52 protein-coding genes (2 of these 52 cut by a window edge) are annotated in these 57,671 nt (G+C 38.8%); 16 read left to right on the forward strand and 36 right to left on the reverse strand.

All coding sequences use genetic code 11. From position 1 onward, the window contains the following. Window positions 1-314, forward strand: the final stretch of a protein-coding gene (locus tag EHQ70_RS07830; RefSeq protein WP_135585166.1) for an SGNH/GDSL hydrolase family protein. It extends 526 nt beyond the left edge of the window; the window shows 314 of its 840 coding nt (coding positions 527-840); its start codon lies beyond the left edge, outside the window; it ends in the stop codon at window positions 312-314. A gap of 147 nt (window positions 315-461) precedes the next feature. On the opposite strand, the gene EHQ70_RS07835 is transcribed toward EHQ70_RS07830, so the two are convergent. Both EHQ70_RS07835 and EHQ70_RS07840 read right to left on the reverse strand, forming a co-directional pair. Next, window positions 462-950: a hypothetical protein gene (locus EHQ70_RS07835; RefSeq protein WP_135585167.1), complete on the reverse strand. Its 489-nt coding sequence runs from the start codon at window positions 948-950 to the stop codon at window positions 462-464. Window positions 951-1,015: 65 nt separating this feature from the next. Then, entirely contained in the window at window positions 1,016-2,434 is a 1,419-nt protein-coding gene (locus EHQ70_RS07840; protein WP_135585169.1) for an NHL repeat-containing protein, read from the reverse strand. Between the two features lie 258 nt (window positions 2,435-2,692). Between EHQ70_RS07840 and EHQ70_RS07845 the strand changes: the two genes are divergently transcribed. From EHQ70_RS07845 to msrA, 4 genes are all read left to right on the forward strand, one after another. Beyond that, window positions 2,693-4,273, forward strand: coding sequence for a methyl-accepting chemotaxis protein (locus tag EHQ70_RS07845; RefSeq protein WP_135585171.1), 1,581 nt, complete (start codon window positions 2,693-2,695; stop codon window positions 4,271-4,273). A 112-nt stretch (window positions 4,274-4,385) separates the two neighbouring features. Then, the gene (locus EHQ70_RS07850) at window positions 4,386-5,579 is read left to right on the forward strand and encodes a diguanylate cyclase (RefSeq protein ID WP_135585173.1); all 1,194 of its coding nucleotides are present in this window, start codon (window positions 4,386-4,388) and stop codon (window positions 5,577-5,579) included. 279 nt (window positions 5,580-5,858) lie between these two features. After that, window positions 5,859-6,182, forward strand: a complete 324-nt coding sequence (locus tag EHQ70_RS18680) for a hypothetical protein (protein ID WP_244288257.1) — start codon at window positions 5,859-5,861, stop codon at window positions 6,180-6,182. A gap of 42 nt (window positions 6,183-6,224) precedes the next feature. Next, the gene (gene msrA, locus EHQ70_RS07860; RefSeq protein WP_425270022.1) at window positions 6,225-6,911 is read left to right on the forward strand and encodes a peptide-methionine (S)-S-oxide reductase MsrA; all 687 of its coding nucleotides are present in this window, start codon (window positions 6,225-6,227) and stop codon (window positions 6,909-6,911) included. Window positions 6,912-6,930: 19 nt separating this feature from the next. Here the strand turns inward: msrA and EHQ70_RS07865 are convergent, their stop codons facing one another. Continuing rightward, the gene (locus EHQ70_RS07865) at window positions 6,931-8,451 is read right to left on the reverse strand and encodes an HDOD domain-containing protein (RefSeq protein ID WP_135585179.1); all 1,521 of its coding nucleotides are present in this window, start codon (window positions 8,449-8,451) and stop codon (window positions 6,931-6,933) included. 197 nt (window positions 8,452-8,648) lie between these two features. Beyond that, a complete protein-coding gene (locus EHQ70_RS07870; RefSeq protein WP_135585181.1) occupies window positions 8,649-9,275 on the reverse strand; it encodes a trimeric intracellular cation channel family protein in 627 nt (208 codons plus the stop codon). Window positions 9,276-9,357: 82 nt separating this feature from the next. Between EHQ70_RS07870 and EHQ70_RS07875 the strand changes: the two genes are divergently transcribed. Then, a complete protein-coding gene (locus tag EHQ70_RS07875; RefSeq protein ID WP_244288258.1) occupies window positions 9,358-12,465 on the forward strand; it encodes a hypothetical protein in 3,108 nt (1,035 codons plus the stop codon). Between the two features lie 52 nt (window positions 12,466-12,517). Here EHQ70_RS07875 and EHQ70_RS07880 read toward each other — a convergent pair whose 3' ends face one another. The 17 genes from EHQ70_RS07880 to EHQ70_RS07960 all read right to left on the reverse strand — a co-directional run bounded on the left by EHQ70_RS07880 (window position 12,518) and on the right by EHQ70_RS07960 (window position 32,042). Further along, window positions 12,518-13,558 carry an SMP-30/gluconolactonase/LRE family protein gene (locus EHQ70_RS07880; protein ID WP_135585183.1) on the reverse strand — a complete coding sequence of 347 codons (1,041 nt, stop codon included), beginning with the start codon at window positions 13,556-13,558 and terminating at the stop codon, window positions 12,518-12,520. Next, window positions 13,555-14,433: an acetyltransferase gene (locus tag EHQ70_RS07885; protein WP_135585185.1), complete on the reverse strand. Its 879-nt coding sequence runs from the start codon at window positions 14,431-14,433 to the stop codon at window positions 13,555-13,557. The genes EHQ70_RS07880 and EHQ70_RS07885 overlap by 4 nt, the downstream gene beginning before the upstream one ends. A 13-nt stretch (window positions 14,434-14,446) precedes the next feature. Beyond that, window positions 14,447-15,679: a PP2C family protein-serine/threonine phosphatase gene (locus EHQ70_RS07890; RefSeq protein ID WP_135585187.1), complete on the reverse strand. Its 1,233-nt coding sequence runs from the start codon at window positions 15,677-15,679 to the stop codon at window positions 14,447-14,449. Between the two features lie 14 nt (window positions 15,680-15,693). Then, window positions 15,694-16,059, reverse strand: coding sequence for a cupin domain-containing protein (locus tag EHQ70_RS07895; RefSeq protein WP_135585189.1), 366 nt, complete (start codon window positions 16,057-16,059; stop codon window positions 15,694-15,696). Window positions 16,060-16,061: 2 nt separating this feature from the next. After that, the gene (locus tag EHQ70_RS07900) at window positions 16,062-16,919 is read right to left on the reverse strand and encodes an SDR family oxidoreductase (protein ID WP_135585191.1); all 858 of its coding nucleotides are present in this window, start codon (window positions 16,917-16,919) and stop codon (window positions 16,062-16,064) included. Then, window positions 16,916-18,697 (reverse strand): sensor histidine kinase, encoded by a 1,782-nt coding sequence (locus EHQ70_RS07905; RefSeq protein ID WP_135585193.1) that lies wholly within the window; start codon window positions 18,695-18,697, stop codon window positions 16,916-16,918. The genes EHQ70_RS07900 and EHQ70_RS07905 overlap by 4 nt, the downstream gene beginning before the upstream one ends. A 1-nt stretch (window position 18,698) precedes the next feature. Next, the gene (locus EHQ70_RS07910; RefSeq protein WP_002974586.1) at window positions 18,699-19,067 is read right to left on the reverse strand and encodes a bactofilin family protein; all 369 of its coding nucleotides are present in this window, start codon (window positions 19,065-19,067) and stop codon (window positions 18,699-18,701) included. A 5-nt stretch (window positions 19,068-19,072) separates the two neighbouring features. Beyond that, entirely contained in the window at window positions 19,073-19,294 is a 222-nt protein-coding gene (locus tag EHQ70_RS07915; RefSeq protein WP_208725844.1) for a hypothetical protein, read from the reverse strand. Beyond that, window positions 19,294-19,677: a holo-ACP synthase gene (gene acpS / locus EHQ70_RS07920; RefSeq protein WP_135585196.1), complete on the reverse strand. Its 384-nt coding sequence runs from the start codon at window positions 19,675-19,677 to the stop codon at window positions 19,294-19,296. Before acpS ends, EHQ70_RS07915 begins: the two co-directional genes overlap by 1 nt. 8 nt (window positions 19,678-19,685) lie before the next feature. Next, window positions 19,686-25,400: an AAA family ATPase gene (locus tag EHQ70_RS07925; protein ID WP_135585198.1), complete on the reverse strand. Its 5,715-nt coding sequence runs from the start codon at window positions 25,398-25,400 to the stop codon at window positions 19,686-19,688. A 9-nt stretch (window positions 25,401-25,409) separates the two neighbouring features. Next, on the reverse strand, window positions 25,410-26,174 hold the full coding sequence (locus tag EHQ70_RS07930; RefSeq protein ID WP_135585199.1) for an SDR family NAD(P)-dependent oxidoreductase: 765 nt from the start codon (window positions 26,172-26,174) through the stop codon (window positions 25,410-25,412). Beyond that, the gene (locus EHQ70_RS07935) at window positions 26,171-27,430 is read right to left on the reverse strand and encodes an AfsA-related hotdog domain-containing protein (protein WP_135585201.1); all 1,260 of its coding nucleotides are present in this window, start codon (window positions 27,428-27,430) and stop codon (window positions 26,171-26,173) included. Before EHQ70_RS07935 ends, EHQ70_RS07930 begins: the two co-directional genes overlap by 4 nt. A 102-nt stretch (window positions 27,431-27,532) precedes the next feature. Continuing rightward, window positions 27,533-27,964, reverse strand: coding sequence for a universal stress protein (locus EHQ70_RS07940; RefSeq protein WP_135585203.1), 432 nt, complete (start codon window positions 27,962-27,964; stop codon window positions 27,533-27,535). A gap of 126 nt (window positions 27,965-28,090) precedes the next feature. Continuing rightward, complete coding sequence (locus tag EHQ70_RS07945) at window positions 28,091-28,894, reverse strand: ABC transporter permease (RefSeq protein ID WP_135585205.1); 804 nt, start codon at window positions 28,892-28,894, stop codon at window positions 28,091-28,093. After that, a complete protein-coding gene (locus EHQ70_RS07950; RefSeq protein WP_135585207.1) occupies window positions 28,884-29,801 on the reverse strand; it encodes an ABC transporter permease in 918 nt (305 codons plus the stop codon). The genes EHQ70_RS07945 and EHQ70_RS07950 overlap by 11 nt, the downstream gene beginning before the upstream one ends. A gap of 10 nt (window positions 29,802-29,811) precedes the next feature. After that, window positions 29,812-30,837 carry an ABC transporter ATP-binding protein gene (locus tag EHQ70_RS07955; protein WP_135585208.1) on the reverse strand — a complete coding sequence of 342 codons (1,026 nt, stop codon included), beginning with the start codon at window positions 30,835-30,837 and terminating at the stop codon, window positions 29,812-29,814. A gap of 35 nt (window positions 30,838-30,872) precedes the next feature. Beyond that, window positions 30,873-32,042: an ABC transporter substrate-binding protein gene (locus EHQ70_RS07960; protein ID WP_135585210.1), complete on the reverse strand. Its 1,170-nt coding sequence runs from the start codon at window positions 32,040-32,042 to the stop codon at window positions 30,873-30,875. Between the two features lie 138 nt (window positions 32,043-32,180). Between EHQ70_RS07960 and EHQ70_RS07965 the strand changes: the two genes are divergently transcribed. The 4 genes from EHQ70_RS07965 to EHQ70_RS07980 are packed head-to-tail and all read left to right on the forward strand — an operon-like array spanning window position 32,181 to window position 37,724. Beyond that, a complete protein-coding gene (locus tag EHQ70_RS07965) occupies window positions 32,181-33,638 on the forward strand; it encodes an NAD-dependent succinate-semialdehyde dehydrogenase (RefSeq protein ID WP_135585212.1) in 1,458 nt (485 codons plus the stop codon). Continuing rightward, complete coding sequence (gabT, locus tag EHQ70_RS07970; RefSeq protein WP_135585214.1) at window positions 33,635-34,924, forward strand: 4-aminobutyrate--2-oxoglutarate transaminase; 1,290 nt, start codon at window positions 33,635-33,637, stop codon at window positions 34,922-34,924. The genes EHQ70_RS07965 and gabT overlap by 4 nt, the downstream gene beginning before the upstream one ends. Before the next feature lie 6 nt (window positions 34,925-34,930). Next, complete coding sequence (locus EHQ70_RS07975; RefSeq protein ID WP_135585215.1) at window positions 34,931-36,376, forward strand: gamma-aminobutyraldehyde dehydrogenase; 1,446 nt, start codon at window positions 34,931-34,933, stop codon at window positions 36,374-36,376. A gap of 43 nt (window positions 36,377-36,419) precedes the next feature. After that, window positions 36,420-37,724 carry a DUF389 domain-containing protein gene (locus EHQ70_RS07980; RefSeq protein ID WP_135585217.1) on the forward strand — a complete coding sequence of 435 codons (1,305 nt, stop codon included), beginning with the start codon at window positions 36,420-36,422 and terminating at the stop codon, window positions 37,722-37,724. A 9-nt stretch (window positions 37,725-37,733) separates the two neighbouring features. On the opposite strand, the gene EHQ70_RS07985 is transcribed toward EHQ70_RS07980, so the two are convergent. Then, on the reverse strand, window positions 37,734-38,423 hold the full coding sequence (locus tag EHQ70_RS07985) for an LIC_11490 family protein (protein WP_244288260.1): 690 nt from the start codon (window positions 38,421-38,423) through the stop codon (window positions 37,734-37,736). A gap of 43 nt (window positions 38,424-38,466) precedes the next feature. Here EHQ70_RS07985 and EHQ70_RS07990 point away from each other — a divergent pair, with 43 nt between their 5' ends. Together EHQ70_RS07990 and EHQ70_RS07995 are read left to right on the forward strand one after the other, a co-directional pair. After that, window positions 38,467-39,708, forward strand: coding sequence for a hypothetical protein (locus EHQ70_RS07990; protein WP_135585219.1), 1,242 nt, complete (start codon window positions 38,467-38,469; stop codon window positions 39,706-39,708). Beyond that, entirely contained in the window at window positions 39,709-40,173 is a 465-nt protein-coding gene (locus EHQ70_RS07995) for a chemotaxis protein CheX (protein ID WP_135585221.1), read from the forward strand. It begins immediately after the preceding gene. Between the two features lie 3 nt (window positions 40,174-40,176). Here the strand turns inward: EHQ70_RS07995 and EHQ70_RS08000 are convergent, their stop codons facing one another. Genes EHQ70_RS08000 through EHQ70_RS08010 form a run of 3 tightly spaced genes read right to left on the reverse strand, consistent with a single transcriptional unit; the run spans window position 40,177 to window position 43,748 of the window. Further along, window positions 40,177-41,124: a tetratricopeptide repeat protein gene (locus EHQ70_RS08000; RefSeq protein ID WP_425270024.1), complete on the reverse strand. Its 948-nt coding sequence runs from the start codon at window positions 41,122-41,124 to the stop codon at window positions 40,177-40,179. A 29-nt stretch (window positions 41,125-41,153) separates the two neighbouring features. Beyond that, the gene (locus tag EHQ70_RS08005) at window positions 41,154-41,888 is read right to left on the reverse strand and encodes an LIC_11485 family protein (protein ID WP_135585224.1); all 735 of its coding nucleotides are present in this window, start codon (window positions 41,886-41,888) and stop codon (window positions 41,154-41,156) included. Window positions 41,889-41,891: 3 nt separating this feature from the next. Further along, a complete protein-coding gene (locus EHQ70_RS08010) occupies window positions 41,892-43,748 on the reverse strand; it encodes an OmpA family protein (RefSeq protein WP_135585226.1) in 1,857 nt (618 codons plus the stop codon). Window positions 43,749-43,798: 50 nt separating this feature from the next. Here EHQ70_RS08010 and EHQ70_RS08015 point away from each other — a divergent pair, with 50 nt between their 5' ends. Next, the gene (locus tag EHQ70_RS08015) at window positions 43,799-45,439 is read left to right on the forward strand and encodes an ATP-binding cassette domain-containing protein (protein WP_135585228.1); all 1,641 of its coding nucleotides are present in this window, start codon (window positions 43,799-43,801) and stop codon (window positions 45,437-45,439) included. On the opposite strand, the gene EHQ70_RS08020 is transcribed toward EHQ70_RS08015, so the two are convergent. The 5 genes from EHQ70_RS08020 to ompL47 all read right to left on the reverse strand — a co-directional run bounded on the left by EHQ70_RS08020 (window position 45,436) and on the right by ompL47 (window position 49,266). Then, window positions 45,436-46,461, reverse strand: coding sequence for an Lsa36 family surface (lipo)protein (locus EHQ70_RS08020; RefSeq protein WP_135585230.1), 1,026 nt, complete (start codon window positions 46,459-46,461; stop codon window positions 45,436-45,438). The genes EHQ70_RS08015 and EHQ70_RS08020 overlap by 4 nt on opposite strands. 43 nt (window positions 46,462-46,504) lie before the next feature. After that, window positions 46,505-47,101, reverse strand: a complete 597-nt coding sequence (gene rdgB, locus EHQ70_RS08025; protein ID WP_135585232.1) for an RdgB/HAM1 family non-canonical purine NTP pyrophosphatase — start codon at window positions 47,099-47,101, stop codon at window positions 46,505-46,507. Continuing rightward, on the reverse strand, window positions 47,098-47,448 hold the full coding sequence (locus EHQ70_RS08030; protein ID WP_135579232.1) for an STAS domain-containing protein: 351 nt from the start codon (window positions 47,446-47,448) through the stop codon (window positions 47,098-47,100). Before EHQ70_RS08030 ends, rdgB begins: the two co-directional genes overlap by 4 nt. 5 nt (window positions 47,449-47,453) lie before the next feature. After that, window positions 47,454-47,867 carry a ComF family protein gene (locus EHQ70_RS18685; protein WP_244288262.1) on the reverse strand — a complete coding sequence of 138 codons (414 nt, stop codon included), beginning with the start codon at window positions 47,865-47,867 and terminating at the stop codon, window positions 47,454-47,456. A gap of 316 nt (window positions 47,868-48,183) precedes the next feature. Continuing rightward, window positions 48,184-49,266, reverse strand: a complete 1,083-nt coding sequence (gene ompL47, locus EHQ70_RS08040; RefSeq protein WP_135585236.1) for a multi-beta-barrel domain surface protein OmpL47 — start codon at window positions 49,264-49,266, stop codon at window positions 48,184-48,186. 64 nt (window positions 49,267-49,330) lie between these two features. Between ompL47 and EHQ70_RS08045 the strand changes: the two genes are divergently transcribed. Both EHQ70_RS08045 and EHQ70_RS08050 read left to right on the forward strand, forming a co-directional pair. After that, window positions 49,331-49,972 (forward strand): flagellar filament outer layer protein FlaA, encoded by a 642-nt coding sequence (locus tag EHQ70_RS08045; RefSeq protein WP_135585238.1) that lies wholly within the window; start codon window positions 49,331-49,333, stop codon window positions 49,970-49,972. An 82-nt stretch (window positions 49,973-50,054) separates the two neighbouring features. Beyond that, window positions 50,055-50,504: a hypothetical protein gene (locus tag EHQ70_RS08050; RefSeq protein ID WP_244288263.1), complete on the forward strand. Its 450-nt coding sequence runs from the start codon at window positions 50,055-50,057 to the stop codon at window positions 50,502-50,504. A 48-nt stretch (window positions 50,505-50,552) separates the two neighbouring features. Here the strand turns inward: EHQ70_RS08050 and EHQ70_RS08055 are convergent, their stop codons facing one another. From EHQ70_RS08055 to EHQ70_RS08075, 5 genes are all read right to left on the reverse strand, one after another. Beyond that, window positions 50,553-52,097, reverse strand: a complete 1,545-nt coding sequence (locus EHQ70_RS08055) for a hypothetical protein (protein WP_135585242.1) — start codon at window positions 52,095-52,097, stop codon at window positions 50,553-50,555. Then, a complete protein-coding gene (locus EHQ70_RS08060; protein WP_135585244.1) occupies window positions 52,078-53,841 on the reverse strand; it encodes an apolipoprotein N-acyltransferase in 1,764 nt (587 codons plus the stop codon). Before EHQ70_RS08060 ends, EHQ70_RS08055 begins: the two co-directional genes overlap by 20 nt. Before the next feature lie 24 nt (window positions 53,842-53,865). After that, window positions 53,866-54,903, reverse strand: a complete 1,038-nt coding sequence (locus tag EHQ70_RS08065) for a PIN/TRAM domain-containing protein (RefSeq protein WP_135585246.1) — start codon at window positions 54,901-54,903, stop codon at window positions 53,866-53,868. Between the two features lie 39 nt (window positions 54,904-54,942). Beyond that, window positions 54,943-55,524, reverse strand: a complete 582-nt coding sequence (locus tag EHQ70_RS08070) for a CarD family transcriptional regulator (RefSeq protein ID WP_002978378.1) — start codon at window positions 55,522-55,524, stop codon at window positions 54,943-54,945. Between the two features lie 83 nt (window positions 55,525-55,607). Continuing rightward, window positions 55,608-56,219 (reverse strand): hypothetical protein, encoded by a 612-nt coding sequence (locus EHQ70_RS08075; RefSeq protein WP_135585248.1) that lies wholly within the window; start codon window positions 56,217-56,219, stop codon window positions 55,608-55,610. Window positions 56,220-56,506: 287 nt separating this feature from the next. Between EHQ70_RS08075 and EHQ70_RS08080 the strand changes: the two genes are divergently transcribed. Then, complete coding sequence (locus EHQ70_RS08080; protein WP_244288264.1) at window positions 56,507-56,992, forward strand: class I SAM-dependent methyltransferase; 486 nt, start codon at window positions 56,507-56,509, stop codon at window positions 56,990-56,992. A gap of 107 nt (window positions 56,993-57,099) precedes the next feature. Here the strand turns inward: EHQ70_RS08080 and EHQ70_RS08085 are convergent, their stop codons facing one another. After that, window positions 57,100-57,671: the 3' portion of a LamG domain-containing protein gene (locus EHQ70_RS08085; protein WP_135585252.1), read on the reverse strand. Its footprint extends 346 nt past the window's final position; 572 of the gene's 918 nt are visible here — the last part of the coding sequence; its start codon lies beyond the right edge, outside the window; its stop codon occupies window positions 57,100-57,102.

Below are 57,671 nucleotides of genomic sequence, written 5' to 3' on the forward strand. Positions count from 1 at the left end.
TCCAAAGGTCAAAAAGGTTTGCCGAACTGACCAAACAAGTTACCACAAAAGAAAAAACCATCTACAAACCACTCCATGAGACTTTATCAAAAGGACTGGAAGAATCAAAACTAAGCTCTCGTAAACCATACATCCAAAGCACTTGGGCTATGTATTGGACCATTCTGAAATACTATTCAACGACTGCTAGTTGGGATGATCTCGGAGATTCCAACGGATATTATTATTTAACAGACGCCATTCATTTGAATGCACGTGGTGGAAAGATTTTAGAAGCCATGGCCTTAGAAGAAATTTTACCAAAGAAGAAATAGTAGAAAGACCATCCGTAATATCTTTAAAGATTCATTCATATCTGTAGATATTACTATTTTGATCTCTGGACAATGATCGGTATTTCAGCAGGACGGTTATAACGAAGAGGAACGAACGATCAACCTAAACCTGCTGGTATCAAAACATCATCTTATGAGTTTGGCTATATTGATTTGATACAATAAAAACAGAACCATTATCATATTAGAAAAAAGGATTAGACCAACAAATATTTTAATCTTTTTTGCTGTGATCTCCCCAGAAATGCCGCCATCTCGCACCCGAATAAGACCCGGATGTTCTATTAAAAACTCAGCTCCCTGCTTAAAATAAATCCAATAGAACGCAAGCAACCAAATTACTAAAATAGAAATATAAAAGATAATGATAAAAGGATTAAAAGTGTTTAGATATAGATAATCAAATAAACCGGTTGTATATTGGGACAAATTACCAATACCTACAATGACCCAAGGAATATTTCCATAAAAGATAATTCCTTTCACTAGTTTATCATACCCAGGTTCTAACTCTGGTTTTGCTTTTATGTATTTTTGGGATCTAAATTTTAAAACAAGTGCATTGAAAACTGTAACAATGATAAACACAATCCAAATATGATTAAAAAGAATCATTCCTCACTCCTTAAAGAAATAATTAAAAAATCTTTCCTTAAATGGAAATTTCAAGGGAACAAATTTTAATACATAATGACACGGTTATTGATACTATCTGTAATAAAGATTCCTTCTCCATTAATGGATATATTTTGAGGAAAATTGAGACCAGTTGCTGATAAACCGAAACTGCTAAGCGTAAAACTGCCATTCCCCGATTGTCCAAAAACTTTTGATGCCGTTGTGTTGGTTCCTGAATAAAGTAAAACTCGATTATTGGTCGTGTCAGCAATCCAAACATCTCCACCAATTGCAAATACGCCCCTAGGTGCATTCAAAGTCCCGGCGCCAATACCTCCATTATTTGCTAAACTAGAGGTAAAGTTGGGTTGTCCATACACGCGAGTGGCGGTAGTGCTTGTACCTGGATAAAATAAAACTCGGTGGTTTCCTGTATCAGCAATATACAGTCCATCAGAACTCACAGCAACACCTTCTGGTGAGCTAAGTGTAGTGGCTGTACATCCAGAAGTGTTTCCAATAAAACTAGTTTGGCCATAAACTCGACTGGCACTATAACTTCCATTGGGAAAATAAAGTACACGGTGATTTGAATTATCTACTACATAAAACCCTTCGTTGTCAGCTGCCATTCCATATGGCCCCGTAATGGTATTAACAGCTGCGGAAGTTGGGGAGGCGGTGGTAAAATCGACTTGGCCATACACCCTTGACGCAGTATTATTTGTTCCTTCAAAGTATAAAACTCGGAGGTTATTTAGGTCACCTATGTACAATCCAGAAGAGTCTTTGGCAAGCCCTAAAGGAAATGCAAAGTTGGAACTTGTAACGTGGGAAATATTTTGATTAAAGTTTAATTGGCCGATCACTCTGGAGGCAGTGGTATTTGATCCAGAAAAATATAAAACACGTGTGGCTGCAGAATCCGTTATATAAACGCCTGAATCTTCAGCAATGACGTAATTTGGAGAGGCCAAAGAGTTTTCTGTTGTAGGTGAATTATTGGATGAAGTGAAAGATCCAAGTTGTCCATAAACTCGCTTAGCGGTTGTTGTATGACAAATGATTAAGACATTGGTAATACCTAGTACTACGGTTCCCTCTGAACCTTTGTGTATGACACAGGCGATTGTCTCTGGTTGTTTTGCAATGGACAATGTATATTTTGAACCGAATCCACTTGCGAGCGGAATGGAAAAACTGGTGGCGCCTGGCGGAACGGAAAGTTCGGAACCGGTACTAGTTCGAAGCACCATTCCCGACGTGGTAAGGCCTACAATGGAACCACTTAGAGACAAGGCCGTCGATACACTACAATGGGGAGAAAAGTCAGCTATCGCAAACTTTAAAAGGATTGAATTTAAAAATTCATTGGAATTCGAATCGCATGAATTGGATAATTCTGATTTGTTACAGGAAAAAAAACAGAAAACAATCACAAGTGTATAAGCAAAAAAACGATTCACCACAAATTGAAACATTTTCATTTCCTAAATTCCAAGCAAGTATAAATCTCTTTTACGTAGATTAGGTGGTAAATTCAAATCTTCTTTAAAAAATCAAGTTTTGAAAGATCAACGGATGAGACCTTGCTCTGATTTCTACTAGTTCCATCCAAGAAAATAAAAATATAGCTTTTTTATCGCCAAAGATAACATACATCTTGTTACAGTAGAACTGGATAGATGCCGATTTCTATTACAATCGCCACCGCCGCTATCCAGTGAGGAAACTAGGGAATGTCCGCAGAAACAAACGAAATCAGTCGATTTGAAAGAACTCTCTTTCGTAAAGGTATTTCACTAATTGTGTACACAAAGTACGGATTGAGTGCTGTTTTCCTTTTGGGAGTGGCTGCCAATGTAGCAACAAAAAGTTTTATACCCAATTTCATAGGATCCCTAATCTTTTTACTCAACGGGCTTGTTCCTGGTTATTTTTTAAGGAAAGGAAAAGAAATTTCTCGGCTTTGGGCTTTCACCATTATTTTTATCGATTTGTTAATTCTAGTTAGTTTTTTCTATTTAGACGTTTATAATAATTATGCAAAAGGTGATGCAAGTAATACCATTAACGCTGGTATTTTTTACATCATTTTTGTTTTTATTGCCATCTATTCTAGTTTTTTATTCGAATCAAAACTTGTGATGACTGTGGGAATCATTTCCACCTGTTTGTATTTAGGTGGAATTTATTTATCAGCCAAACTTGGTGCAGCCCTCGTTGCCAAAGCCAATCCAGAAATGTTACGAGCCAACAATATCATTATCGCAACGGAAGTACAAAAGGTTATTTTTTTCTTTGGTGTCATCTTTAGTTTACGATTTGTGGTAGCCCTTATCAAAGAGATGCAATCAGACTTAAAATTAAAACTGAAAGACACGTTAGAGAAACAAGTTTTTATTTCTAACAAATCTAGCCAAATGGAAAAGTCTGCAATTACTCTTGCGGCGTCTGTTGATACCTTACAATCAATGTCGGATGAACTACACAACCAGTCGCAGAACCAAGCCGCATCCGTAGAAGAAATATCTGCATCGGTAGAAGAGCTCTCCTCTTCTGCAGTGAGTTCCGCAAACTTAGTAGAAGACCAAGTAGCAAGAGTCAAAATTGTTGACCAAGATTTTTTATCGCTTCAGAATATAAGTGAAAGTGTAAAATCAAAAACAACTCAAATTGCAAAAGACGTAAGTATCTCTGCTGATTTTAGCAAAAAAGTTAAACTATCTTCGGAAGAACTCAATACGATCTATTCTGACTTAAACAATGCATTTTCCAAAGTAGAAGAAATCAACCAAATGATGTCAGAGATTGCGGACCAGACCAACTTACTAGCATTAAATGCTTCTATCGAAGCCGCTCGGGCAGGAGAACATGGAAGAGGATTTGCAGTAGTCGCCCAGGAAGTTGCAAAACTTGCCGACCGTTCTCAGTCCAATGCGGGGACCATTGCCAAAATTGTAAAAGAAGCAGGTCTTAAAATCAATGAAGGCACCAGGTTTTCCAAAGAAGTAAAAACCCAAGTAGAAAGCCAAAATGAGGAATTACTTCGTATCGAAAGCGAAATTTTGAGTTTAGAAGGACATGTCACCGAACAAGAAAATCTGAACACCAAACTGAGAGTTACCTTTTCCGAACTCCATGTTTTGTCAGAACAAATTGGAGTGATTGCCCAAGAACAAATGTCTGGTAGCAAAGAGATCAACCATGCGATCACGGTCATTGATGAAACCACGCAAAAATTGGCAGATTCCGTCCAACTCCTTTATGAAGAAATCAATGAGATTCACTCGCAATCCAAACAACTAACTTCCACATAAGGGATTTCCCTGTAGCTAAACAAAGTTTTAAGAATAAACCTGTCTTTACAACAAGTAGTGTTTCTAAAATCTTGGGAAATTGTAGGAAATAAATTGCTCATCTTAGCGTGTCATGTTGAAATCTAAACAAACCAGGCTACCCGGCCAACGAATCGAAGATACCATCATGGCAATTTTGGAAGAGGATCCCTGTCATGAAGAACTTTTACTCCAAAAGATCAAAGATGCACAAATCCATCATCTAGAGGACTCTCAAATTTGTTCTGCTATATTAAAAGTCCTTACATCTTTAGAAATTTCTGAGAATGATTCAGTCATAACTTGGCAAGAAATTATAGATAACAAAAATAAACTCACAAATTGTATGGGCCGCGAAGTCGGCATTCGAATCGCAACTTTAGATTATTTTACAAACATCAACAAAAAAATCAGAAATCCAAAAATCATCGAAATGAAACTGTTCGCTGATACCGAAAAACTAATCTTAGTTGATGAACTTACAAGATTATACAACCGAAGACATTTTGAAACCGCACTTGTACGTGAATTTAAACAATCTACAAGATACAATCAAAACCTAACATTGCTGATTATCGATATTGATGATTTTAAAAAAATCAATGATACTTACGGTCACACTACTGGTGACGAAATTCTTTCCAAGGTTGCAAAACAAATCACTTCTTGTTTACGAACAGAAGACACTGCCTGTCGTATTGGTGGTGAAGAATTTGCTGTTATCTTTCCACAAACAAATGAAGAACAAGCTCTCATCGCTTCTGAAAAACTATTAGAAGCCTGTCGTACCATCCAACTTAGCGGAAGGTCTGTCACTTTGAGTGGGGGAATTGTATCCTACCCTGAAAAAGTTAAAAATTGTGACGAAATGTACGATTTAGCTGACCGTGCTTTATACACCGCAAAACAATCTGGAAAAAATCAAATCGTAGCTTATTCCAATGAAAAAAGAAGTAGTTTGCGTTTTGATGCCAATTTAGAATTACTTTTTATTCTTCCCGACAAAACTCTTAAAACAGTTTCTAAAAACATTTCTGTGACTGGAATTGCCTTTGATACAGAAGACGATATCAATTTAAACGAATCCTTTGATGTCAAACTTCGAGAATCGGAATCAAACCAAGAAATTGATGCCAAAATCAAAGTGATTCGAAAAGAAGAAATAGGAATCCACAGGTTTCATATGGGAGCCGAGTTTTTAGAACTTTCACCCGAAAACCAAACCAGGCTAACGGATTTGTATGCTCTACACCGATACAAATCAAAAATCCCTTTAGTAATCATCTGAAGATGAGGTGGTTTTCCACCTACCCCCTTTATATAATTTTTAATTGCCAGATCTTCCGATAATAGTTTCCATTCTATCGTGTTCGGATTTTATCTTAGTTTCTTCTGGATTTTGATCACTTTATTTTCGTCTGCGTTTTCGTGGCCTACTAGCCTTATCCCTCCTCTCCAATTTTTGTTTTGGTGGAATTTTATATTTTCTGCGTTTTGGTTGGTTTTGATTTTTATAGTGGTCTTCGGACTTTTGGGTTTTCTGCTTAGAATCCCCGTACTTGGAATTTTGTTACAAGGCATCCGAAACCAAGTCACTGAAATTGGATGGGCTAAATTTTTAATCAACCGAATCACTGTTTGGTTGCTTAGCCAAACACTCATCCTCTCTGGATCTTACGTTTTTGTTTACAGACAACTTACCGAATCATGGATGTACACTGCTGCCCTGATGACTATTGTTCTTGGTTATTTCATCAAACAAAATTTTTACAAACCATTGGCCAGTCTTTCAGGATCAAAAAATGTTTTTATCTACCGTGGCCAACAAGGCTCTGGTTTTCCAGAAAATAGGGATCAGTTTCCACAAGAAAAAGATGTAACTCCCCCTTAATCTAGAGGAGATTTTCGCCAAACCAATAAAAAATCCAATCTAATGGATATGGCTCTAAATAATAAATTTACCATTCCTAAATTTTTATCCTTGGCAGTTTTATTTTTCCTCTCGATTTTTTTCTCCTTCCAATGCCATTTGTTTAACAAAGACACAACCGTTCAAAAAGTTCTCATCCAACCAAAAGTGGGTCAAAAAATTGCCGCCTTTGCCGAAGGTTGTTTTTGGTGTTCGGAACATATCTTTGAATCGGTTCCTGGAGTGATCGATGTAATTTCTGGATACGCAGGAGGGCATACGGAAAATCCCACTTATGATTTGGTAAACACGGAAACTACAGGCCATGCTGAAACAGTTTTAGTATATTACGACCCATCTAAGATAGATTATGCGGAACTTTGTAGGATTTTTTTTCTTTCCCATGACCCAACTACTCTCAACAGGCAAGGACCAGATGAAGGATCTTCTTACCGATCTATTTTATTTTATGGAACCGAAGAAGAACTAGAAATTGCCAAAAAAATCCAAGAAGAAATCAAAGAAAAACAAATTTGGAAAAACTCGATTGTTACAGAATACCAAAAATTAAAAGAATTTTATAAAGCAGAAGGATACCACCAAAACTTCATTCAAAACAATCCCAACCAATCTTATGTTCGAGCCGTTTCCATTCCGAGATATAACGAATTTCAATCTCGCTATGAACTCTATAAAAAAACAGGAAAGTAATTAGATTTAAGTAATCTTATTAATAAGATAAAAATTGTTCTCTCATTTTTGTTCGAATTGAATCAAATTCGGACTTACTTTGGAATTTACATTTTTTTAGTATTTCTTCTGGAATCTCGGATGATTTTGCTTCTTTGGCATTAATGGAAATCATCATATCACTCAGATAAATTGGGAAAACAATATCAGAATATACATCGTCAACAAGAAGTGGCCTATGATGAAATTCCATTGCTTTCGTATAAAGAATTGGGAAATTCCATTTTTCTCCAACCATAGAACCTAACTTTGAATGTGTGATACCAATAGCCGACTCTTCCATACTGATCGTAGAGGCAATTTCTCTAGAATTGGAATAAGTTTTGATTTGTGACATATGTTGTTTGTCAAAAGATAATAGTAAAATTTCACCAATATCATGTAAAAGAGACGCAGCAATCAGATTACTAAGATCCGATTTGTTCATTCCCATTTTTTGGCCTATGGCTTTACAATAAAAAGCGGACTCATTTGATTTTTCCCATATCGCCGTAAACGCGGGGAACTTATCTTCCAACATTTGTTTGGTTCCCAAACTATATAATAAAGTTTGTAATTCCTTCAAACCGATGAGTTGGATGGCACGATCTAAACTTTCTACCCTACCCCCTCTCCTAAACGCAGCGGAATTAGACAATTTGAGAATATTGGCAGACAATGCAATATCCTTTTTGATCATCTCTGCAATGGTTCCGATACTGGAGTTTGGTTTATCGATGGCATCTTGAATGTCTTTGATGGCCTTAGGAAATGTTGGCAAATTATCAATTTGGGAAACGATAGAATCTATTTTTTCTAACTGTAAGTTTTCTTTAGAAACTTTAGAAGGAATATCTATCATAAAAACAGTTTTGTTTTCGCCCGATTCAAATTTAAAAGCAGAATCCCCCAATCCATCGTTACGTAACATCATGAGTGTCATAATCAAGCCAAGGCCTGCACCTTCTTGTTCACTCGACATATCCATAAATGCATCGGCTAAATCGTTATAAGTTTTTGCTTTATCAATTCTTTCTTTGATTCTGGCAGATTCTGCAGTTGTAAGTTGCACATTATTCATGATTCGAATGCGCATTAAACTTTTATTGTGAATGAAGGAAACAAAAACCCCAAAATTATTTTTTTGAAGTGATTCTTCAATCATATCTCTATTTTCTAAATATGTTCTTTTGAATTCTGCAATCTCTGCAGCGTATTCAACTTCATTTTCAATATTACTAGCTCGGTTTTTAAAAAAAACTCGTTTGGCATTTGCTTTGATTGCATTGGTTACTGTTTCTTTCACAGCTGCAAGAACAGAATCCCTAACAATGATTAGATCAAGTTGCAATAAGAATCTATCTAGAATTTGGTATAGTGTATTTTCTACTTCATCCGTAATTTGAAAAAACTTAAAATGGAAGGGTGCATTTTCTAAAATAGGATGATTGATATCATCAATGTTAGAATGAAGACCTAAGTCTTGTTTGTATTCTAATGTGACTGCCTTTGGACTAGCCATAATACCTCAAGTGTCAAAGTTGTGTCAAAAGGGAATTCCCTTAGCCAACAGATAAGACAACACTTCTACACCATCCAAAGCGAATATTTTATTAAGCGCAAGCGATTAACAATAAATCGATGGAACAGAAGTTCTTTGTGACAAGTACGAAATTCTTTCTGTGTTAAATCCCTGATTTTGCTACGATTGTGTAATAATTAATCAAAGATTTTAATCTTAGGTAAACCTAAGTTGTATCGCACTGCCACTACACGAATTCCAACAACAACAGTTGCAGAGATAATTAGATTCGCATTATCATTTACATTCCAAACATTTAACAGAATATATAAGACAGATCCCACCAAACAAGCAGTAGCGTATATTTCTTTTCTAAAGATAAATGGCACTTCGTTCATTAAGGTATCTCGAATCACTCCACCAAAAATGGCAGAGATCATTCCGAGAAGCGCAGAAGCAAAATAATTCACTCCATGATCCAAAGCAATCCTTGTTCCAAGCACTGTGTAGATTCCAATGCCCAAGGTATCAAATAAAAACAATTCATCGCGAAGTTTGCTTAGTACTCTCGGTAAAAGTATGACGAGTAAAAATCCAACAAAGATGGCCCAAAGAATATTTTCATCACGCACCCAAGAAACTGGGTAATTGCCTAAGGTAATGTCTCTTAAGGTTCCTCCCCCAATGGCGGTGATGAAACCCGTGAAAAATACGCTAAATAAGTCATGGTGATGGTCTTTATGTTCCAGTGCCGCCAGAGCTCCAGACATCGTAAAAACCATGATACCAGAAAGCCCGATGTAATAATAAAAACTAAAATCCACGGTTTCTCCTCTAGTTTTTTAGATTAGACGGAAAGAAAATGACACATCCCGTCCCCTTCAGTTGTTGTATTAAATAGAGAGTATGATCAAGTCTGCAAAAATCTTTAGGAATGCCATCCTCATTCCCACCTTTCTATTCCAGGCTTGTATCCCTAGTTTGTCCAAAGGCATTTTACAATCCGTCAGTGATTTCCTCCAACTGCGCAGTTTAGTCAATTCAGCACCAACAGGCCCCTACTATCTATCTGTTACTGTTTCCGGCCTTCTTGGGTCAGGCCTTGTTTTGGATTTGAATTCTGGAACAGAAAGCATTGTTGTCAACGCCGATGGATCCTTTGATTTTAAAACTCCTCTTAGTACAGGAAACAACTTCAATGTAACGGTGAACACACAACCGACTCTCCCTGCGCAAACTTGTTCTGTCAGTGGCGGAATGGGTGTGGTCGCTTATGGAAATATCAACTCGATCATCGTGAATTGTGATCCTTTACGTTATACCGTTGGTGGCACCATCACCGGCCTTGATGGAATTACGGGTCTTGTTCTCACAAACTCTGTCGATGGATCCACACTGAACGTAGCGGTTGCATCGGGCTCTTTTGCTTTCACGCAAACCTATTTGGATGGAACCACTTATAATGTTTCGGTTACCACCCAACCAAACCATCCGGTTCAGAACTGTCTCACTACCAACGGGTCAGGAACCATCGCTGGTGCAAATATCACAGACATCATCATCGCTTGTAATTCAACTGCCTTTCCGATCGAAGTCACTGCTGTGGGGATCGCTTCTGGCACACTGAGTATTAGAAATAATAATTCGGAACTACTCACCATTTCAACCAATGGATTACATAGATTCCCCACGAATATCATAACAAACAATACATATAGTTTGCAAATTGTGGGAACTCCCGCGAACCATCAGTGTGTCCTTTCTGCTTCTGGTGGCACTGTTACGGGAACCATCTCCATCACTGCCAATTGTTTTAGTGTTCTCAGTTTTAATCCTTCCAATGGGGGAGTCCTACAACCAACGGAAAGTTTACGATTACAATTTTCGGATGAAGTGAATGCCGGCAGTTGTATAACCTCAACAGGAACATTAAACACAGTATTGAGTATACCAATTCAATTTTCAGTGACAACAACAACACTTACGAATGATACGCTCATTGTTTCCCCCGCTGTTACAGATTCCTGGGCCAGTGGACACAGAGTCTTAACTCTAAATTGTTTTAATGTCGGAGGAACACCACTTTCTTCTACGGTAAATATACTATACTTGGTCCCATCTGCCATTCGTTATGTTTCCGCTTCTGCTACTGCTTTTGATACCAATGATGGTTTCACTCCTACTACACCCAAAAGAAATATCCAAGCAGCTATCGATGACTTTCTAGGCTGTGCCTCTGGTGACTGTGCCGTACTCGTAGAAGCAGGGACTTATGATTCATCTGTGATTGGAGATCGAATCCAGATAGTTTCGGGAGTTTCTCTCTTTGGAAGTTACACAGCAGGTTCTGGTTTTTTAAGCCGAGATACAACTCTTGATACTTCCATAATATCGATGGTAACCACTCCCGCAAGTTGTGCCTCCGCAACAGCAACAAACCCCTGTTCATCGATCTATGCAAGCGGTGCCGTTACCGCTACCACCGTCGTTTCTGGTTTTGATATTCAGGCGGGATCAACGACTGCTCCTTATATGGCGGGCGTTTCTTTAAACGGAACCAATTTTCTCCGTTTCATTAATAACAAAATCCGAGGTGGTAGCGGCGATAATGGTACTTCGGGAATATTTGCTCTAAATAGCAATCCTTACTTAATCTTTAATACAATTCATGGTGGTGATTGTACGGTAAATGGCTGTTCCTCTGTGGGTCTTTATATGTCCTCAGCTGCCACTCTCACTCCCATCCTACTTTCTAATTCCATAGCTGGTGGTGGTGATGGTACGGTTATCAATGCAACGTCCAAAGGGATTCAATACAACGGAACTGCTGGGATCATTGTCTCAAACATCAGAGGAAATACATTTTCTGCAGCAAATATGAATGCAGACCCAGTACTCTCGACTAACTCAACCAGTGTAGGATTTGAAATTTCAACCGGAGCTAGTTCGTCAGGGGTTTTAGCCGGAAATATCATTCGGGGACTTAATTCCTACAGATCATCAGGAATTCGGATTAGCTTAGCAACCAGTGTCGAAATTGGTTCTGCCACCCAAGGGAACTTAATCCAAAGTGGAAACGGAGTTACAGAATCCTATGGACTTTATTTGAATAGCGGACATATTGTACGGAGAAATGTGATCGAAGTAGGAAATGTAATAAGTCCAGGATCCTTCTCCACGTCCGCTGGAATCTTTTTCTTCGGTGGAGGTACTACTGCCATCTTAGAGAACAATGCCATTTATGTTGGAGATGCAACCTCAACTACTGCTACTGCATGGGTGATGGGGATCAGGGGGAGTGGTTTGAATACTGCCTCGATCATCTCGGGAAACTATATTAGAGTAGGAAGGACCATTGGTAGTTCAACGTCTTCTACTGTTTCGGGAATCAGTCTTACTTCTCTAGGTGCTATGTTGATTTCTGATAACTGGATTCAAAATGGCAGAAGTTCCCACTTAGCAAGAGGAATCGAACTTTCAAATGTTACGACTCCTTTAAGGATTTATCACAATACAGTCAATAGTGGAATTAGTGATACGTCTATTGAGACTCCATTATACCTAGCGAGCGGAGTAACTTCACTTGACATACAAAACAATATCTTTCTATTAAACAATGATTCTGCACCGAATGCATGTATTTTAAACGCTGGCCTTGGATTACAATCTGCTATTAGATACAATGTTTTCCATAATTGTAATAATTTAGTGATTCAAAATGCATTAAACTATAATTTACTTTGTGCAGGTGGGATTCCGGGTGCGTTAGCCTGTGTCCCTCTTGGTACTGCCGCAAATTTTGGGGATAACTTAAAACTCAACCCTAACCTTGTATCAGAGTTTGGTGTGATTGCTAACTACACTCCTACACCTGCAACTTCTTGTTTGATCACCCAATCGACAAATAATATTGCAGGTCATACAGGTAGCTACTCAGGTCCAGGTACAAGACCAGGAGCGAATGGATTTTCGAGTCTTGGTGCTGTAGAATACGAACAAGCTTGTGCACCTTAGTTAAAAGACAATGGATTTTGGTTAAGGTGCGAAAGAATAAAACTTTTCTTATTTAAGGTAGTATGTAAATTCCTACACGATCATTGTACAAACTTCCAATGTACAATTGTCTTTTCTTTTCCAAAACACTCGTGACTTCTTTTAAATGTTCTCCACCAGGATCTTGTAAAGTCATAAGAACCTTTCCATTACCATCTATTTTAAGTGCGTAACCATAAGGTTCAGCCTTAGGCCAAAGGAATTTGGGTAAAAAGGAAATCATTCGTTTGACTACGGGAGAAGGATGCATATTGTCCATCCTGTCATTTCTCACTGTAAAAAGTGCAACCCAAAACTCTCCACTTTCATTACGAGTGATATTGTCCGGAAACCCAGGAAGATTTTCAATCACTGTTTCTTTTTGGCCCTTCTTAGAACCTTTTAACCAAAGTTTTGTGATCTTATATCGATACGTTTCATTGACAAGTAGATAATCCTCATTTTTGGACAATGCAATTCCATTAGCAAAATACAAATCGTCCGCAAGAAGTTCTGTTACTTTGGTTTTTGGATCGTATACAAAAACTCTTCCATAAGGTCTTGCTTCTAAAAGATCATAAAGATATTCTTTTTGTTCATATATGGATGCATCAGAAAAATAAATTTTTCCATCCTGAGAAATATCTAAATCATCTGTAAATTTAAATGGACGACCCTTATATTCCGAAACAAGAACTGTAATTTTTCCTAATTTATCTAAAGACAACAATCCACGATAAGCATCGGCGATGATAAGATTGCCTTGTTTGTCAAATTGAATTCCCAAAGGCCGGCCTGAAGTGTTGGCGATGGCTTTGATTTCCCCTTTGAGAGTGATACGAATGATACGCCCATCCTTATCCCCACCGTAAATATTTCCATCGGCATCTACATCCAATGACTCCAATCCTTTTACCTTTCCAATAGCAAGTAAAATGGATTTTTGTAATTCGGTATTGGGTGCATATATCCCAACTGACTCCGGTTTGATGGGTGGTTCATAAGAAACTGGATCAAATGTTCGACAGGAAAAAAACAAAGAAAAAACAGAAATATAAATTAAGAAGTGTTTCATTTTGGTTGTTTCTCCTTTTCGATCAAAACATCTTTTAAAGCCCATCGTTCATCCACCCATCGTTTCATTTTTTTAGACATAGGTGCAAACTGTTCGTTTTCCTCAACTGGCACCAACGATGCAGGAATGACATCCACAAAAACTTTTAGTTTGCGAATTTTACCTTGCATCAACTCCAAAAAACTCGGGTTTTCCGTAGGATAAACTATCGTTAAATCGATAAAAGCATCAAGCGAATTCTTTAGCGTTGTGGACACAACGGAGATCCCACCACTATGAGGCCGGAGCAAATGTTTGTAAGGATTCTTTTTTAGTAATTTTTGAACCCGCTCTGGGGTCCTACGGTGGCCTTCAAGAAAATTCAAAATGGAAAAAGGCATCCCGGCAAATTTTGCACAAACGTTTTTTACATTTTCTAAATCTTTGGTAGCAAGTTCTGGATTTTTTTTCAACTGTTCTTTCGTACTTCTTTTTACAAAAGGGAAGTCAAGGGCAAGCCAAGCATGTCCAAGGATAGGAACATATTTTAATGAATCTTTGATAAAAAAACGAATGAGTGGAATTTTACGATTTAAAACCGACTGAATGATATAAATATCAGACCAAGATTGGTGGTTACAAATGATCATATAACGACCGTCTTGTTTTAAATCTTTATAAGCATCTCCAATCACTTCAAACTGGACACCATATAACATTCTGGAAATTCGGTAGTTATTTTCGATCCAGGCCTCTCCCACTTTCAATAGAAGTCTGTCGCCAAATCTTCTCGCCGAACCAGTTGTTACCAACTTCCAAATATAAAGAGGGTACATCGTTGGTATGATCGACAATAAATTCAAAAGAAATAAAATATAAGCAATGATTAAACCCAAAACAAACTCCTAATTAATACGTTGTACCGATTCCAAGAATCGTAACATCGTCCATCATCGAGGCTTTCCCTCGAAAAGAATGAAAATCATCCATAAGCAAATTGATAGTATCGGCTAGATTCAAATCCAAACTCTTTGCTGATGCAAAACTGGAAAGTAATTTGGTTTCTCCGAGGAGAATTCCTTCCTCATTTTCTTGTTCCAAATACCCATCCGAAATCATAAACAAACGATCTCCTAATCCAAAAGCCATCGAATGGTTGGAATATTCGACATCTTTTTCCAACCCCAACATCACTCCCGACTCTGTAAGAGGAATGATTTTGTCTTTTGTTACCACATATGGTTCATTATGACCTGCTGATGAATAAGTCAATTGGCTTTCTTCCATATTCAAATCAACGATGACGGCGGTGAATTGGTTGGATTTTTTACCGTACCGATCCATAAAAATTTGATTCAATGCATAGAGAACATCAGCAGGGTTTGGGGTGTTGTGTTTGATATGATCATATTCTGCTTTGATGGCCATAGTGATGAGTGCAGCCTGCACACCATGACCAATGGCATCGGCCAAAAACAATCTGATTTTGTTTTTTTCCAATCGAATCACATCAAATATATCCCCACCTACTTCCGCCATAGGTTCAAATCGTGATCCGAAATCTAAATGAGCTACGTACCTAAGACCTAGAGGCAAAATATTTCTCTGAATGGTTTTCGCAGTTTCTAAATCTTCTTGGATGATTTTCAAAGATTGTGTTAACTTCGCTGTTCTTTCTTTTACCATCTCTTCTAAAGTTTCGTTTTGAAGGCGAAGTTCTTTGTTCTTTTGGATGAGAACTTGGTTTTCTCTTTGTTCTGCGTTCCGAATTCTAGCAGTTAACAATTTCAAAAGTGTTAAGGTCATATCTGGACTCGTTTGAATCAAACGGTGAAAATCTTCCCTTGTGAGTTCATAAAGAACAGAATCTTCTTTTGCAGAGATATTTACGGTGCGAGGAGCGGAATCAATCAGTGCAATTTCTCCGAAATAATCGCCAGATACTAAGTCACCAATAACAAGTATTTCTTCTTTACTTTCATCCAAATACTTCCAAACTTCGACTGTTCCCGATTCGATAAAATAAAAAGAATCACCTAACGAATATTGTTGGATGATTAGGGAACCTTTTCCAAAAAGAACGCGTTTCATTTCTTTTTTTAAGAAACTTAAATCCGCAGTTGGTTTCTCCTCGGCTCCCATTACTCAAATCACCTTTAGAATTCTTCTTCCCGATTGACCAAGTCAATGGCAAAAGCAGGTCTACAAACAGACCAGTATTCGGCTTCATCCGGAAACGGATTAGAATACCGAACTCTAGTCCCCTTTTCTATTAAAATGGATTCACCGGCAGAAAGAATTACAATTTTATCACCCACTTCGATTTGTTTTTTGCCGCGAACCATAAGAGTCCACTCATCAAAGTTAGGTGTTTGAAAGGGTTCACCCCAACCACTAGGTGCTATCATATGAGCAATCGAAACATCAGAATTTCCCGTAGAGGGAATTCCGAAATGTTCGGAAATTGTTTTTCCACCAGGAACGGGAATTTGGATTGGATTTGTTTGGTGTTTAAAACCCATACCTAAAATCCAGGGAATTTAAAACTAAACTTATGTTTCAAAAGATCTTCTGTAAAAGACCATAAATTCCTTCTGGCGGTTATGTCATAAGATGGGTCGGAACTTTTCTGGATTTTATTTTTTACAAAATACTTACCCGATACAGAAGCTACGGACGGATCTGTAGATAAGAAAATAGAAGTATCGGCGCCTTTCTCTTCTGAGATCGCAAAAATATTTTGAGCAAAAGTCAAAAGAATCTTCGCCAAACCATCGTTATTTTGACCAAACTTGGTTTTTACAAACCCTGGGTGGAGGCAATTAACTGTAATTTTAGTTTGGTTTAGTCTCTCCGCTAGTTCATACGTAAAATAAATATTCATGAGTTTTGATCTTTGGTATTGTTTCCAACCGGAATATTCTTTTTCACCCAATAAATCGCTAAAATTTAGAGATACACCCATATGGGCCCGTGATGCCACATTAACAATTCTAGCCTCTCCAGCTTTTTTTAAAGAAGGGAGTAAACCAAGTGCCATGATAAAATAATTCAAATGGTTTAAAGCAAATGTAGATTCAATTCCTTCTTTGGTTAGAGTATGTTTATCAAAATAGGCACCGGCATTATTGAGTAAAACATCAATTTTGGGATGGTTCTTACGAATTGTTTCTGTTAATAAAAAAGTTTCTTTTGCAGAAGACAAGTCAGCCACATAAGAATGAACAACCGCTCCAGTGACTTGTAATGAATAAACAAGAGCTGCTAATTTATCTGCATTACGACCAACCAATATTAATTCATCTTGATTTTTCGCAAAGGAATGTGTACATACCCTTCCAATTCCATCAGTGGCACCCGTAACTAAAATTGTTTTTTTCATGAAATGATCTCCTCTTTCATCTTTTTGGGAATGGTAAAAACAAATCTCGAACCGGAAACTCCATCACTATCAGCAAATAAAATTCCTCCATTCACCGTCACAAATTCATTACAAAGCAAAAGACCAATTCCATTCCCTGTTTCCCCTTGGGTACCAGTTGATTTAATCACTTCTCCTACTTTAAAAAGTTTGTCAAGAATGGCCTTCGACATTCCCACTCCGGCATCGATCACTGAAACTTGCCAATCTCCATTTACATCAACAGCTTGGATCAAAATTTTTCCATCGTTATGACTGAACTTCAATGCATTTGAAACCAAGTTTCTAATCACAGTGATGATCATTCGGTCATCGCAAAATACCATTGCATGAGAAGGAATATTTACTTCTAAACTAATACCTTTATTAGAAGCACTTAGAACAAAAAGTTCCAAACATTCTCTGACAATATTATCCAACCGATAATAATGAGGACGAAATTGTTCTTCCCCTCTTTGTAGTTTAGACCATTCGAGAAGATTTTCTAATAGAGAAAAAACAGATTCGGTAGCATCCACGAGGGATTGTGTCATTCCCGCCAACGCATCTTCTTTTTTTTTCATGTCCTCATTCAAAACTTTGAGTAACATTTTGATTCCCGCAAGAGGACCACGTAAGTCATGAGAAATGATCGATAAAAACCGATCTTTGGTTCCATTGGCAACCATAAGTTCGCGGTTCACATTCGACATTTGTTTTTCTAGATTTCGTTGTTCCGTGATATCTCTAAAAACAAGAACCATTCCAATTTTTTTACGATTTGCGTCTCTGATCTGTTTGGCGGTGACTTCCCAATACTTCTGATCCTTTTCCCAAATCCATTTTGTGATGGTTCGTTTCTCAGATAAATTATCAAGTTTAGAAATGATCCCGGGAGCCGAAGCAAAGAAGTATTTATGAGAAAGTAAACTAGAATTTTTAGAAGCGATATGGAACAAATGTTCCGCCGCCATATTCCAATCCACAATCCGATTGTTAAAATCGAGAATCACTACAGCTTCGTCTAACTCATCTACAATTTCCCCTCTTACCAAAGGAACAAGATCGAACATTCGATAGTATCCAATGGCAAAAAAGATCAATATCACTTGCATGGTGCTCATCACCGAAGTGATATTCAGTCCAGGCAAAGGTCTGAAACCTGATTTATGTAAAATGGCGGTGACCCAAATGAATAAATAGGAAAAAAGAATGAGCATGTATCTTCGGCGTTCTGTTGCCTTCGATACAAAGATACCTTTGACTAATAAGTAAGCTACAAACGCAGACCAAAAAAACGAAAAGAAATAAGAAACAATAAATCCACCAATATTGGTTTCTTGAACCCACTGGATCCTTCCATTGATATTTACAAGATAAGTATCAAGCGTTAATGTTTTAAAGATAGGATCTAAAGCGCAAACAGCCAATGTCAAAAGTGGTTGGATTGTCAAAAGTACCCAAAACTTTTTTGTTAACAAATGTTTGTTTTGTGTAAACTCTAACGAAACAAGAACCATTCCCAAGTTAGCCAGGGCAACTCCAATATACAACAACGAGATAAAAAATCTATGGAGATCGGGACTGATAAATACAAAATCAATACCATAGAATCCGGTCCACATCATAGATCCGAAAACTAGAATGAGTAGGTATTTAACAAGATCTAGGCGGAATGATTTTAAAACGAATAGCCCCAATACAAGATTGAAGCTGAATGCTAGAAATAAAAGTAGGCTATAAGGATGGAATTGCCACAAACTAAGTTTCTTCGCTGCTTAGCATTTCACAATTTCCGTCAAAAACAACACCATCGGCTATTTGTAGTTTTGCGGTACGAATGTTACCTTGTACTTTTCCAGTAGATAACATTTCTAATCTTTGGGTAGCCGTTACATTTCCAATGATAGTTCCTCCAACAACAACAGTTCCCGCTTTGATATTTGCTTTGACTCTTGCACCTTCGCTAATTACCAGATAACCATCAGAGATGATTTCTCCTGTAAAGTCTCCGGAAATTTGTAAAGGTTTTTTGAACGCTAACGTTCCGCTAAATGCTGTTTCTTTTCCGAGGATTGTGGCAATAACTCCGTGTTCGGTGATGGTTGTTTGCATTTCTTTTTTTGACATAGTTCCTATTTAGTTTTCATGTTATATACCCCATCCCAATCTTCCGGTGGGGGGTCTGCGATGTAATCATCACATCGTTCAATATATAGTTTCGTCGGGCCATCTTCAGGGTGAATCGCGAGTCCCTTTTTGAATTCTTCTTTTGCTTCTGCGAACTTTCGCGACTTATACAAAGAAAGGGCATGGTTGTAATGAACCAGAACTGCCTTCATTTTATCACTAACGATCATCTGGACTCCTTATAAAAAATGACAACTGCTGTTGCGTAATGGTCAGCATGGCTGATGGATACGGAACTGGTAGTAAATCCTTTCTCTCGGAAAAACTTCTCAGTTTTCCCATGGATGACTAGCGTTTTTTTACCAAAATTTGTCCCTGCGAGTTCAATCTCGCGCATATCCGCCACCTCCCCCGGATTTAGGTTTAGGGCCTTAATGACAGCCTCCTTACAAGCGAATCGGCCGGCAAGGAAGGGGACAGGGTCTTTGTGTTTGTGGCAGTATTCTACTTCTTCTTCGGTAAAAACTCGCTTCAAAAACCGATCCCCGTGTTTTTCTAGGAGTTCACGAATTCTTTGGTTTTCGACGATGTCGTTCCCGACGGATAACATAAGATGATTTATTTTCGCCGAAGTTCTAAGAGTCGAGCAAATAAAATATTGTTTTCTTTGTGGTAGGGACGTCGGAGTTGCACTCTTTCTGAATAGTCAAAAGCTGCAGAAAAATCACCATTTCTAAACAAGGCTTCCGCAATATAAAATAATGTTAGGCTGTCTGATGGATTTTTTTGGACATAACCTACGGCAAATTCCAAAGGGAACGCAGACATTCTATGTTCGGTATAAAGATATATTTTTTGAACCGAAAGAGGAGCCTCATGGATCGATTCAAAATTGCTGGATATGATCCGTTCTACATCAGTCCATTTTTTTTGTTTGTATAAAGTGAGGGCTCGAAGGTATACAAAATGTTTTGGATGGTTTGTCGGAACATGGATGGGAGATCCCTCTCCCGTGTATTCCACTCGAATGAGAGACAAGTCATCAATCAATTCCCCATGACTTTTAATGGCATCTCGAATTGATTCTAAATCTCCTTGGCCTTCCAAAGTTGTTTTTAAAAATAATTCATCATCCTCATTGACTTCCATTTCAACTTCAGATCCAATTAAAATATCATCGCGACCATCAGAACCAATGAGTAATTTATCGCCCTTTTCCAATTGGAAGGTATTGATTTGAAGAGCCTTTTTGGATGCAAGTAATCCTAACTTCGCACAAACATAGTTATGTGGCAGAAAGAAAGTACGGCGGTTACGATAAATCACAGGTCTTGGATGTTCTGCATTTAAAAAATAAAAGAATCCCGTTTCATCATCAATCAAACAAAGGAACATGGAAATTAACATGGAACCGTCAAAAGTAACAAGCGTACTATGTAGTTCTAAATAAGCATTACTCACCCATTTTTCAGGAGTGATATCTCGCACTTCATCAGACTGACCATTCCTTTTGATGATGGCTTCAAATACTGATCCAATCACAAGTGCACCACTCGCACCTTGCATCGATTTACCCATGGCATCACCATTCAAAACAACAATGTATTTTTTGTTTTGTAATTGAATGGAAGAAGATACACATAAGTCTCCTCCAATTTCAGAACTCCATTGTTTATAAGAAAACTTTTTCTTTTGTTCCGTAAGGAACTGGATTTTCATATTGGAAGAACTAGCTAGGTTTTGCGTTAATGGTTCAATGAGCAAAGATGCTAAAAAATAATCCCCGTCTTGTTGTTCCTTTAGCCCCTTAACTTCCGTTAGAGCAGAGTTCAATTCTTTAGTTCTTTCATCAACTTTCTGTTCCAAATTGGTATAAAGAAGAGAGTTTTCAATGGAAACGGCAATTTGCGAAGATAAAATTTTAAGTATTTCCACTCGGCCAGGTGTAAAAGCATCGGTGGTTAAATTATTTTCTAAATAAACAATCCCAACCACTGTTCCATGACTTAAAATCGGATAACAAAGTAAAGATTTAGGAAGAGTTGATTTTACATAAGGATCATTCTTAAAATCACCTTCTCTAGCCGCATCACCACAAATCACAACAAGACCTGTCCTTACCACATAACCAATGATCTGTGAAGGAATTTTGTTTTGGTTTACATAAGCGACTGGTTCTAAAAAATCTATTGCAAAAGGAGAATCGGAATAAACAAAAACAGATTCTTTTTCCGCTTCTGATTCCGCCAAAACTTGCCAACCAGAATCAGATTTTAATATAAAATACCCTCTTTCAGCACCAGCATTTTCGATGAGAATTTTCATCATCTTTTCCAGAAGGCGATTGAGTTGGATTTCTCCAGAAATAGTCTGCGAAGCTTTGATAACCGTATTGATATCTAAAGAAGAACCCACGTCGCCAAATATATCTTTGGTTGTGCTAAACAAGGAAAGACTATCTGTAGAATCTGTTCTGAAATTCCTTCCAATGTATTTCTTTAAGGCAATATGATTGGCTTCTAATTGTTTTACCTTAGACAAAAACCCATATTTTCCATAACGATAATGTGCTTCCACCAAATGTAAGTTACTATATTGGTCAAATCCAGTTTCCTTCCACATCCGAACTAAAAATTCGTTCGCTATAGCTTCTTCTAAAATAAAACTAGATTCCCGTGCCGATGAAATGGCTGCTTTACAAGCAATGACGGCTTGTGTTTTTTCATTTGCAATATAAAGTAATAAAGCAGATATAATTTCGTATTTATGAGCAAAGTTTTCTGGTGAACTTTTTGCCCAAATTTTCATTCGTTTCTCAAACGCAAACAATCGTTTTTTAAGAGAAACTTTTGTAACTCCTGGTGGGTTTCTATCATCAACAATCAACGAAAAAGCAACAAGAGCACCGAAAAATACATGTTCGGGAACAAACATCATCCCGAACACTGCACCTTCCAAAGAATCTAATTTCAAAGAATATTCGTAAGCTTTTTCTTTATCACCAAGAAAGTATTCGATTCGTAATTTACATAAATTATAATCAAAAAGTGCGTTTGCATTTCCAGTGGTTAACCATTCGGAAACAGTTTCTGATTCAGAAAAATATCTACCTTCCAAATTCATCGGATCAGCAGACTCACCTCTCATATTTTCAACTAACTGGAGATTCAGACGATGCACTTGATAAGCATGATTTTGTCGTAAACTGAGTAGAGAAGCATCATAACGAAGTTGGCTTTTATACAAATCTTCTAAGTTTTCTCGAAATAACAAACCTTGGAAATGAATATTATTTAGAGAATAAGCAGAATATTGTAAATCTCCAGTTTCCATTCCGGCAAGAAAACTTTCCCAAAATATAGAACGACCATCTCTTGCATGATTTTTCCAAGGAGCAATCATACATGCGAACATAAACAAAGTTCGACATTTAAAAGTTCTGGCATCTAAGGTATCGAGCAACCGAACACCTAACTGACCGAATTTGAGACCATCTTCATAATTCCCTAATCCAGAACCTTGGATCATCCCCATAGCACAAAATCCAAAGGCACTGATTTCGCTTAAACCATACTTCAAAGTATGATTCACCAATTTCAGAACAATCACAGGAAATAAATTTGGCTCTGCGAGAAAAGATGGTGCAATACATGCATTGAGAAGCCGCATGATCGCGAGATACTTTGGATCATCAGAGACAGGTAAACTCTCTAAACTTTCGATGGACCTTCGACCCAACTTTAATTTGAACTTCAGGATTTCAGGAAGAGGAGATAATGGTGTGGCTTTTTTGGGCAACCTAACACCGACAAGTTTTAATGCTTGTTTGAGTGTCTCCAAAACTTCTTTCATTTTGTTTTGAGTCACAAGCATAGAAGACTGGAGCTCATAAACCAAAATTTTATCTAAGTCATTGCGAACAAAATTGAGTATATAATTAAAACTTTTTTCTGCTGCTTCAAAGTTTTTCGAAAGATAAGCAGACCTTGCATATGCTAGATGGAGTTTTAAAGTATTTTCATATTCAGAATTCCATTCAGCATCTGTCATAAGACCGGCCATTCGATCAAAGAAGGTAAAGGCAGCATCATAGGCAGATGAATTTAAGGCTTTAAATCCAGCTTTTTCATTTAAAATTCGTAACTCAGCTAGCTCTTCACTACCTTTGATTTGAGAAGCACCCAAATTCAGCTGGTTCACAATTGTAAATAAATGATCTTCTAATTTATATTTATATAAAATGGAAAGGTATGTTTTTCCTATTTTATAATGAAGTTTTGATTTTTCTTCTGGAGATATGATTTTATAGATTGCTTCCCGAATTTTATCGTGTGTGAAGTTTGCATCTTCCATCCCTAGTATGAGAAACTCTTCATTGGCAAGAGCCACCAAATCCATTGAAGCTTTATGGTAGGGCCTCTCTGCAATGGTTGCATAAATATCGTGACGAAACCAGTTGCCAATACAAGCGGTTAGTTTTAGTGCTTCGATGAGTTCAGCTGATTGGAGATTAATTTTATCAATAATCAAATCGATGACATTGTCAGAAATATTAACCGCATCGATTTTGTCTTTATCCCAAGACCAATGATCATCTTCAAAAAAGATGTATGATCTTTCATAAAGATTTTTGAACATTTCATTTACGTGAAAAGGATTTCCTTTTGTTTTTTTCCAAAGGACTTCAGCGATAGGTCGGATTTCTGATTCCGGAACCACTAAAGTTTCTGAAACAAGCATGGCTACATCCCTTTCGCGCAATGGTTCCAGTCGAATTTCTGTAACGGGAATTTGGTGTTCGTTTAGTTCTTCCAATAACCTAAAAAACGGATCGGTTGGGAATACTTCATTGTCCCGATAAGACAATATAATGAAAAAATGTGAAATTTCAGGATCAGTGAGTACTTCTTTCAACAGAAGAATACTCGAAGAATCCGCCCATTGCATATCATCCAAAAACAAAACGACAGGATGTTCTTTTGTACAAATTGTACGTAAGAACTTTCGAAAGACCATGTGGAATCGATTTTCCGTCTCTAAACTATCCAGTTCTGGCGGAGCCGGCTTATCACCTAACAACTGAGACAATTCGGGAACTACATCAATGATCAACTTTGCATTGGCACCAAGTGCATGGTTTAGGATCCGATTCCATTCTTTTACGGAAGATTCATTTTCAGAAAGTAACTGACGTACAAGTCCCTGCAGCGCCAAATAAATCGCGCGATAAGGAATGGATTTTTTATATAAATCAAATTTACCAGAAGTAAAGTAAGCCTTTTCTCTCGTAACCGGTTTTTGAATTTCATTGATGAGAGCAGACTTTCCAATTCCTGAACGACCAGAGATAAGAAAAATTTCAATTTTTCCTTCAGTAGCATCTAGAAATTTTTCCTCAAAGATACGGAGTTGGTTTTCTCTTCCAAATAATTTTTTTGGGATTTGAAACCTGGAAGATTTATCGTTTTTAGCAAGTTCCATCTGGAACTGGTGTAAGGATTCACGTCCATTTTCCAAAAGTACAGATTGGATTGCCGATAAATCGGAAAGTAAACCTGTTGCCGTTTGGTAGCGGTCTTCAGGATTTTTTTCCAAAAGTTTCATAATCAAATCAGAGATTATTTTGGGAGCTCCTGTTCTCTCTTGTGGAGAAAGTGGAGTTTTTGCCAAATGGGCATGTACCATTTCCAAACTATCTGTGTATAAAAACGGGAGATCTCCAGTGATTAACTGGTATAAGGTGACGCCAAAAGAATAAAAATCAGTTCTATAATCTACCGTTCGATTCATTCTTCCCGTTTGTTCGGGAGAAATATGAGCCAAAGTTCCAGTTAGGTTTTGGTTCATCGGAAGATAAAAATTTCTATGTGTTAGAAGAGTGGCCGAACCAAAATCGATAATCTTTAAAGCACCGGTATCAGGATTATAAATTATATTTTGTGCTTTGATATCATTGTGAACAATTTTTGCTTTATGGATATCAATGAGTGCTTTACAAACTTCTATAGCAATATTTAAAAAAGTAGCAATATTACTATACTTACCACTTAACTGTAGTTTTGCGAGATCTGTAAAACCAACATGAGGAAATACAATCGCAACTGTATTTTGATAAGTTTCTAAATCTAAAGGTCTTAATGCATAGGGAGAATCGATAGATCGTAAAATTTCGAATTCACTTTTAAACCGAGTGATCTCTTGGTTATCAGGATAGTCACGATTTAACAATTTGATCACAACAGGGACACCGGACGTAGATTCCCCAATATAAACGGAACTTCTTTTTCCTAAATGAAGTTCCTTGATCGCTTTATATTTACCTACAGTGAACACTAAAAATCCTTATCTCGCTGTTTTACCACCGTCTACCGGTATCACAGCTCCCGTAATGAATGCAGCTCCATCTGTAGACAACCAAACACAAGTTTTAGCAACTTCTTCTGGAGTCGCCATTCTACCCAAAGCGTAAGATTTCATCCTTTCCTTTTTTACTTCTTCAGGATTTGGGACATTTGCATAAAATACATCATCCATTTCAGTTTGGATGCCACCGGGGCATAGGGCAACCACACGAATCCCTGCGGATCCATATTCTAAGGCGGCAGATTTGGTGAGTCCGATGATTCCATGTTTTGTCATGGAATAAGGGCCGGCTTTTTCTTTTCCTCGAACTCCTAAGGCCGAAGATACATTGATGATCACACCACCCTTCCCTTGCGTTAAAAATTGTTTTAACTCAAACTGCATAGAAAGAAAGGTTCCTTTTAAATTTACGTCCATAACTGAATCAAAAATATCTAATGGATAATCAGCTGTGGCTTTCAAAACCCCAGAGATCCCGGCATTGTTGACCGCAACATCTATGGATCCATATTTAGAAACAATTGATTCAACAAAATTACGAACTGCTTCCGATTGTGTGACATCACAACGAACGAACATTCCTGTCCCACCTTGTTTTTCAAGGAGAGCCAAGGTTTCTTCACCTTCGTGTTTTCTTCTTCCGCAAAATCCAACCACATAACCAGCGTTTGCAAATTCAAGAACTATGGATCTCCCAAGACCTGAAGTTCCACCGGTCACTAATGCTACTTTTTTTCCACTCATTGGATTTCCCTTTCTTCAATCAAACGTCCATAACGATTGATTGCTTCCTTTATATTTGCTCGGTCTAGTTCTGAAATCGAATCAAAACGGAATCCCGCAAAAAAGGTGTCTTCATTATTATCGTCTTCTTTGACCCACAATAAAGTACAAGTACCGTGAACAAAACCGACAATATCAAAATGCATAAAAAATTCAAGTTGTTGGCTATTGGCCAATTCTCCTGGATGGATTCCGGAGCAACGCACCTTAAACCCTGAACTAGAGATATTTTCTATCGTAGAGACTATATTACGGCCATTTTCCCTAACCGAAATGTTATTTTTAAATTGATCCAAAATTCGAAAACGTGGATCAATTTCGTACACTTCTTCTTGTGTGCTCTTTAAGCGTTTGTATACTTTTAAAGGCAAAATACTGGCAGCCATTTCAATCCGAGTAATTTCTTGGTTTTCCTGATAGGCTGTGATTTCCAACTTCGAGTAGTTCCAATAACCCGATTTACTATATTTTAGTTCCTTTGCAATCACACGAAGTTTAATCGGCATATTCATTTTTGCATACTGAAAAAACTCTGAATTTAAATATAACAATAAGAAGGTGACACCTTCAAAGGGAACCTTTCCATACATATGGTTACAAGAAATTCCAAATTGTCTGGCGGCTTCGACTATTTGCATTCCAGAAATATGTTTTAGATTGGGTGGAGAAAAAAATTTATGACCAGGCGGAACGTAAAGATTTGCAAAAAAAGTATCTTTTTTGGGAATCTCTTCTATTGGCTCGAAGATTGCAGAGATTCTTGACTTCTCTACATTTCCAACATAATAATCTCTACGTTTGATGATTTGAAGGATTCGAATTTCGTCAGATTCTGTGACCTTCTCGTTTAATACATAACTCTGTAATTCAGAATCAAAATGATAGAATTTACTAATGAAATCCTTTTGGGCATCGTCAATTTCTGCTTCAGCTAAAATTCTTTCTGCTGATTCTTTACTAATACGAAAAGGAATTGTTTTGAGTTGGTAATAAGTCCCACTAGTATCTTGTCTTTTTGCATAGTATTGTAGCAGAAAGTCGATTTCTTCTTTGTTAAGCTTAGGGAAAACATGATCTTCCATGACAACAGCTGTAATCATTCGAGGAAGGGCTCTTCGAATATTCGAAACAAAACTGTCGTCTTGGAAGTATGTGCGCGTGTATCGTTTATCGAGAGGTAAAACTGCGGGGAATTCTTCTTTTTCAAAAACCTTCATATGGATCAACCGAAAATCTATTCTAGGGTTAGTCCGTAGATTCCGATGGGATAGAATTCAGCGCAACTAAATTAACAATGAATTGACAAATTTATGTCAGATTCACCTAACAATAGTTACTGAACATGGCGCGTAATGTACGACACGATCAGAGACACTTCCCATTATAAATCTTCCAAGAATTCCATGGCCACGACTTCCGATGACAATTAAATCTGCTTTTTCTTTTTCAGCAAGTTTGCATATTTCTTCAGCAGGATATCCTTCTAAAATCACTCGTTCCCATTTTACGGTTGTTTCATCCAGAATCGGATGTATTTTTTCAAATCGTTGCTCGGAGATCCACTTCACTCGATCTTTGCCTGCAGGAGCTGCATCGTAATATCCTGGTAATGGACCAAAATCCTCAATCACTTCCACGACATAACATTTTGCATGACTCGCTTTTGCGATTGCTAATCCAAATTCCAACGCTTTTGCCGAACTGGGAGAACCATCAATGGGGATGATCAGTTTTTGAATCAATTTTTCCATACAGAAAGTTTACCACCTTCTCAGGTTTCGGAAAGTGAAATTCCTTTGATAAATGTCAAAATTAACGTAAGAACCAAACAAATTTACGAGGTTTAGAATGATCAAAAAAAGTAAAATGGAGTGGGATTATTTTTTCCCACCCTCATCTTCTTTCGTTAGATAATAAGCGACCAGAATCGGAAGTGTTGTCACAAGGATCACAAAAACAGCAACCACGTTTGTCACAGGTCTTTGTCTAGGACGAATGAATTCTGTTAACATCCAAATGGGAACTGTGGATTGTTGGCCTGCAGTGAATGTAGTGACGATCACTTCATCAAACGACAATGCAAATGACAACATACCACCAGCTAACAATGCAGTGGCGATATTTGGCAAAATCACAAATCGAAAGGTTTGCCATGGGTTGGCACCTAAGTCCATCGATGCCTCTACCATGGAATGAGAACTTCTTCGAAGTCTTGCGAGCACATTGTTATAAACAGTCACAATACAAAAAGTTGCGTGTGCAATGACAATGGTCCAAGTGCTAAAAGGAATTCCAAAAAGAGACATGGCAGAACGAAGAGAAATCCCTGTCACAATCCCAGGAAGAGCAATAGGTAAAATCACAAGAAAGGAAATCACTTCCCTTCCGAAAAATTTGCTACGATAAACGGCAAGGCAGGCCAAGGTCCCAAGAATGATGGCCATCACCGTAGAGATGGTAGCTACTTGTGAAGACAAAATGATGGCTTCCCAAATATCATTTCTGTCCCAGGCAACTCCAAACCACTTCAGAGTAAAGCCTGGCAATGGGAATTGGAATGTTTTTTCATCAGTAGAAAAAGCATACATGATGATGATAAAGATAGGGATGTGAATGAAAAGAAACCCTAGGATGGTTGCTATCTTCAATCCGAGTGTTCCGAAATTCCATTTAGAGGGCATCGAAAGCTCCTAATCGTTTCGCAATCATTAGGTAAACCATCATGATGATAATTGGGATTACCGAAAAAGCTGCCGCCAAAGGAATGTTACCTGCTGTTCCTTGGTGTGTGTAAACGGCCATTCCAATAAAATAACTAGAATTTCCAATGATGGTTGGGATGATATAATCACCGAGCGTAAGTGAGAAGGTAAAAATAGAACCTGCCACCACGCCTGGAAATGCTAAAGGTAATACAACTTTTCGAAACGTTTGAGCGGGGCCACCACCCAAATCCGAAGATGCTTCCAAAAGTGATTTAGGAATTCGTTCCAAAGAAGCTTGGATAGGGAGGATCATATAAGGAAGCCAAATATAAACAAAAACAAGAAACATCCCAATGTAGGAAAAGGATAATGACGTTCCACCGATGACTGGAATCGAAAGGACCGTATCCAATACATGCAAAAGTCCAAGTTCTTGCAAAAACCAAGTGAGGATTCCTTCTTTTGCCATAATGAGTTTCCAGGAATATACTTTCACAAGATAACTCGACCAAAGTGGAAGCATAACTCCCAAATATAAAATGGGTTTTAGTTTTGGACCAGCATACATCGCCATATAATAAGCGATGGGGAATGCAATGATGGCACTCACAACCGTGACAGTAAATGCCATCGTAGTCGTGCGGATGATGATATCCCAATTCGTTCTTTGACGAAACAGATCATAATAAGATTCTAATGTGAATTCTCGTTTGATAACTCCTGAGAAAGAATCAATAGAGAAAAAACTTTGGATGAGGAGCGTAAAAAGAGAACCCAAATACACAACCCCGAGCCAAATGAGAAGCGGTGCGAGCAACAGAAATATCGCAAGGCCTTTACGATAGAACAGAAATGTGAAAAACTTATCAAAGGTATTTGTCATTTACAAACCCTCAAAGCAAATGCATGTCAGAATCTTTCCAACCAACAAGCACTTCTGAACCAACAGCAATGTGATCTGCAGAAATTTTTAGGTTTTGAGTGGATGCAATGATCCGAGAACCATTCGGAGTTTCAAAATGCATTTTGGAAGTGGCACCTGAATACACTTGGCTTTTCAATATGGCCTTAAAGGTTCTGTATCCTGTGGAGTGATTGTCTTCTTTAGCGTTGGCAAACACATGGACACGTTCCGGACGGATCATCCCTTTTCCAGTTTTGCCTGTTAGTTGTTTGGTTTCTTCTAAAGAAAGTATATTGGAAGTTCCTACAAAGTTTGCTACAAATTCTGTTTTGGGACGATCGTATAATTCTTCTGGTGTCGCAATTTGCTCCACCTTACCTTTATTAAAGACGGCAATGCGATCCGACATAGAAAGGGCTTCCTCTTGGTCGTGAGTGACAAAGATAAAAGTAATCCCGACTTCTTTTTGGATGGCTTTGAGTTCCAACTGCATCTCTTCTCGTAGTTTGAGATCCAAAGCACCGAGTGGTTCATCAAGCAGTAGAACACCAGGACGATTGATGAGAGCCCGTGCCAGTGCGATCCTTTGCCTTTGGCCCCCAGATAATTCCGAAGGTTTACGGTTTCCCACATCTGGCAAGCGAACCATAGCCAACATCTCAGACACTCTTTGGTTGATTTCCTTGTTCGCAGTTTTTTTGATTTTGAGTCCATACCCAACATTTTCAGCAACTGTCATGTGAGGGAATAAAGCATAATCTTGGAAAACAGTATTTACATTTCTTTTGTAAGGAGGGATGCCTGTGACATCAACACCTTCCAAAAGAACCCTTCCAGAAGTCGTATCTTGGAAACCTGCCACCATACGGAGACAGGTAGTTTTTCCCGACCCGGAAGGGCCTAACATCGAAAAGAATTCACCTTTTCTAATCCCGAAGGAGACATCATCCACCGCTATAAATTGGTCGAATTTCCTTGTTACATTTTGAAATTCGACATCGTAAACTTGGTCCATTCCTTCTCCTTCAGAACTCTTATAATGTTAGGATCTTATTTACTTCCAATAATGGAAATATAGTCTTCAGCCCATTTTTTATAAGGCACACATTTTCTTCCACCGGAACAATCTTCTTTTGGAGTTCTCCAGAAAGAGATTTTTTCAAAGTTGTTGAATCCGTTAACGGCACAACCTGTGTCTCCGAGAAGAGCGTTTCCTTTACAAGCAGAAGGAACGGAAGGCACTGATCCAAACCAAGAAGCAAGATCACCTTGTACTTTTGGAGAAAGTGAATGTTCGATCCATTTGTAAGCGCAGTTTACGTGTTTGGAATCTTTATGAAGCATTGTGCTGTCTGCCCAACCAGTCGCACCTTCTTTCGGAACGATAGAAGCTACCGGTTGTTTTTCACCAACAAGTAGGTTTACTTGGAATGGCCATGTAGAAGAAGCAACAAGTCCTTCTTTTTTAAAGTCATCCACTTGCACCATTGCATCATGCCAATACTTTGGAACGAGTTGTCTTTGTTTTTTTAATAATTCAATGACTGCAGTGTATTGTTTTTCATCCAATTCATATGGATCTTGGATTCCCAATTCTGGTTTAGCTTGTTTTAAATATAAAGCAGCATCTGCGATATAGATTGGACCATCAAATGCTTGTACGCGACCTTTGTTTGATTTTCCGTCAGCCAATACTTGTTCTTCAAAAACAACATTCCAACTTGTTGGTGCTTTTTTGAAAACTTTAGTGTTGTACATAAGTACGTTCGGACCCCATTGATAAGGTACACCGTAATGTTTTCCTTCTACTGTATGCCAAGGAGCATTTTGCAAACGAGAGTCTACATTTTTCCAACTAGGGATTAGGTCAGTATTGATTTCTTGAACCTTTCCACCAGCAACCAATCTTAATGATGCATCACCAGATGCAGTTACAAGATCAAACCCACCTTCATTCATGAGTGCTACCATCTCATCAGATGTAGCGGCAGTTTTTACATTGACTTTACAGCCAGAACTTTTTTCAAATTCAGTGACCCAGTCATATCCTTTGTCTGTTTCACCACGTTCAATGTACCCCGGCCAAGCTACGATGGAAACTTCTCCTTCGCCTTGTCCGATTTCGGAAACCTTTGTTTCTTTTTTGCCGCAAGCAACCGCAAATGCGATTGTAAGTATTGCTGCAGAAAAAATCACTCGTTTGTATGAATCGAATTTCATAAACCTATGTGCTCCTGGTTTTTCTTATGTCAGGAATTAGATACCAAGAATTCAAAATTAAGCAACCACTTACTAAGTTTTCAAAAAAAAGGTAGGAATTTTTCTGCTCCGGTATTTCGATGAAATCACAGGTTTCGTATGAAATACATCAAAGATAAAGACCTTTTTCGACAAGAAAACTTCATTGGTGGGGTTTGGTGCCCTGCAGAAAACAAAAAAGAAATCTTAGTGCATAACCCAGCAAATGGTGAAGTCATCGGAAACATTCCTCATTCCGAAGAAAAAGATACAACTACTGCAATACGTTCTGCAAAAAATGCACTCTCTGATTGGAAATCACGACCAGCAAAAGAAAGAGCAGGAATTTTACGCAAATGGTTCCAACTCATGATGGACAACCAAGAAGATTTGGCTCTCATCATGACACAAGAACAAGGAAAGCCCCTAACAGAAGCTAGGGGGGAGATAGCTTATGCTGCTTCGTACATCGAATGGTTCGGAGAAGAAGCAAAACGTTCTTATGGTGATATCATTCCTTCCCATAGAAAAGATACAAGGATTTTAGTTTTAAAAGAACCAATTGGTGTGGTGGGAACCATTACACCTTGGAATTTTCCTGCAGCCATGCTTGCAAGAAAAGTAGCACCAGCACTCGCAGCAGGATGCACTGTGGTTTCGAAACCAGCAGAACTCACTCCCTACTCTGCATTAGCAATGGCAGTTCTTGCGGAACGAGCAGGCCTTCCTAAAGGCGTCTGGAATGTGTTAGTGGGTGATCCAATTAAAATTGGAAAAACCATTTTAGAAAGTAAAGAAGTTCGTAAACTTAGTTTTACGGGATCCACAAATACTGGAATTTATTTGATGGAAAAATCAGCAGCCACTTTAAAAAAACTCTCACTCGAGTTAGGTGGGAATGCTCCCTTTATTGTTTTTGAAGATGCCGACATGGATGAAGCCATCAAAGGAGCCATGTTATCCAAATATAGAAACACAGGACAAACTTGTGTTTGTGTGAATCGTTTCCTAGTCCAGGCCTCCGTTGCTGATGTGTTTTCCAAAAAATTAGCAGAGAAAGCGAAGGAACTTGTGGTTGCCAATGGGATGGAACCGAATGCACAACAGGGTCCCCTCATAAACGATGCCGCTCTCGCAAAAGTAAAATCACATATTGCCGATGCTGTTTCCAAAGGAGCAAAAATTCTCACTGGCGGGAAAGAACATACTCTCGGTGGTAATTTTTTTGAACCTACCGTCCTTTATCCCGTAAACTCCTCTATGGTTGTGACAAAAGAAGAAACCTTTGGCCCAGTCTCTTGCATCCAAACCTTCCAAACCGAAGAAGAAGCTGTCCAATTGGCCAACGACACTGACTTTGGACTCGCTTCCTATTTGTATACAAAAGACATGGCTAGACTTTTTAGAGTCGCCGAACAACTAGAATACGGAATGGTGGGAATCAACGAAGGACTCATTTCTTCAGAACAAGTTCCCTTCGGTGGTGTCAAATTCTCTGGAATGGGACGCGAAGGCTCTAAATACGGACTCGATGATTATACAGTAACCAAATATCTCTGCCTCGGAGGAATCACATGACGGGCAATCAAAAACAAACCAACCAAACTCTATGGGAAAGAAGACTTGCAAATGTTCCCAGGGGTGTTACAACCGCCTACCCAGTGTTTGCCGAAAAAGCAAAAAATGCAGAAATTTGGGATATTGAAGGAAGAAGGTTTATCGACTTTGGGGGTGGGATTGGCGTTCAAAACACAGGCCATGGCCATCCGAAAGTAGTGGCTGCCATCCACAAACAAGTAGACCAAGTGCTTCATACTGCCTTTCAAATTATGCCTTATGAACCTTATATCGTTCTCGCAGAAAAACTAAATGCCAAAGCACCGATTGAGGGAGGAGCGAAAACTATTCTGTTTTCTTCCGGTGCGGAAGCACTTGAAAACGCAGTGAAAATTGCAAGAGCCGCTACAGGACGACCAGGAATCATTAGTTTTCTCGGTGGATTCCACGGCCGAACCATGATGGCTCTCGCCCTCACAGGGAAAGTAGTTCCTTATAAAAAAGGATTTGGACCTTTTGCGAGCGATGTTTATCACATTCCTTTTCCTATGGAATACCACGGTGTGACAGAAGATGACTCCATCAAAGCCCTAAACAATTTGTTCAAAGCAGACATTGATCCATCACGTGTAGCAGCCATTGCCATTGAACCCGTACAAGGCGAAGGTGGATTCTATATTGCTTCACCAAGTTTCCTAAAAAAACTCAGAGCCATTTGCGATGAACACGGAATCCTTCTCATTGCTGATGAAGTACAGTCAGGTTTTGCAAGAACAGGAAAACTTTTTGCAATCGAACATTCAGGAATCAAACCAGATCTCATCACTACTGCAAAATCACTGGCAGCAGGGATGCCTCTTTCTGCGGTGATCGGAAAAACTTCCATTATGGATGCAGTAGAACCAGGTGGACTCGGCGGTACCTATGCCGGAAACCCAGTGGCATGTGCTGCCGGAATTGCTGTGATGGACCTTATCGAAGAAGAAGGAATTTTAGAGAAGTCGGTCAAACTCGGAAAGCTATTAGTCAACGAGCTGAACGAAATCAAAAAAACCTATCCTCATATTGGCGAAATACGTGGGTTAGGTGCTATGGTTGCGTTTGAACTAGTAGAAAATGGAGACGCAAATAAACCTTCCGCTGATTTAGCAAAAAAACTAACAGCCAAAGCTTTAGAACATGGACTTGTTTTACTCTCTTGTGGTGTGTATGGAAACGTGATCCGAATTCTTGTTCCGATTACCGCAGAAGAGTCCATTGTCAAAGAAGGGCTTTCAATCATAACAAAATCATTAAAGGAAATTTGAAGCAGCATGAAACAATTTAAACTTTGGATTGATGGAAAGTGGACAAACACAAGCGGCGGGAAACTCATGGACATCGAAGATCCTGCCACTGGCAAAAAAATTGCAAAGGTAATCGATGCAAGTGCCGCCGATGTAGACAAAGCAGCAAAAGCTGCGCATAAAGCTTTTTATGATGGAAGATGGTCAGGGATCACTCCAGGCGAACGTTCCAAAGCCATTTGGAAACTCGCCGATCTTTTAGAAGAAAAAACCAAAGAGTTTGCAAAAGCGGAATCTCTGAATGCAGGAAAACCTTATAAAAACTTAAGTCTTGCGGGAGACATTCCTTTTGCTGTGGATAACATTCGTTTTTTTGCAACGGCAGCTCGCGATGTGCATGGAAGTCGTGCGAACGAATACCAACCAGGATACACATCCATTTTACGCAGAGAACCTGTGGGTGTTGTGGGTCAAATTGCTCCATGGAACTACCCTCTTCTTATGGCTGTTTGGAAATTTGGACCCGCTCTTGCCGCAGGTTGCACCGTCATTTTAAAACCAGCACCAGGAACTCCCATCACCTCTCTTATGTTAGCTGAACTAACAAAAAAAGCAGGTATCCCTGATGGAGTCATCAACATTGTGACAGGTGGAAATGCCACAGGCCAAGCAATAGTCGACCATCCACTTGTCAGAATGGTTTCTCTTACCGGTTCCACGGGAACGGGAAAAAACATTATGAAGTCGGCTTCCGATTCCCTAAAACGAGTGCATTTGGAACTCGGGGGAAAAGCACCACTTCTTGTTTTTGATGATGTGGACATAAATCTTTTTGCCGCAAAAGCAGCGTTTGGTGCCACTTGTAATTCAGGACAAGATTGTACAGCTGCGACAAGAATCATTGTTCCGAAAGCTTTGCAGAAAAAAATCACTGATGCCGTTGTGGATGCAATGAAAGCTGTAAATGTTGGTGATCCCTTTAACGACAAAACCGAAATGGGGCCACTCATCTCTGCCATCCACCGCGAAAGAGTTTTGGGATTTATGGACAGGGCAAAAAAACAAGGGGCAAAAATTCTGACTGGCGGAACCATTCCTAAAGGCCTAGACAAAGGATACTTTTTTGCACCTACTGTGATCACTGATGTCAAACAAAACTATGACGTAGTGCAGAACGAAATTTTTGGACCAGTGCTTACCATCCAATCTTACGAAAAAGAAGAAGAAGGAATCAAACTTGCAAACGATGTGAATTACGGTCTTGCTTCTTCCATTTGGACGAAGGATGTAGCGCGCGCTATGCGAGTGGCAAAACAATTTGAATTTGGAACCGTTTGGGTCAATGACCATCTTCCACTAGCTTCGGAAACTCCACATGGTGGATTCAAACAATCTGGATTTGGAAAGGATCTCTCTATCGAATCCGTAGGTGATTATCTAATCACAAAACATGTGATGGTAGGTGGGGTTTAAAAAACTTAATTGCGAAAAGGAACAATCGGATGTCTAAAACACTATGGCAAATCACAAAAATCCGATTGTTTCTTTATTCAAATGGTTAGAACCGAGATTTCATCTTTTTGATGATTTAGACAAAACGGGGACAATCGAATCAATCCAAAAAGGAGCCGAACTGAGAGGTTCTAATCTTTGGACTTTGATTTTTGCCATTTTTATTGCCAGTATTGGACTCAATGTCAATTCCACAGCTGTCATCATTGGGGCGATGTTAGTTTCTCCGCTGATGGGACCTATTGTGGGAATCGGATTTGCGGCAGCCACCAACGACTTTGACAATTTAAAAAAGTTCCTCCGCACATTAACTGTGGCTACACTAGCGAGCATAGCCACTTCTTTTATTTACTTTTCACTTTCCCCGATTAGTGAAGCGCAGTCGGAACTACTCGCAAGAACTTCACCTACAATCTACGATGCACTGATTGCTATCTTTGGTGGTGCGACAGGAATCATTGCGAACACAAGAAAAGAAAAAGGAACTGCGATTGCAGGTGTTGCCATTGCCACAGCTCTTATGCCCCCACTCTGTACTGCTGGTTATGGATTGTCACAAGGGAACTGGTCTTATTTTTTTGGCGCCACTTACCTTTATTTAATCAACTCCATCTTCATTGCCATCACTACTTTTATTTTTGTGCGGTATATGCAATTTCCAAAAGTGAGTTGGGGTCTGTACAAAGAAAAAGAAAGAAAGGTTAAAATTTATTTAGGAATATTTACGCTGATTCTTCTCATCCCATCTATCTTCACTGCTTATCAAATTGTAAGGTCATCTTACTTTAAAGGAAAAGCAGAAGAATTCATTCGGAATGAAATTTTAATCGATAACAGAAGAGTTTTAGAAAAAGAAATTTTGTATCAGAAAAATCCAAAAATTGAACTCACAATCGTCGGCCCTAAAATCGACATAGACCAAGAAAAGGAATTACAGAACAAATTAAAATATTATAATCTAATCAATACAACACTCATTTTACATCAGGATTTATCTTCCACCAATGTAGATCGACTGAAGTTCGAAATCATTTCCGAAATATATAAAAACCAAATGGATTTGGGACAAACAAACACGGAAAAAATTTCAAAAGAAATCCAAATTTTTTATCCAAATTTGGTCTCAGCCAGTTTTACAAAAACCAAAAAGTTTGATATGAACGAAAACATATATTTGGATACAAATCTTTTTGATTCCGGATGGACAAAACTACCAACAGCAAATGATCAGAAAAAATTAGAAGAGTATATCAAACTAAGAACGGGAGAAAATCAAATCGATCTGATTATAAGAGAAGTTTCTAAATAGTTAGGGGAACTAGACCAAAGCGGCTTGTTTCAAAAAGTCTTTGAAAGTATCGATGTCTTTTGTGAAAAATACTGGTTTCGGTGCTTTTGTTTCCTTCAAAAGAAACACAATCCCTTGGTTGTGAAGAACCACTTGATCCAATTCTTCTGGAGTGTAAGTATAAGTTACATTTCCAGAATGAAACAAAAACTTTCCATTCTCTTCACGTAAAGTTCCAGACCCAATTCGTTTGAAATTCTTTAGGCCATCTTCCATGGCATCAATGTCAGAGGACTCTTCACCAAACGTAAGTTTACCGGAATAATCCAAAAACAAAGTCCCTTCAATTTGGAACCGACTTTCTTTCGGTGCCGGTGGTTCCTGTTCCAAATTTCCATCCCCGGTAGGAAGTAAAACTTCGGATTTTTGAACTACCGAAGGAGTGACCTCTTCGGGCAAAGAATAGGAAAGATGTCTATCATCGGAAATCGCACGTTCCCTTCGGATCCGTTCATCCAATTGTGGAGAAACAGATGGGGGTTGTGGCATTCGATATTGGCCGGTAGTTTGGGGTTTTCGGGTAGGGTAAGCTGCCGGTTTGGATTTTTGCGGGGATAAGGCTACATATAGGAAACATAGAACACCCACAAGGATCATAGCAAAGGCAGCAAACAACATACTACCTATATTATCTTGCCAAATGCCCAATCCCTTGATCACATTTTTTCTTTACAAGGGTTTCGGAAACGGAAACGCTTCCTTTATGTTCGAAGAAGAAGCCTCTACCCTCAAAGAAAAAATCTATCGCGCGATTATTGCTCTCTTTTTATTCATTTTAGTCGGAACCCTTATCATCACCTTTTTACCAGGGGACGCCGAACAAAGCCTTGTGGGTGCCATCACAGGCCAAAATTCTACCAAAGCAGGCACAATTGCTGGCCGAAGCATCCCGGTAGATTACTTCAACGCTGCCAAACGTGATTGTTACTACCGGTACCAACAATACGGTAGAGAAACGGCTCAAAATCCCGAACTCCTCAATTCCTGTGCCTTCTCTACTGTGAAGGAAGTCTTTATCGCCAATGACATTGCCACTGCTGTGGGTTTTCAAGTATCGGAGATCAGCATCAAACGGGAGATGTCCAAACAAGCAAGGGAAGTTCATAAGGAATCGGTTTCCCAGGCAGGATACGGAGAAGAAGACTCTCGTTCCCTTTCTGAAATTTACCAACAAATTTACCGTTCTGCTCCTATGAATTACCGCATTGATACAGCTACGGGATATGCTCTTTTTCCAAACTTTTTGGAACAACCTCTCTCCCCGACAGAAAATGAAGCTGAGTTGGAAGACGAAGCCAAACGTGCCAAAATCTCTTTCCGAGTTGTGGCCGTATCCGAAGTCAATCTTTTGAATGCTGTAGAAGCAAAGATCAATATTACAGACGAAGAACTTAACAAAGAATACGAAAAAGAGAAAAAAGAAGGATCTCTTTCCAAAGATCCTTCCGGAAACTTTGTTAGTTTCGAATCCAGAAAACCTCTCCTACTTTCCAAAATGAAATTTGATCGTAAGAGAAAAGAAGTAGAAACTTGGAAAGGACGAATCGCTGCAAAAGTTTCCGAGCCGAATGCTCTGGAAGCCATTGCTTCCGAAACTCTCCAACCCATTGAGACCGTATCTAATGTTTCTTTGTCTGATTTAAAACTAGTCACTTCCAATCGAGGCAATAGCTACCGTTTGGCGAACTCTGCAAAATTTTGGGAAACCCTAGCCAACGATCCTTTTAGCAAAAAAACAGTAGTGGGTCCATTCTCAGACAATGACAAACAAGTTTATGTGGAATTCGGAGCCCTGACTTACGGACAAACCACAGCAAAAAAACCGACGGATCAGGCTGCAGATTTTTTGAAACAAAGGCAACTTCTTAGCTTTTTTCTTGAAATAAACCAGTCCATAGCGGCAGAATACAACGTAGAGAAAAAAGGCCTTCTCTCTTTAGAATAAATGCAAATTAAAGCCGACTTCATCAACCCGTTCCTGGAAGCAGCCACCATCGTTTTTCGTGATGTGTTACAACAGGATCTCATCCGAGGCAAAATCGGAATTAAGGACTCTCCTGCTCCCAGCCATGAAATAGCCATCATCATTGGGGTGGTGGGTTCTTTCAGTGGTGAAGTGGTTTACAGCATGAACTACGATGCGGCATACAAAGTGTCCCGTAAACTAGTGCCGGGACTTTCCGATGAAGACGTAAAAAATGAATACAAAGACATTCTCGGTGAGATTGCCAACATGACCACTGGTAATGCGATGAACATTTTTACCTCTGCAGGCCAATCGGTGGAGATCACAACACCTAACATCCAAGAAACACAAAGCACTTCCGTTCGGTTCAACAAAAAACCAACCCTCTCCATCAACTTATATTCTAAGTTTGGAAGAATCGAAGTCAACGTCGCAATCGCTTAAATCTTAAATCGAAGAACCTAAAACCCGCAGTCTCTCGCGGGTTTCTTTTCTAAAATCATAACCAGGAACTGGTGTTTTGCCTTCCACTCCATTCATATAGAGTTGGTAGTATTTTAAAGAACGTTCCAAATCTCTTTCGTCCCAACTACTTTCATAAACTTTTCCCAAGTAATGATGTGCAGGAAGAAACTCTGCTGATTCTTTGAAATTTTTTATAATATTCACAAGTTGGTGTGCTGCGGATCGAAATTCCTTTTTACGAATGAGAAGGACAGCCATCGCATAATGGGACCTAGGTGTGAGTTCAGGATGTTTTGGAAACTCAGTAACAAGTTTTAAATATTCCTTGTATGCCTTTTCCTCTGAATCTGGATTTCCAATTCGGTCAAGAGAACGAGCCAATTCAAATTGTGTTTTGATTTTGAGATCGGGATCTTCCTGTTTTTCCACAAGACCAGCAGAATCTTTCTCTTTACCATCAAGTCCAAATAAATTTGTGTTTTCCACTCGAGCAAACTTTGCTGTTTCTCCTTCTTTACCATATGAATCAGCAAACTCGGATTCGGCGGACTTCTTTTGGTCTCTTGTGAGATAAGCTTTTCCTTTTTGGAAAGAGGCCCCGGAAGGATCGATCACTTCCTTCTTTTTTTTCTTTTTATCAACTGGTTTTGACTTTGTAACAGAGGCTTGATTTTCTACGACAGCAACATTTGACCCTGACTCTGCATTGTTTGCGTTGGGAAGAGAACTTAGTGGTTTAGAATTTGTGTTGGAACCCGAACCATTACTAGATAACCCATTGGAATTGTTCGTTACAGAATTTTCTTTTTTATCATTATTAGAGTCTTGGTTCCAAGTTTCGGGAAAGGGTAAAAATAATTCTGTCGCTTCAGCCTGAATTCTAGAAGTGGTGCTAACAATAATGAGTAAAAAAAATAAAGAAATTCGCAAGAACAGCTCCAAACAAAAATACAAAACCTTCATCTTAGATTTTTTGGAATCCGTTCCAAACTTCTAGGTTTTCCAAGACCTTCACTGGACTCAGGTGGTTTCGGTAACTTTAAAGTTTCCAAATTCTTTTCTTCGTTTTTTGCCTTCACTTTTTTTTCTAAATCCGAAATTCGGTCGAGCATCCTTTGCATACGAAGGTCAGACTCCGAATCGGAACCAGAGGCAGATTTTGAATCTTCTTTGGGAGCTGCTGGTTGGATATCAATAGGAGCAGGAATCAAACCATCACCTGACGGAGTGTAAATGGGAGGGACTGATGTATCTTCTGCTTTACGATTTCTAAAGTCGTATTCTTTTCCTAAAAAATCTTGTTCTTCAGGAATTGTATCGTGAGTGTATCCATTGGATTCTCTTTCACTGATAAAATCAAATTGCATCCTTCGGTTGGATTCGTATTTTAAATCTTCTGGATCGGACATACGAACGTCTTTTCGTTTCCGATTGTAATCCCTTTCAATCTCCATAAGAAACAAACTTCGAGTATCTTGGGCTAGTTGCATCCCTTGTGGTTTTGCATTTTCCCAACCATTGGTCCAACCCACATAAATCGCCATAATGAGAAAAAATACAAAGAGCGAAATGGCGATTTTTTTAAGTAGGTCTTGGACTTGGGATGGGATTTTGTCTACAAGTCCATCGACAGCACCCATCATCTTTTGGGTGTCTACATTGACTTTGGGTATATTTATATTTTTAATATCCACTGGTTACTCTTCCGAAATTTTAAAGACTACCCTTCGGTTTGTCCCGCGACCTTCTTCGGTCTGATTGTCCGCTAACGGCACCGAGGGACCATGCCCCATCACAGCAATCCGTGTTTCTTCTATTTTATGTTTAGACTTTAAATAATTAGCAACCGAATTTGCTCTTTCCAGGGACAACTTTTGATTGGCCGATTTGGTGCCGACATTGTCTGTATGCCCTTCAATTAAGATCTTCAAATTGGCCGATTTACGTAAAATCCCTGCCAATCTGTCTAGTTCTGGTTCGGATTCTTTGGTGAGTTCGGCAGACCGAAAGGCAAAAAACAAATTGTTCATCACAATTTGATTTCCTTTTTTTAGTTTGGGAAGAACAAGAAGGACAGTTTTTTCTTTGTCTTCTTTTTCTTTTCCCACCAAATTTAGGTTTTGTGAAACAGGAAGGTATCCTTCTTTTTCTCCATAGAATCCGTAGTTATCATCATAAGGAAGGATGATACTAAACTCACCTGTCCCTGGATCACTCACCGTAGAACCAATGGATTTTTTTCTGGTTAAAGATTCATACAATACATGTGCCGAAAGAGGTTTTCCTTCTTCATCTACCACTTTTCCTTTGATCACAACGACTGGTTCTGGTTGGAAATGATGAGGGATGGCAGCCATATACAATTCCCCTTCGCGAGAAACATAAGCCCAATTCCCAACCGCAGGAATACTGAAAAAATTAACACCCCTTAGGTTTGAGGATAATTCTTGTGGTTCTGACCAAGAAGTCCAAGAATCATTCAACCTTCTTGTGATAAAAATAGAAATCCCTTCTTTTCTTCCAGACGAAGAGAAGTATAAGGTTTTGTCATCGGGAGCAAGGAATGGTGCCATTTCCTCTTCACTCGTATTCAATGTATTTCCCAAATTAATCCCTTCTTCAAATACACCGGAATCATTTTGCAAACTAACATACAAATCTAACTTACCAAAATTTTTCTTTTGTTGGGCAGAATAGATCAAAGTTCGACCACTAGAAGCAAGAGCAGAGCCACCAAATACTTGTTGGCTGGGATTATCTGCCTTTCTATACCAATTATAAAAACTTGGAAAATTGATAGGGGTGGGCATAGACCAACCCGACTCCATTTTATGTGTTTTGTACAAAGGTGCGCGATTTTGAATTTTATCAGTTCGTTCTTTATATTCTGTTTCTAACTTAGTTAAAACAATGTGGAATTCTTTTGGATTTTGTGCTTCTCTAGATGCGATTTGAGATTTGTACATCATCTCTCGTTTTAAGTTGTCCAACATCTCTTCTTCACCAAAATTACCGAATACAAAAAGTTCGTTCCCACCGGGAAGAGCTGAAATCACAGCAGAAGGAAATTTGTTGTTTAGCGGGGTGGGGAGTTGTTCCCCTTGCATCCAAAATCCGTATTGGTCTCGTTTGGCGGCCCAAATCTTTTGAGTAGATCTTCCCCCTTCACGAACGAGTGCTGTCCAAAACAAAATTTTTCCATCGGGAGTACATTGCGGGTTAAAAGAAAATAGGCCCCCGGTCACATAACGAGGGATTTTTTTTAAAGTCCAATCGGGTGTTTTACCAGATTCAAAAGGTTCGACTTCGTATCGAATCGGATTACAAGTTTCGGATTGCACATCGCATAACATCCGTATCTTTTTCCCTGCCAAATATGCCAGTTCTTCCTGTAAGGTCCCGCTACTAATCCTAAAAACTTGTTTGTCCGTCCGTAAAAGATGTCCTGTATTGAGGAGGTCACCCTCCAAAACCTGGATTCCATTTTTTACACTTTGTGAGCTAATGAGCCCATTCCCGAAAAAGAGGAGAATGATGATGAGAATCCGTGCCATACCATACGAAATGTCGGTTGAAACCTCCGATTCCCTTAGAAAATTGACTTATGATCCAAGCTAGCGGCATTACAGTCTCCTTCGGGAAAAAACCTCTTTTCGAAAACGTCTCCATTAAATTCAAACCGGAATGCCGTTACGGTCTGATCGGAGCCAATGGTTCCGGAAAATCGACCTTTATGAAGGTTTTGGCCGGTATTTTGCAGCCTACAGCCGGTTCTGTCGTTGTAGACAAAGACAAGAAAGTCGGATACCTCAAACAGGACCACTACGAATACGAAAATGAGACCGTTCTTGGCACCGTCCTACGGGGAAATCCTGAACTTTGGAATGTCATGACCGAAAGGGATGCTATCTATTCCAAAGAAGAAATGACTGATGAAGACGGAATGCGAATCTCCGAAATTGAGGAAATATTTGCTGATATGGGTGGGTATGAAGCCGAATCCGTAGCAGGCGAACTTTTGGAAGGACTAGGAATTCCTACCTCAGCCCACAACCGCCCATTGAATTTTCTTACGGGTGGATTCAAACTCCGAGTCCTTCTCGCCCAAGTTTTATTTTTAAAACCAGACGTTCTCCTTCTGGATGAACCAACCAACCACTTAGATATCAAAACCATCCATTGGTTAGAAGAACTTCTCATCAATTACGAAGGTGTGGTCATTGTGATTTCCCACGACCGTCACTTCATCAACTCCGTTTCCACTCATATTGCCGATTTAGATTACAATACCATCCGTATGTTCCCAGGGAATTATGACGATTTTATGATTGCGGCAGAACAAACTCGTGAACAGTTAATGAGCGATAGCAAACGTGCAAAAGAAAAAATTGCCGACTTACAAGAGTTTGTTTCTAGATTTTCTGCCAACGCCAGTAAATCCAAACAAGCAACTTCTCGTCAAAAGATGATCGAAAAAATTAAAGGGGAAATGGTAGATGTAAAACCATCTTCTAGAGTTGCGCCTTACATTCGTTTTAAGGCAAAACGAACACTCGGAAAAGATGTATTCGAAGCAATCAACATCTCCAAAGCTTACGATGAAAAACCGGTCATTAAAGAATTTAATACATCTATCACAAAAGGGGAAAAAGTTGGGATCGTTGGAACAAACGGTGTTGGTAAAACAACTCTTCTTAAGATGTTACTGAAAAAACTAGATCCAGATTCTGGTCAGGTGAAATGGGGGGATTCAGTAGAAACTTCCTTTTTTCCACAAGACCACCGTGAGGCGATGGAACCAGATGCTGACACTCTAGTAGAATGGTTATTACGCAATGCTCCTCAAGGAACCGAAGTGCAAGAAATTCGTGCTATCCTTGGCAGAATGCTATTTTCCGGTGATATGGCAAACAAATCCACTACCGTTCTTTCCGGTGGTGAAAAATCAAGGATGATCATTGGTAAAATGATCCTTGCGGGAGACAATGTAATTGCCCTTGATGAACCAACAAACCACTTGGACTTAGAAACGATTGAAGCACTAAACTACGCATTATCCTTGTTTGATGGAACAGTCATTTTAGTTTCTCACGATAGAGAGTTCATCTCTTCACTTTGTACAAGAATCATTGAAGTGACTCCGGAGGGAATCAAAGACTTCAAAGGAAACTACGAAGAATTTTTAGAAAGAGAAGGAAACGATTTCTACAAACGTCTTACAGGTGGAGCGATTCTCGCCACTTAGAATTGTTTTTGCAGGGAAAGGTTGACTGATTGGATCTCCTTCCCTGCCATAAACTCAAGTGCTAAATTAATATCTCCCTGACCAATTTTAAAACCCAAACTCCCATAACCAAAACCTGACCTATGATTGTGTCTTGCTGTTAATTTGATTCCAATAGCACTAGGAACCGAAGTGAAGTCGTCTGGATTTTCCATCGTTGAGATGGCAGCAAACCGAGTCACCTGTATTGCCGTATAACCATGATTATATACCAAACCAACCCCAGGTATAATGGATAAAAATCCTACAGTATAGTTGTATTTTAAATCTAAAGACGCCGAAGTGATTCTTGATTGGTAAAACAAATCGTTTTGGCCGATCCACCGGCGTTTGTCCCCATCAATCCTAAACTGAGTGGGTCTTCTGTCGTAAGCACTGAGATAAATATCTTGGTTGGTTTGAAAAATTCCCATTCCAAAAGAAAATCCAGAATCAATAGGAAAATATCTTAAAACAGCGCCGTAATTAAATACCCTTCCATTCACATCTGTGTTACGAATTTTTACAAAAGGAATATTGGCCGCTCCAAACTCATAAGGAAAAAAATGCGTAGTAAGGTTCCACTGTTTAGCAAATGACCCATCCAACCATTCACCTAAGTTGGCCGTAAAACTGAGTGATGGTGATGCCGCAACACCTGCTTTAGGTAGGGTTCGGAGTTCCGAGTTTTCATAATAAAAATCACGAGCTTTCTCCTGACCGCGCGAAGCTGTGTATCCAAGTCCTAGTCGGTACCGATTCACATTGGATCCACCGGATTGGTTAGAGTTTAGGTTTTGTAAAACCGCATTGTCCCCCATAGAACGAAGGAATCCATTCGTATAAATTCGATCAAAAACAGGCTCTGCAAAATTTCCTAACAGTTGGTATTCGCTAGGAATATTGGAACATTCACCACCTAAACAAAGCACTTGCGCTTCGATTTTGGTCCCTATCAAAGACAGCAAAAAAAATAAATATAGAATGGAAAATGGAATTCTCATAATGCTTGTAGCAAATCTGATCAGATATAAAATCTAACTTTTGTTACTTTTGATTAGAAAGCCAATTCAAAAAAAGTTCCATAGCTTTTTTGCGATGAGAAACCGTATTTTTTTCAGATTCGGGCACTTGGGAAAATGATTTTCCAAAAGGAGGGTAAACAAAAATGGGATCGTATCCAAATCCATATTTTCCTTCTTCGTCATATTGATTACTGATGACACCATCAACCCGACCTTCAAAGGAAACAGATGTATTGGCATCCACATAAGTCACCACACAACTGTAATATGCATTACGTTCAGGATTTTTTCCTAACTTTTGTAAAAGATATAGTGCACGTTCTTTATCACTAAGACCTGGACCACCGAATCTTGCAGAATACACTCCAGGTTCCCCACCAAGGGCAGGAACTGAAATTCCCGAATCGTCGGCAAAGGAAGGAAGACCCGTTAGGCGAAAGAGTTCTTTTGATTTGATATAAGAATTTCCAGTAAATGAGTTTTCCGTTTCTTCTGGGGAAAAAGAGATCCCCAAGTCTTTAGGAAGGACTACTTCATATCCAAAGGGAGAAAGTAACATTTGCATTTCCTTCCATTTGTGCGCACTTCCGGAAGCAAATGCTAAAGTTTTTTTGGTCAGTGGGAATCTTCCTCGTCGAGTTGGAATCCTTCCATAGCGGCGGATAAATCTGGGAAAATTTCAAACACTTTGTCGAGCATGGTAATCTCAAAAAGTTGGATCAAATCCTCATCTACAACAATCACTTTAATATCACCACTCATAGGTTTTAACTTACGTTTGGTGGCTACAAAAATACCAAGCGCAGTAGAACAGATATGATGAACTTTCGTTAGGTCTAGAATGATTTTTTTAACAGAACTTTGTGTGAGTTTTGAAAGTTCTTTCTCAATTTCATCGGAATCAACCTTGAGGATGGCCCCAGAAAACTTAATAATCCTTATGTCATCCTTGACTTGAACATCCATTCGATTCAATCACCCCCACTTAACAGCAAAACTACGCAAGTTACCTTCCGAACGCCAGCCTGTTTGTACAACCTAGCAATTTCATTTACGGTGGCACCAGTCGTAAATATATCATCTACGATTAGAACATGAAGTCCTTCCATGATTCTATCACTTTTTGTGAATTCGAATGCCTTTTTTGCATGAAAAAAACGTTTCTCAAAACCTTTTGAAGATTGTTTGTCCGCTGAAACCTTACGCAAATTAGTATCTTTCCTGATTTTCCAGAGTTTTTTCCATTTCCTTAGAAGTGAATCAGAGGGATGGTATGGCCTTGGGCCCGACTTAGGTGAAGACGGAACAAGCGCCACAAGATCAGGTGGATCTTCATTCAGAAGTCTAAATAGGGTTCTTTGCCCCAAACAAAAATATTCGGCCAAATGCCTTTCATTTTCAAATTTTAAAGATTGGAAAAGAGATTTTTCGAACCCACCTCTCCTATGTAAGTAGTAGGCCTCGTCGTAAAAAACAAACCGATCTAATGGCAACGGGATTTGGTTTGGTATTCGGTTTTGTTTTTTGAGGAAATAATGAAGCTTGCAACAAGATTTGCAGACAGCCATCATTTCGGAAAAGAAATCATGGGAACCACAATTCACACAAAATTTTGGGAAAACAAAGGATAAAAAGAAAACCCCTCTCATGTGGAAAGGGGTTTCTACCCGCTAGGTAGCGGTTCTAATTTTTTAGGTAAATTTACTTAGCAGGAGTTGTCGCTGCTGGAGTTTGTGTTTCTACCTTAGGTGCTTCTTCTGTCGATTTTTGGATCGTAGAAGTAGGAGGAGTTAAATCTACAGTGATTTTTACTTCTACCACATCCGATTGGTTACCAACGTTATCAACCGCCATAGCTTTGATCACATGGTCACCTTGCGTTTCGATGGCAATTGCTTCTACGTAAGGTTTGTATTCTTCTTCGTCAATTTTTACTAGAACTTTTTTGATTCCAGATTCTTTATCAGTAGCGTTCACATAGAATACGTTTCCTTTTCTTTGGAAGTTTTTTCCATTGATGTCAACGAGTGGGAAAGAAGGAACGATTTCTACAGTAGGTTTTACATCATCTACAGTAATGATAAGAGAAGACTCAGGAGAAGAATTTCCAGATTTATCAGTAGCGGAATACTTCACTACGTTTGCTCCACCGTTTTCCAATTTGATTGGATCAGCGTAAGCTTTTGCAGCTTCTTGGTTGATGCTGAATTGGATCTTCTCAACACCAGTTTGTTGGTCTTCTGCAACTAAAGTGTAAGTATTGTTTTTAGAAGCGAATGGGACTCCATCTAAAACAAAAAACTGTTCTTGTGGAACTAAACTCACTCTTGGAGCAGTATTATCAACGTGAACCACTAGAATTTTTGGAGTTTCAGCGTTTCCTACTTTGTCTACAGAACGATAGTATACTTCAGTAAGACCTTCTTCAGCAATACGAATTGGTTGAGTGAACTTTCTGTATTCGCCGTTTTTAGGTTTCCACTCAATAAAATCGATTGTGGAAGATTCGTCTTTTGCATCTAATGAAAAAGTAGTTTTACTTGTAATGAAAAGAGCAGCTGCAGCAGAAGTTGAAGCGTCTGATTCTTTTTTGTCACCCAATATGTCTTTTACAGTTGTCTCAACTTTATCAACACCGTCTTTGGCTTGAGTAGAAGTGGATTCTGTTTTTTTGATTGCCTGGTCTTTTGTGGAAGTAGTGGCTTTTGGTGCAGCAACTTGTGCTGTGATTTGGCCTGCGAAAGATATTGTCAGTATGGCCAAAAGATATTTGTGCGCCTGCATTTGTATAAGTCTCCTTTTTACAGATAAAACATATATATCCCCCTTCTAAGGAATTATTGTCAACATGATTGCACTGATAAACTTAAGGAAACTCACACTTTTTCTTTTCCTTTATGGAATGGTTCCGATTCAGGCGGACTCTGGGATCTGGCGGGAAATTTTACTCGAAAACTTTGAATTGTCCAACTACAATCAGGACAACTTACGCACCAAATTGGAAAAAGGAACTAAACTTCCGGAAATCACCCTTTCTACCAATTTTACTGCTCCCATCCCTGGATCCAAACAAGCACTTGTCTTAAGAATCCCCAAAGATGCCAATTTGCCTTTTTCTTTATACTTTCCAAAACCCATTGAAGTAAATGCATTCATCAAAGAAATTACCATTCCCATTTATTCTTCACAATCCAACGGGAACCTAACACTGATCATAGAATCACAAGATGCAGAAGTACGACAATTGAACTTAACTTCTCTAAATTATAGAGGGTGGAAATCCATTACTGTTTCCGTATCCAAAAATTTTGATCAAAATGATCGAGTTTTTCTACAAAAGAGCTCCATACGAATCCTTGGATTCTTTTATTTGCCATATGAAAATAATGATCCTAACCAAGAGGTTCTGATCGCCATTGATGACATAACTGCCATTGTGCGAGATAAATACAGACCCCTACGTAACAAAGAAATCCTTTTAGAGGATTGATTTTTCGCACCCATGAATGGATTCTTTGCCCAAAAAACTCTTTTCTTCCCAACCTCATGACCGAACCTGATCCTAAATGCAAATGGAACTGTCCCTAGAACAATACGAAACCCTGCTCAAGTTAGTGTACATGGGAGATTGGGTCATTTCTACCTTGCAAGCCAAGGATCGCTCAGAAGACGAACCCGATACAGACTCTCGTTTTGCTGATGTAGTGCGCCATGTTTTCGCGCAAGCAGAACATGCAGGCCTTGGGAACATTGTTCAAATTGATCAGAACAATGGAGAACCTTATCTCACTCGAGAATTTGAGGAAGAAAGTGGTCTTGTTGATATCTTAGAAGACTACGAGGACGAAGTATTTTGGCAAGCTCTCATCGAAAGATTAGCTCACAGGGATTTCCTTCGTCACTACGGAGAAACTGCCATTTCTCAAATGGCCATCGAAGAACGAATCGAAAAGGAAACTCCCTTCCATGATAAATGGGCCACTGAATTCCATGAAAACGGTCTCGAAAACCTAAAAATCTAACTCGATTAGCGATTAGTATCTAAACCAAACGATTGTTAAACCCATTAGTTATGGATTATTTCCACTAGGGATCTTAGATTTAGGCCAAAGTAATTTATCTTCTCTTTCTTTTTTCTTCATCATTGATTCACTCAGCCGAGTCCGTAATATGTATTCAATTTGGTCTTTTGTCTGTGCAGGCAAACGATCTGCATCCGTTACATTCCCAAGGTCTCTTAACAATAACTCAATGTTCTCGAATGCTTTTTCATTTAAAAAGTCACCATTTGTTGGTAAGTTTGCAATTCGATTCCAGGTTTTGATGGCTTCCGATTGGAGTTTTGAATCCTTTCTTTGAACACCTGATTCCCAAAGCACCCTACCCTTTTCAAAGTATCCATCTTTCAGACGATATCCTTTCGGTGTTTTCGAAATCAAAGTATCTAAAATATCAATTCGTTTTTTAGAATATGCTTCTTCTACATCTTTGTTTGTGAATAGTTTCTTATCTTGCAGAAGTTTTTTATACTTCGTCTCTACTCTTCGTAAAGTTTCATAACGTAAAGTTTGTTTTTGTTCTGGAGTTGCTAATCTCAAATAATCTTTTGTTTGGAAGTATTGTTCGAGAGCTCGGCTTTGAATTTCATAAATATTTTCGATGGTAAATAAAATTTCCGTGCCAGTATTTGTTCCAAGGTTTTGAGACAAGGCGGCCATCATTTGGCGGAGGAAGTCTTCTTTGTTTAAATTTTCCTGAAAATAATCGATAGCAAAATAACTGGGATCACCACTAAAAGGATACGCTAACCTTTGCAAGTTTTCGTAATACAAATCTCGAACAAACTGGTTCAAATCTCCTTTGTCTGGATCGTACCCCATATACCGAGAGATAAACTCATCCAATTGTTTTTCTTTTTTTTGTTTGAGAGTTTTATCCAAGTATTTGTTTCGATCTTCTTTGGACATAGAAAGTGGGGATTTTGGTTCCGCCTCCCCTTCCTTAGAAACCCGCATCGTGATGGGTGGGGAAGATTCATCCCCTTTTCGAAACTCTTCAATAATCCTATTACGTTCTTTGTGGACAAACAAATTGTCCTCAGCAGTTTCTATATCGACTCGAAAAGGATCACGAATTCCTTTTACTGTAGGGAGAACATCTTTAACAATGATGTCTTCATAATCACGATTTCTTTTGATATAGGAATCAGCAACTCCTGAGTTTTCATTAATTAGATCATAATCATTTTTAAATTGTTTTCGTAAAGATGATGTCCCTTCTAAATCTTTAACTAACTCTTCCCACTGACTTCCCTTATACTTCCCCTTGGAAAATCCGTTTCCGTCGCCTTCCTCTCCTTCTTCGCCTTCACCAGGTTCGCCGGAGGTTTCCGAGTTTCCCGTTTCGCTCATCGAATTTCCAAAACTCATTTGAAAAGAAAGTTCTTTTTCTTCTTCCTGTTGGTAAATCCAAGCCGGGCCACAAAGCGTTTTTTGGTATGGTGAGTCCGAGTGATTGAACGAATAGATAATTAATGTTATGTGGGAGACAACAGAAATATAGAGAGCAATATAAAATCGACTATCAAATAGAAATTTAAGAATTCCTTTTAACATAAAAGAAAAACACTAACCCAACAATTCCCATGTACAAATAAGAAAGTAAGTTTCCATACAACCGATAAAAAGTCATTTCCCCTGGAATCACTTGTACTTTTTTCCGTATCACTGCCGTTGTTTCTATAGGAGTAAAATCATTATCGATATTGCGTCCAAGATGATCTGTAAACACGGAAGTGCCAGAATTTGTGGAACGAACAATCCACTTACGAAATTCAATCGCACGAAGTCGACCCAAGGTATGGTGTTGGTAGGTTTCTACGGAGTTCCCATACCATTTGTCGTTAGTCACATTGACAATAAAATCGGGATCACCCGAAAACTTTCTTACAAATTCAGAGATGATGACTTCATAACAAATCAAAGGCAAAAAACTTCCAATTTGTTTTTCTTCTACCTTATCTTTGGAATAGTATTCCCGAACTCCTGAAGGTCCTATGGTCACGGTATCTTCAAAGTGTAAGTCTTTGGTTTGTGAAGGGGCCGTTTTTCTTGGTTCGTAGTAAGGGATTAAATTAAGACTGGTTCCCGGTGCAAATTGTCCGGTTTGGCCAGACAATGCATACATCCATTCAAAAGGCATATACTCTCCGAAGATGAGTAAAAATACTTTTTGGTAGCTATTTCTTCTTTCACCATTGGGATTCATTAGAACAGAAGAATTGTACATCCGAACATCTCTTCTGGAGATCCGACCAGGGAGGGCTTCTGATACTACATCTGCATCTAACTCGTTGTAAAACAGATTGGTTCCATGTCTTAAAGCAAGAATTGCCATTAGAGATTCAAACTGGTGCCAATAGATGCGACTATAACGAGTGACTTCGGTATCATGGGTTGTGAAAAAAGGAACACCTGATTCTGGCAAAACAACAAGGTCCACTGGATTCTCTTTCAGTTCTCTCTCTGTCATAGAATCAATCCGAGCCATTAGTTTTCGAATTTCTTCTACAGGATTTCTACCATCTCGAAATTCTAAAGGTGCGTTCGGTTGTACAATCAAAACATCTCGTTCGGCAACGGGTTTTACATCCGACCATTTTTGGAATAAATAATACCCATTCCCAAAAAACAGAATGAGAACTAAAACAAAACTGAGGACACCGAATGAAAATTGTTTTTGGAATCCTTTGTGTTTCGAAAGAAAGTTTGTAAACAACCGAAAGAAGGTTTTTGGTTTTCTAAAAGCGAATAAATAATAAGAAACAAAAAAGAGGAATGCGGAAAGTCCATAAGAACTCACATACTCCGCATTTTGTGCCAAAATTTGGTTTTCGGCAACAACGTTTCCGAAATACCAAGGAAACACTTGGGGAGTAAAAAATTCAGCAAATAGAATGGAAACAGAAGCAATCACAGGGAAAAATTTTCCCACTCGTTTAGCCAAAAAGGAAAACAACAAAAGATAAACAGGAAACTTAAAATTTAATAAAATTGCAGAACCAATAAAAATAGGGACTGCCAAATACCAATCGAATCCACCAAAAACAGTGGTCATATGGTAAATCCAATGAAAAGAAACTAAATAAAATAGAATGGAAAAACCAAACCCGTGATAGACGAGTTTTTTCCATTGGCCTCTGTTTCGTTTTTCAATAAGAAACAAACCAAAAGGAGCCACCCAAACAAAAAATGGAAGGTTTAATGGAGCAAAAGAAAGGAAAGAAAATACTGCGGTGACCGAATAACAAAAAACGGATATGATACCTTCGCGCGAAATTAAAAAACGTACCAGTTTCATATCCGTTAGACTACTTAAAATAAATTACGATTTGTTGTAGTTATTGTTACCGTTTTGCACTTTTGTAAAAATCATTTTACCGGCAGCAGTTTGGATGATACTTGTGACTACCACACGTACATCTTTTCCTACCAAGTGACCACCGTTTTCAATCACAACCATGGTTCCATCTTCTAAGTAACCAATCCCCTGGTTTTCATCCTTTCCTTCTTTGATGACGGAAATTTGAAATTCTTCTCCAGGAAGAACCACTGGTTTGAGTGCATTGGCAAGGTTGTTCAAGTTCAGAACACGAACCCCTTGTAACTCAGCAACTTTGTTTAGGTTGAAGTCGTTAGTAACAACAGCTCCACCAGTATCACGAGCTAGTTTCACAAGTTTTGCATCCACTTCTCTTGTGTCTGAATAATCGGTATAAGTGATTTTAACTTCGATAGAACCTTTTCTTTGAAGTTTGTTTAACATCTCAAGACCACGTCTTCCGCGAGCCCGTTTGATTGGGTCAGAAGAATCGGAGATGAGTTGGATCTCACGCAAAACAAAGTTAGGGAGGATGAGCGGACCATCTAGAAAATGGGTATCCGCAATATCCAAAATACGACCATCGATCACAACAGAAGTATCTAGAATTTTATCTTTAATTTGGGTATTTGCTGTTTCGAGTCCTGGGATTTGGAAACTAGAGCCACCGGCAGAATTACTTCCACCAAAAATACCAAGTCCTGGTTTTTTAGCAAAAGCCACTCCGGTTTTGATTCCTGTTAAGAACAAAAGAACCGCAACAAAGATCGCGATGGATTTATATCCGTAATCGTTAAGGAGACTGACTGGGAATGCCGCAATGGACAAACCAAGAAGTGCTCCTACACTGGCACAAAGTACAAGATCAGCTTTGATTTCAGGGAATAATTTTCTTTCACCTAACACGAGGATTAGGGAATACGTGAGAATGATTCCAGCAAGTGACCCCGCCAAAACGAGGTTTTGCGATTCCGAATATAAGAAGAAAAACGATACCGAAGAGACGAGAATCGTCCCAAGGGCTGAAAGTAAGTGTTTCATAACTCAATCCTTATAAAAGAGTTGAGCAAAAACGGAAGTTTATTCTAAATCTAGATCATCATCCAATTCTTTTGGAGGTGGTGCTGGAGCCAATCCCTGAACCGAAGCCGCTAACACATCAGATACGATGTTTCCTGCTTCTTCCTGGGGTACACCTTTACTAAGTGCAATTTCCATCTTTACTAAATTATAGGCGCTCTCATAGAGCTTTCTTTCCATAATGGAAAGTTCTTTGCCATAGGCACGTCTGTAAAGATTACGGCAAACATCAGCCACTTCGAAAATGGAACCAGACTTGATCTTGTTCATATTGTTCTGGTAACGGACTTTCCAGTCCTCTTCCGTGTCGACCTCATCCTTTTTTAGGAGAGTGAGAACTTTTTTGATCTCTTTTTTATCAATGATCGACCGGATACCCACATCCATTGCGCGATCCACCGGGATTGAGACCTTCATTTTGGAACCTTGAATTTCCAAACTGTAGCAGTCTTTTTTCTTTCCCAGAATCAGCTTTTTAGCAACTTCTGTGACTTCACCTACTCCATGGATCGGGTATACAACGTAATCCCCAACCTTGAATTTAGGCTCTTTAGTTTTTTCGTTTAGTTTTTTTGTAGCCAAGTAAGTATAATAACTTCCGTAAATACTCTTGCCAACACTATACCTGAAAATTGACGAATGTCAAGGAAGTTGGCAAAAATAGTTCAGAATCGAATGGTTTTTACCTGTGCATCAGTCAGAGAGGGAAGTTTTGACCGAACTGCTTCTAAGGTTTCTTTTGCATCATCCAATCGATAGAAGTAACCCGCAAAGAGTTTGCCCGTAGAGGTACGAAAGATCCGGCCTCGTAAACTTGGGTTTGTATCAATCAATTGTTTTCCCACTGCCACAGCTTCTTCCGGTGTGAAATCCCCAATTTGAACCATATAGTTGATTTGGTCATTTTTAGGAGGGAATTTCAAGGTAGCTGGAAACGGGGATCCCGTAGAGGAATCATTTCCTTGCGAACGTGTTTCTTCCTGGTTTCCTGCATCTTCCTTGGATTCAGCCAATTGAGGAGCGGGTAATTTATGAGAACCTACGTTCGAAAATGATGTTTCCGAGTTTTCTTTAAATTTTGTTTCTTTTTGTCCGAGTTGGATTCCCACAACCATACCCGAAGTAAAAAGTAAAATCCCACCGATGAGAAGGATGAAAGCTGATTTCGGTTTTGGAGAGGTTCCCAAATAAGATGGAGTTTGCGGAGAATAAGAGGGAACCTCACCCTCGAAGGGGCGGCCGGATCTAAGCTTTCTTGAATAATCTATATTTTGCATGGGCGTTCCGGAATCTCTATTACTCTAATTGTCGGACACCGATTCCAAAAAATAGAATGATTTTTGATGAAATCGAAATGATTCCAGATCTAAGTGGATCGTAGTTGAATTCGCTAGAGTTGTTTCAAAAATGATATTACCAAATCGTGAATTGTCCTCTTTGTGAATCTGAATCGGCTCCGTTTTTTACGAATAGATTTCGCTCTTATCAAAGATGTCGAAATTGTCTTTCCATTTTTATGGAGCCTGTCTATTTACCAGACGCAGAAGAAGAGAAGTTACGGTATATGAAACACAATAACGATGTGCACGACATTCGTTACCAAAATTTTTTAAAACCAATTGTAGAGAAAGTTGTATCCAATCAAAACCCAACAGACCAGGGTCTAGACTTTGGATCGGGACCCGAACCTATCGTTCAGTTTTTACTAAACAAAATGGGTTATCCAATTAAACTCTATGATCCCTTCTTTCATAATCACTTAGAAAACATAAACCAAATATATGATTATATTATTCTTACAGAAGTTGTGGAACATTTCCATTTTCCGAATTTAGAATTCCAAAAATTAAACCAATTATTAAAACCAAATGGATGTTTGTACATTTTAACTCATCCCTATGACGACTCCATTGATTTCGAAAGTTGGTATTACAAAAATGACAAAACTCATACTTTCTTTTATACCACTAAATCTTTTGAATGGATTTCAAATCAGTTTGGATTCAAAAAACTAGAAATTCAAAATAGAATCATATTATTAAAAAAATAATTTGGCCTTTTATCGCCAGAAAGATAATAAAAAGCCCCCCTCCTCAAATGATCAAAGAACGAAGATTCAATGATAATACAAAACAATCGATATAAACACTGATAAGCCTAAGGAAGACTCATCAAAGTGGAGATGTCACTTGCACTCAGCTGACGTCCTTTGAAAAACCAAATATCATCCATCCTTCCTGAATAAAAACGAGGGTTAGCAAAACCATAACCAATGTTTAGTGGTGTTCCGGTCCACCAAGGAAGCGGTGAACTGCCCGTAATGCATCCAGTGACATACGGAAGATCACCTGAGGGGATAAGATCAGAGGTAACACCCACACCCACTCCATTGACCCAAATTGTTCCCTGCTGCGTGGCTCCATTGTGAACGTAAGTGATATGAGTCCATACGTTTGCGGTTAAAACCGTTGAAGATGTCCCTACCGTAACACTGGAATTACCCCAAAAGGAAAAAAATGCAGAAAACTCGAAATGACCTGTTGCATCTAATAAAAGTCTGGGCCCTGGATTGTAACCAATAGCTTGTTGGAAACCTATAATTTGATTGTTCGTCGCATTATTTGGAAAAATCCATAAAGCAATGGCAAAGTCCTCGTTGCAAAGAGGAGTAAAGTCACTACCAAAGTACTGATCCGTCCCGTTGAAGGATGCAGTACCGTTTGGCAGAT

The sequence above is a fragment of the Leptospira congkakensis genome, assembly GCF_004770265.1.
GTDB classification, from domain to species: domain Bacteria; phylum Spirochaetota; class Leptospiria; order Leptospirales; family Leptospiraceae; genus Leptospira_A; species Leptospira_A congkakensis.

What these genes read in the sequence shown, in the direction of transcription:
- EHQ70_RS07840 (WP_135585169.1), bottom strand. Translation starts at nt 2,434, where the DNA reads ATGTTTCAATTTGTGGTGAATCGTTTTTTTGCTTATACACTTGTGATT.
- gabT (WP_135585214.1), top strand. Translation starts at nt 33,635, where the DNA reads ATGACGGGCAATCAAAAACAAACCAACCAAACTCTATGGGAAAGAAGA.
- EHQ70_RS07960 (WP_135585210.1), bottom strand. Translation starts at nt 32,042, where the DNA reads ATGAAATTCGATTCATACAAACGAGTGATTTTTTCTGCAGCAATACTT.
- EHQ70_RS08045 (WP_135585238.1), top strand. Translation starts at nt 49,331, where the DNA reads ATGATTGCACTGATAAACTTAAGGAAACTCACACTTTTTCTTTTCCTT.
- EHQ70_RS08015 (WP_135585228.1), top strand. Translation starts at nt 43,799, where the DNA reads ATGATCCAAGCTAGCGGCATTACAGTCTCCTTCGGGAAAAAACCTCTT.
- EHQ70_RS07835 (WP_135585167.1), bottom strand. Translation starts at nt 950, where the DNA reads ATGATTCTTTTTAATCATATTTGGATTGTGTTTATCATTGTTACAGTT.
- EHQ70_RS07890 (WP_135585187.1), bottom strand. Translation starts at nt 15,679, where the DNA reads ATGGGAGCCGAGGAGAAACCAACTGCGGATTTAAGTTTCTTAAAAAAA.
- EHQ70_RS07895 (WP_135585189.1), bottom strand. Translation starts at nt 16,059, where the DNA reads ATGGGTTTTAAACACCAAACAAATCCAATCCAAATTCCCGTTCCTGGT.
- EHQ70_RS08080 (WP_244288264.1), top strand. Translation starts at nt 56,507, where the DNA reads ATGAAACACAATAACGATGTGCACGACATTCGTTACCAAAATTTTTTA.
- EHQ70_RS08065 (WP_135585246.1), bottom strand. Translation starts at nt 54,903, where the DNA reads ATGAAACACTTACTTTCAGCCCTTGGGACGATTCTCGTCTCTTCGGTA.
- EHQ70_RS08030 (WP_135579232.1), bottom strand. Translation starts at nt 47,448, where the DNA reads ATGGATGTTCAAGTCAAGGATGACATAAGGATTATTAAGTTTTCTGGG.
- EHQ70_RS07980 (WP_135585217.1), top strand. Translation starts at nt 36,420, where the DNA reads ATGGCAAATCACAAAAATCCGATTGTTTCTTTATTCAAATGGTTAGAA.
- EHQ70_RS07965 (WP_135585212.1), top strand. Translation starts at nt 32,181, where the DNA reads ATGAAATACATCAAAGATAAAGACCTTTTTCGACAAGAAAACTTCATT.
- EHQ70_RS08020 (WP_135585230.1), bottom strand. Translation starts at nt 46,461, where the DNA reads ATGAGAATTCCATTTTCCATTCTATATTTATTTTTTTTGCTGTCTTTG.
- EHQ70_RS07990 (WP_135585219.1), top strand. Translation starts at nt 38,467, where the DNA reads ATGTTCGAAGAAGAAGCCTCTACCCTCAAAGAAAAAATCTATCGCGCG.
- EHQ70_RS08075 (WP_135585248.1), bottom strand. Translation starts at nt 56,219, where the DNA reads ATGCAAAATATAGATTATTCAAGAAAGCTTAGATCCGGCCGCCCCTTC.
- EHQ70_RS07930 (WP_135585199.1), bottom strand. Translation starts at nt 26,174, where the DNA reads ATGAGTGGAAAAAAAGTAGCATTAGTGACCGGTGGAACTTCAGGTCTT.
- EHQ70_RS07865 (WP_135585179.1), bottom strand. Translation starts at nt 8,451, where the DNA reads ATGGCTAGTCCAAAGGCAGTCACATTAGAATACAAACAAGACTTAGGT.
- EHQ70_RS07910 (WP_002974586.1), bottom strand. Translation starts at nt 19,067, where the DNA reads ATGTCAAAAAAAGAAATGCAAACAACCATCACCGAACACGGAGTTATT.
- EHQ70_RS07955 (WP_135585208.1), bottom strand. Translation starts at nt 30,837, where the DNA reads ATGGACCAAGTTTACGATGTCGAATTTCAAAATGTAACAAGGAAATTC.
- EHQ70_RS08050 (WP_244288263.1), top strand. Translation starts at nt 50,055, where the DNA reads ATGGAACTGTCCCTAGAACAATACGAAACCCTGCTCAAGTTAGTGTAC.
- msrA (WP_425270022.1), top strand. Translation starts at nt 6,225, where the DNA reads ATGGATATGGCTCTAAATAATAAATTTACCATTCCTAAATTTTTATCC.
- EHQ70_RS07975 (WP_135585215.1), top strand. Translation starts at nt 34,931, where the DNA reads ATGAAACAATTTAAACTTTGGATTGATGGAAAGTGGACAAACACAAGC.
- EHQ70_RS08060 (WP_135585244.1), bottom strand. Translation starts at nt 53,841, where the DNA reads ATGAAACTGGTACGTTTTTTAATTTCGCGCGAAGGTATCATATCCGTT.
- EHQ70_RS07950 (WP_135585207.1), bottom strand. Translation starts at nt 29,801, where the DNA reads ATGACAAATACCTTTGATAAGTTTTTCACATTTCTGTTCTATCGTAAA.
- EHQ70_RS07875 (WP_244288258.1), top strand. Translation starts at nt 9,358, where the DNA reads ATGATCAAGTCTGCAAAAATCTTTAGGAATGCCATCCTCATTCCCACC.
- EHQ70_RS07880 (WP_135585183.1), bottom strand. Translation starts at nt 13,558, where the DNA reads ATGAAACACTTCTTAATTTATATTTCTGTTTTTTCTTTGTTTTTTTCC.
- EHQ70_RS08010 (WP_135585226.1), bottom strand. Translation starts at nt 43,748, where the DNA reads ATGGCACGGATTCTCATCATCATTCTCCTCTTTTTCGGGAATGGGCTC.
- ompL47 (WP_135585236.1), bottom strand. Translation starts at nt 49,266, where the DNA reads ATGCAGGCGCACAAATATCTTTTGGCCATACTGACAATATCTTTCGCA.
- EHQ70_RS08055 (WP_135585242.1), bottom strand. Translation starts at nt 52,097, where the DNA reads ATGTTAAAAGGAATTCTTAAATTTCTATTTGATAGTCGATTTTATATT.
- EHQ70_RS07935 (WP_135585201.1), bottom strand. Translation starts at nt 27,430, where the DNA reads ATGAAGGTTTTTGAAAAAGAAGAATTCCCCGCAGTTTTACCTCTCGAT.
- EHQ70_RS07900 (WP_135585191.1), bottom strand. Translation starts at nt 16,919, where the DNA reads ATGAAAAAAACAATTTTAGTTACGGGTGCCACTGATGGAATTGGAAGG.
- EHQ70_RS07845 (WP_135585171.1), top strand. Translation starts at nt 2,693, where the DNA reads ATGTCCGCAGAAACAAACGAAATCAGTCGATTTGAAAGAACTCTCTTT.
- acpS (WP_135585196.1), bottom strand. Translation starts at nt 19,677, where the DNA reads ATGTTATCCGTCGGGAACGACATCGTCGAAAACCAAAGAATTCGTGAA.
- EHQ70_RS07940 (WP_135585203.1), bottom strand. Translation starts at nt 27,964, where the DNA reads ATGGAAAAATTGATTCAAAAACTGATCATCCCCATTGATGGTTCTCCC.
- EHQ70_RS07850 (WP_135585173.1), top strand. Translation starts at nt 4,386, where the DNA reads ATGTTGAAATCTAAACAAACCAGGCTACCCGGCCAACGAATCGAAGAT.
- EHQ70_RS07945 (WP_135585205.1), bottom strand. Translation starts at nt 28,894, where the DNA reads ATGCCCTCTAAATGGAATTTCGGAACACTCGGATTGAAGATAGCAACC.
- EHQ70_RS07995 (WP_135585221.1), top strand. Translation starts at nt 39,709, where the DNA reads ATGCAAATTAAAGCCGACTTCATCAACCCGTTCCTGGAAGCAGCCACC.